The organism is Actinoplanes sandaracinus, assembly GCF_030009775.1.
GTDB classification, from domain to species: Bacteria; Actinomycetota; Actinomycetes; order Mycobacteriales; family Micromonosporaceae; genus Actinoplanes; species Actinoplanes sandaracinus.
The window spans coordinates 1-56,590 of sequence record NZ_JASCTH010000028.1 but is presented as its reverse complement, the minus strand read 5'-3'; the positions used below and the strand labels follow the sequence as shown (position 1 = coordinate 56,590).

Below are 56,590 nucleotides of genomic sequence, written 5' to 3'. Positions count from 1 at the left end.
TCTCGGGGCGGCGCCCGCCCTGGCGGACGAGACCGTGGCTCCCGGAGCCGGCTCCGTCGCCGGATCCGCCCGGGGAGCCCTGAGCAGCGCTCTCGGATACGCGTTGGAACCGACCAACGGCTGGAAGCTGGGCAGCCCTCTCGCCTCGGACCCCCTCAGCGGTCAGCCGATGGTCCAGCTCGAACCCGGTCCCGGCCGGCACCTGGCGCAACTGGCGCCGGGCACACCCCAGACCGAGGACGCCAAACCCGCCAAGAACCGCAAGTCCAAGGCCGCCGGCCAGGGGATCGTGCCCGCCGCCGACGTGCTCCGCACCGTGCCCGGCGCCGCACCGGGATCCGGTGGACCGACCGACGGCGGCTCCGACGGCCCGCTCGGCGGCCTGCCCGTCCAGGGCGTTCCGATGCCGCTCGCCGGCCAGGATCTGCGCGTCGCCAACGTGCCGGTGGACGGGCTCGTCGGCCGCACCCTGTCCGGCTTCGGCGGACTGACCCCGGCCGGGGTGCCGTCCACTCCGGGGACCCGTACGCCCGCTCCCGACGAGCGGCCCATCGCCACCCCGCGGCTGGAACGCGACCAGGCCGACTTCCCGCTGCTCGGCGGTCTCGGCGGGGCACTCCCGGTGAGCACCCTGCAACGGGAGATCACCGACTTCCAGTCCGAGTTCACCGGGATGCCGTTCGGCGGCAGCCCACTCCGGACCGCCCGCTCCGCGAACACCGTGCCCGACGACGGCGCCGGCCCGGCCGCCACCCCGGCTCCTGTGGCATCCCCGGCTCCGGCCACCGCCGCGCCGTCCGCTTCCGCCACCGACGCCGGCGGCGCTCCGGCCACGCCGGCGCAGTCGTCCGCACCGGGATTCTCCGCAGGCGAGAACCCGCAGCCGGCGGGCGAGCAGGTCATCGACGACCCGCGCCTGCACGAGGAGCCGATCGACGGCTTCGTGGCCCCCGACAAGAAGTAGCCGTCACTCCCGCGAAGAGCGCGCCCGCGACGTCCACGCGGCGCGCTCTTCGCACGCGCTTTCCGGCGTGGGCCACCCACCGAGGTGAACGGCCGTCCGCCGGGCCGGAGGGTGTGGAGAATCGGAGGATGCAGACGTTCCTGCCGTTCCCGGACTTCCTGGCGAGCGCCCGCGCCCTGGACCCGAAACGCCTCGGCAAGCAGCGCGTCGAAACCATCCAGGTGCTGCGTGGCCTGACCGTGCCCGGTTACGGCTGGCGGCACCACCCCGCGGTCAAGATGTGGCACGGATACGAAGAGGGCCTGGTCCGTTACGGCCTGGACATGTGCGAGGTCTGGACCGCCACCGGCAACGCCGACACCTGCGCCGCCACCCTGCTCACCGACTTGCGGGCCACCGTCGGCGCCGCGTCGGTCCGGTCCCGGGACGCCCTGGCCGCCGCCGGCGACCTCCCACCCTGGCTCGGCGACGCGGCCCTGCATCTGAGCCACCGGTCGGCGCTGATCCGCAAGGACCCGGAGTTCTACCGGCCGATCTTCGGCGCCGACGTGCCGGCGGATCTGCCTTACGTGTGGCCGGCCTCGGACCGTCCACCGACCTTGGTCAACACCTGAGGCCCGGTGACGGCTCGCCTCAGCCCGAGAGGCGCGGCAGGGCCGGGACGGCGCGGCGGCGTCGCGGGGTAGCGCGGTACGCGCCGGTGCGGTCGGGGGCCGCCCGGCTCGTACCGGAAAATCATTTCGTCAGGTCCCAGCTGAGCAGGGTGAAGGTCATCTCCTCGTCGGCGCCGGCGCGGCGGTAGGTGGCCAGAGCAGCCTTGTTGTCGCTCTCGGCGGCCACCCACATGCCGTAGCAACCGTTTTTGCGGGCCAGCTCGGCGAGGGCCTCGACCAGGGCGGTGCCGACACCCTGGAGGCGGGCGACCGGGGCCACGCCGAGCTCGTAGATCAGCATTTCGGTGCCCTTGTCGGGATGGGTCGTCTCGACTCCGGTGATCATGCCGACCGGGCGGTCCGCGTCGTCATAGGCCAGCAGCAGGTGGTGGGTGGGGTCGGTGAGGAAGCGGCGAGTCACCGACGCGATCGGCGGCGCGTCGAACAGGTCTGCCGCGCTGTGGACGTCTTGCTCGGCGGTAACTCGTTCGATGCGCATGACGCCACGATAGCCACGGGTAAATCACGACTCGGCAATCGTTTCCCGACCGGGGTTCGGTCACTCGCCAGACTGATCATCTATGCCCGGCTCGGTACCATGACGGGCCGATGGCGGTGATGAGGGGCGGAGACATGGCGGGTCCGGGCGATGACGAGACGCAGCCGGCGGAGCCTTCCGAGGAAACTCAGCAGGTGACCCCGGCGCTCACGGATTCGATGCGCCACGCGCCGGGGGTGTCCGAGGCGGCGGCGCCCACGCCAGCCACCGCACCGCGGAGTTCGCCGGTCGACGTCCAGTACGCCGACCCGGTCGACCCCTGGGCCACCGCCGAGGCCGCCGCCATCGCCGCGGGCGGACATCCCGGCGGGTACACCCCGCACCCGGACGGCACCTGGACCGTGCCGGAACCGGGTAGGAAGCGGATCCGCACCTATCTGCTGGCCGGCGGCGCGGCCGCGGTGGTCGTCGCGATCGTCGCCGCCGCCGCGGTGATCTTCTGGCCGGGCCATCCGGCGCTGGACTACCACCCGCTCAAGCAGGTCGAGCGGATCACACCGCTCGTGCCGATCAGCTCGACGTTCGCCGACACCGAGGTGCTCGGCGAACGGGCCTACTTCGCCAGCGTGAACGACACCGGCAGGCTGCATGTGGTGGCCGCCGACACCGGCGACGGCCGGGTCTTCTGGGAGAGCGACCAGGCCGGGCAGGCCACCTCCTGGAAATCGATGTACGCGTTGCCGTCGGCCCTGGTCCTCATCTCGGGCACCGACTCCGCCACCAGCACGAGCCGGGTGGTGGTGCTCGACGCCATCTACGACGGCAAGGTGCTCTGGGAGAAGCGGCTCGGCGCCAACGACGACATCTACCTGAGCTCGAAGATCATGGTGTGGGTGAACCGGGAGGCCGACAAGCTGATCGGGCTCGGCACGGCTGACGGGCTGGAGAAGTGGTCGCTGGACGACCCCGACGCCTCCACGATCCACCTGATCACCACACCCGACGACCTGAACGGCCCGGCCGGCGACAACGGGCGGATCTTCGCGCCCGACACGGACGACGACCAACGGTTCGTGCAGATCGACAGCGACCGGACCGCGACGGTACGGGACCTGAACACCGGCAACGCCCTGCGGAAACGGCCCGGCGTGGCCGGCACGAGCGACAAGGTGGTCGCCCACGACGGCCGCCTCTACGTCCTGGAACCCGGCACCACCAAGCGGATCTTCTCGTACGACCTGGGCAGCCTGGAGAGTTCCCAGCCGGTCACCCTCCACACCGCATCGTCCACCGAGGACATCAAGTCGCTCACCCCCTGCGGAAAGCTGCTCTGCTTCGTCCTGACCAAGGGGTACGACCGGAAGACCGACGTCATCATGGCGGTCGGTGAGGAACCCTGGCAGAAACCCCAGCCCGAGGTCGAGGCCCTGGTGCCGGTCGGCGACAACGGGCTGCTGGCCGTCGGCGACGAGGGCACCGCGCTGCTCGTGGACGGCAAGGAGGCCTGGTACAACCTCGGCGTCGCCGTGCGCCTGGACGCCGGGAACGTGCTGCGCTTCTCCCGGGGGCTGAGCAGCTCGGTCGACGACCGGGGACTGTCCGGCGCCCACGTCGGTGAGAAGCCGGTGGATCTGGGCGTGCTCGAGGACGTCCGCTCGGAGACCTGCTCGTGGAGCACCTCGGCGGTGACGTGCGCGACCGAGACCGAGTACGTCATCTACTCGTTCGCCGGTTGACCCGTCCGTTCGTTCGCCGGTTGAGCTGAAAGGGCGGCCTCCCTGCCGGGAGACCGCCCTTTCTCAGTCGTTCAGCGTCAGATCCGGACGCCGGAGCCGGCGTTGAAGAGGTGCAGCGCGTTGGTCAGCGGACGGATGTAGACCGTCTCGCCCATCTGCGGCATGCTGCGACGCTCGGTCCGGACGACGAACCGCTCCTGGCCGCCACCGACCTCGGAGTGACCGTAGACGTTGGCGTCCGAGCCGAGGTCCTCGACCAGGTCCACCACGATCGGCAGCGCGTCGGGCGACTCGCCGACGACGTCGGCGGCCTCGGGGCGGAAGCCGACAGTGACCTTGCCGTCGCCACCCTGCGCGGCGGCGATCTGCTCACGGGTGAGCGGGATGTGCAGCGAGCCGAAGGTGGCGCCACCCTCGGTCAGCGACACGGTCTTGATGTTCATGGCGGGCGAGCCCATGAAGCCGGCGACGAAGACGTTGCCGGGGGTGTCGTAGAGCGCCCGCGGGGTGTCCACCTGCTGGAGCACGCCGTCCAGCATGACCGCCACCCGGTGACCCATGGTCATGGCCTCGACCTGGTCGTGGGTCACGTAGACGGTGGTGACGCCGAGCTTCGCCTGCAGCGAGGCGATCTGCGAACGGGTCTGGACGCGGAGCTTGGCGTCGAGGTTCGACAGCGGCTCGTCCATGAGGAACACCTGCGGCTGACGCACGATCGCGCGGCCCATGGCGACACGCTGACGCTGGCCACCGGAGAGCGCCTTCGGCTTACGCGACAGGTACTCCTCGAGCTGGAGCAGCGCGGCGGCCTCCTTGACGGCCCGGTCGATCTCCGCCTTCGGGGTCTTGCGCAGCTTCAGGGCGAACGCCATGTTCTCGTACACCGTCATGTGCGGGTAGAGAGCGTAGTTCTGGAACACCATCGCGATGTCACGAGACTTCGGCGGGAGGTGCGTGACGTCCCTGTCGTTGATGAGGATGCGGCCGCGGTCCACGTCCTCCAGGCCGGCGAGCATGCGCAGGCTGGTGGACTTGCCACAACCGGACGGGCCGACCAGGACGAGGAACTCGCCGTCGCTGATCTCGAGGTTCAGCTCGTTGACGGCGGGACGCTCAGTGCCCGGGTAGATCCGGGAGGCCTTCTCGTACGTGACGGTAGCCATGGTGAAACGACTTCCTTTCCACCGGCAGGAACGTGCCGGACGATCCGAGTAGAAGGAACAGCTCCGCCACCGTATTTGTTTTCTTCCGACCTGCCAAGAGTGCGGCCGCATCGCAGGACGTTATGCTGATGCCCGCTGCCCCTGTAGCTCAGATGGCCAGAGCACCCGTCTTGTAAACGGGAGGTCGTCGGTTCGATCCCGACCGGGGGCTCCAACCATCCTTCACCCGCGAAAACTCTCACCCAGAGGCTCAGGCGGGCGAAGCACGATGCGCGCATAGCGCCCGTCTACAGCCCCGCTGCCCACGTCACACGATCCGGATATCACCAGGTCAAGGCATCGGGAGCCCGATGCGCACGACCTCACGCCCGGAAACGGGAGACCGTCGGTTCCGTCCCGCCCTGCAGCCACTGCTTTCCTGAGGTTTCCGCTGCTCAGCCGCACGGACATCCAGCAGATCGATCGATCCCCAAAGATCTATGCTCCTGCGATGCTACGGATCTTGAAACGGAACCACCCCGTACCCGGCACCGACTCCTCAGCTGAGATACGTCACCCACAGGCGGTCCTGGAGTCCGACACCACATCATTGACCGCCGCGCCCCGCAGCTGAACCGCACGCCGGATCTCCGCAGCGTTGGCCACGTCCGGGACCAAGCACATGACTGACCGCTCGTTATCAGCGTCAGATCCGGATGTTCCTAGCTGGCTGGCCTGTGTTGTGGCCGCGCGGTGTCTGTTCCCGCGGATAGGCGTTCCAGCGAGCAGTGTCAGGTAGCTGATGGGTTCCGCGGCCAGGCGTCGACGAACCGTTCCAAGAGTTCGGCGAGTGTGCGTGATTCCTCTGCGGTGAACCCGGCGAGGGCCTCGGCCACGCCTCGTCGACGGTGCTCATGGATGTCGGCGACGAATTCTTTGCCCAGCGCGGTGAGGCGGATCAGGGTGTACCGCGAGTCGCCAGGCGCCGGCTCCCGCTCGATGTACCCCTTGCCGATCAATTCCGTGGTCAGCCGGCTGGCGCGCGGCCGGTCCACCGCGATCGCATCGGCGATTTCGGAGATCGACATGGCCGTGCGGGAGTCGTCGAGGGCATCGAGGTAGCGATAGCGGGCGGCGTTGTTGGCGGATGCAGCGCCCGGATCGCCCGGTGCGGCACGACGCTGAAGGCGGCGTGCTTGTTGGTCACGTCGGATCCGGACGAGAGCCATGGCAATGAGCTCATCTGGTCCTCGCTCGCCTGCCGTCACGTGGACTACGTTACAACAGTTGTAACTATACAACTGGAATTCTGCTACAACTGTTGTATGAATACAACTAAAGGCAGGCGTCGTCAACCCCCGATCGGCTACGCCCTGCGCAAGCTCGACCGCCTGATCGAGGAGCGGTTCGACAGCACCCTCGGCGAGCGCGGCATCAGCCGCCGGCAATGGCAGATGTTGAACACTCTCGCCGACGGCGGCCGCTCCTCGGCGACACTCACTGACGCCTTGGCGCCATTCCTCGACCAGGTGGTCGGTGAGACTGTCCAGCAACACATCGATCCGCTCACGCAGCAGAGACTCGTTCACCACGATGACGGCACTTTCACCCTCACCGACGCCGGCCGCAACCTTCTCAAGAGCCTGGCGACCGAGGTCCAGAACATCCGCGAGCTCACCACAGCCGGCCTCGACGAGCGACAGTACGAACAAACGATCGCCAACCTCCACACCATGATCCGCAACCTGGAGGATGCGCAAATAAGTGAGACGGATCCACGCTGAAGCCATCCGCTCATCGGCATGAGTCGGACGTCGGTGACAGTGACGCTCCAGGTGCAACGCGTAATCGACCGGTGCGGCGCACTGCATCGTCACAACGTGCACCAGCGAACTCGTCTCCCAGTCGGTGCACGACGGCTGTACGCCGAGCGACAGCTGGTCCAGTTCCCTGGCGCTGGAGCGCGCGGCACAGGACCCCAGGAAGTGTCCCGCCACCATTGTTGCCTTCCAGGAAAGATTCTGCGATAGTTGCCTCACGGGCAACACTTTCCCCTCAGGAAGGAATGGTTCGCATGGACGCCACCGAGGCCGCACAGGCCCTCACCGAGATCAACAAGCGCCAGCAGCAGACCCTGCGCCAAGGCAGCCCTCACCGGGTTCCGGCCTGGTTCAACTTCGGTTCGGCGGCCGGGCTGGTACTGATCTCCGCCAGTCACGACGTGGCGGGATGGATGGGCACCGCGATGGCGCTAACCGCCGTCGTTGTCATGATCAGCCTCGCCTTCGCGCTGGAACGCCTCACCGGCGTGCGGCTACGGCTCCGCGCCCAGCGCTGGACGCCAATGGTCCTGTTCGGCACGGCCGTGCTCACCACACTCATCGGCGTCGGCACACTGCTGCGCCTGTATGACGTCCCCGCCGACGGCACCATCGCAGGACTCGCCGCCGCCCTCGTGTGGGTCGTCGCCATGGCACCCGCCCAGGCCGCCGCAAGCACCTTCCGGAACCCGGCATGACCAGCACCCGGCCGGCCGGCTTCAACGAACTACTGCACTTCCCGGTCCGGCTCTCCATCGTGTCCCTCCTCGCTCCCGCCGCACACGCCGACTTCAGCTACCTGCGCGAAGCCACCGGACTCAGCGACTCCGCCCTCAGCAAACAACTGACCACCCTGCAAGACGCCGGCTACGTCGAAGTGCGCCGCACCGGCCGCCGCGCCACCGCACGCCTCACCGACACCGGCCGCAACGCCCTCAACCAACACGCCCACGCCCTACGAGCCCTACTCGGCAACGCCCTCGACTCCACCCCCGCCGGCGAAACAACCGCGGTGAACACCGGAAACCCCAGCTGACGCGATGCCGGACGGCCGGCTGCCCCCAGCCCCGGAATGATCACCCTTGGCGCCAGGGGTGAACGGCACGCCCGACCGGTTGCGGCCTACCCGGCCCGAACCACCACACACCCTGACCACACGCCACAACCCCACCGACTCACGGCGCGCAGCGGAGAGACCCGGACACGGCCGCAGCGGACACCGACCGTGCATTGCCTGCGGCATGTGAGTGTTCAACTTCAGCGGTGGCCATGGCTCAGGAAACGCTGATTCTGGAATACGCCCTGCCTGCCTAAAGCGTTCATAATCTGCAGGTCAGCCCGCGGTCCTGGAAGGAACTCGTCGCGGCCGTCGACTCTGCCCCGGATGTGGATGCCCTCGACGTCGAGGGTCGCGCCGAGCCGGATCGTCCACCACGCGCCGACAAGGCTCGCGGGCACGAAGACCAGGCCGATGCCGACGCTGAACCAGTCCCGCCTGGCTAACGATCCGTCGGTCAGGTACACCACGCCGTACATCCCAGACATTCCGAAAATCGGGAGCAGGAGAACGATCTGGGCGTACGGCCGGACGACCACCCGAGTCACGATGATCATGATCTAGGCCGAGTGCCTGATCAGAGGCGGTTGACCCATTCGAGGAGCTTGTCGTTGATCCACGCGGCCGGACGGTCGCCGGCCACCGCGTCGACGGCGGGAACCTTCAGCTCCGGCTCGAACGGCACGTCAGGCATCCGGATGACTCCGAGCGCGTCACCGCCGCTTGTGCCGGGCCGATCACCTTCGTCCCGGGGGCGCCCGGCGGGACGCCCCGTCCTCGCCGGGCGCCCCGGGTCGGTCAGGCGATTCGGCTGGCGGTGATCGATGCCGTGTAGATGTGCAGGACCGCCGGCGGCGGCTCGGAGGCCCACGACCGGGCGGTCACGGCGTAGAGCCGGGCACCGCTCGGCGCCCAGGCGATGCCCCGGTCGATCACGCTCTGCGATCCGGTGAGCGACAGCTTGGTCGGCTGTGCGCTGGTGGGCCGGAACACGTACAAACCGTTGCCGTCGGCCGCGGCCGCCACTTGGGTGCCGTCGTGGGAGACCTCGACGGCGTTCGGATAGGGGCCTGTCACGAACCGGCGGCGGGCCACCGAAAGCTGGTCGGACTTGAACTGCACGATCTCGTACGGCGCACCGGACGCCGTGTAGAAGGTGTCCGCGTCCGGAGCGATGGCGATGTCCCGGAGGTTGCTGCCCACCGCCGTATGCTCGGTCTGCCCGATCCTCTCGAGGGTGCCGCCGGCGGCGATGCTGAACACCGTCACCGATGACGGGCTCAACACCGGTTGCGCCGCGAACAGTCGAGCGGAGTCGTCGCGACCCGCGCTGAGCAGCGGATGGGCGTAGAAGCCCACCGGAGACAGACCGGTCGCCACGGCCGGCGACTGGGCCCCGAGGTCGATCCGCCCGATGTTGCCGCCCCACTGATCACAGCCGTAACCGAACCACAACGTCTGCTCGGCCACGGCCAGTGAGGACGGGCACTCACCGAGGCCGGTTTCCCATCGAGCGGTCTCCTGCAGTGTCGCCGTGTTGATCGCCGCGATCTCATTGGCGTTGGGCAACGCGACGTAGAGGACGCCGCCGTCCGGGCTGAGTTCCAGGTCAGTCGGCCCGGGCAGGTTGTCGATCAACCGCTGGTTCGCCCCGGACGGGCTGGTCACCACGATGGTGGAGCTGGTTCGGCCGCCGCTGACGAAGACCTTGGAACTGCTTGCCACCACGTCCGACACGCTGGTGAAGGGAAGCTCGACGGTCGTCTCGGTGACGGCCGCCTGCGCCGCGGTCGGGGCCAGGCCCAGCATGACCACGCTGGCAACGGTCGCCGCCCCGGTCGCTGTCAGCCATCGCCGGCGTACGAGTCCGCTGCTGATGGTGGATGGTCGGAGTGCACGGGTCGTCATCGAGATTCCTCTCCTCGGCTCATCGCCTCACTGGTGTCGGCCGCACACGGGGACGAAGGTCCGCCGGACCCGAGTCCGCCGGAACTGAGGAAGTCATGAAGTGCCGCGCGACCAGCCGCAAACCGACTGCGGATCACCTGGTACGGCCCAAGAAATCGCCACCTGCCGCCTCCCCCGTGTTCGGCACGTTGCTCGCCCGGCAGCTTAACGCATAGACGCGACCGAATTAATATATAGACCGCAGTAAGTTCACTGTCGCTGATCACGCCGATGTTGACGATGCCGAAGGCCGCGCCGTGATCCCGGAAGTCGCCCACGCCGGTAGGCGCCTGAACACCGCAGGACCCGGGCGCAGCAGCGCTTGGTCACAAGCCACCGCCTCGGCTCACCACCCGAAACGTCGGACGAACCCCGGTTCACACGCTGTGAGGACGCGCCGGCACTCCATCACTTACTCGACCCAGAAGACCGTGCAGTCCTGCTTTTCGGCCGCTACACAGAAGAACCTGACCAGATCGCTGTAGCTACCGGCGAGAGTGATCCGAACGGCTTGCTCTCGCTCGGCCTTCAAACGATTGACATCCAACCTTGGATCGAATGGCCATCCAAGCATCTGAGACTCAAAACTCTGCGGGCTAATGGGTTCCGTTTCGAGCAGGGGCCGCAGATTGGCTTGCAGCACGTCGAACGGAACCTGTGACAGGCGCTCCGCAGCCGCTGCGACTTCCTCGATGGTGAGCGCCCGTGAACCACCGGCCCGCCCGAACGCATGGTGCTCGTCCGGGAACGGAGTGCCGGCGGTGATGGGGTTCAGGGGAAATCCTGTTCTGTCGATCAGCTTCGCCAGTCGCTCCCATGACCTGTCAAGATCCAGCATGTCGTCAAGATCAGCAAGCCGGTCGTAGGCGTCGCGCGGGGTGGCCCGGATTTCCTCCAGCAAATCTGCAGGAAGCCTGCGAAACTCTCCCAACAGACTCATTGCGCTCTCCCCTCTCTAACATCTTGACTTCGCCCTCACGTCCCGTCTTGTGCGGCACTCATGGACGAGCAGGCGACCGGGTCTAATGCGAAATCGCACAGGAGCGGTTCCCTTGCCCGCGGGTGGCCCGAGGCAAGTGCCCTGTGTCCTCAGATCGATATCAGTGGTACGTGAGATGGACGCCGAATCCGGCAGCCGTACCGATCGTGCTCACTGACGACTAGCGTGAGCGACTACTCGCCTGGTCGCGGCTGTCATCAGCGCAGGCCTCGCCGCCCGGTCCCGGATCGTACCGGCCAGCGCCGAGACACCGGACCTGCCCGACGGTCAGATCGCCGAGACACTCGGGGCCCCCCTCCCATGGTCACCAAGTGGCGTAACCACTTCCCCGCCAACCGCAGCGAAGGACGCCACCCACTAGTCGCCTCTTCGACAAGGTCCGCGCCGCCGGCCTCCACTGCGGCCCGCATCGACCTCCGGACATCTCTCCGCCTTTGCGAGCGCCCTGGGGCAGTGAAGGTCGCCACAATGCGGAAGCAGCCCGAACCAAATAGTCCGGAATCCTGGTCGGAAACGTAGGGAATCATGCGAGCGGACCGATCTGGGATTTCGTTTCGCGTCCAGCCACTTAGGAATACCGTCGAGCGATCGGCTCCCCGCCGGCAGCCTCGCGGCATTAGCCATCGGTGATCTTGACAGCCACTGGTGATGCCCCGAAGATCTTGAAGCCCGAAGCGCCACAGAAAGGAGGTAGGCGCCTTAAGCCGCACGGAAGGATCGCCATGGTGACGGCGGCCAGTGCCGTCGCGTTGCTCGTCGACCTCTTGCATGCCGCTAATACTGGCGAAGAAATTGCGGGGCGTCCCAGAACGGCCCCGACGTCGTCCATTACTGACCACGTCGTGCGGGACATTGCTGCTGTGAAGACATCCGGCAGGGATAGCCACCGAAATCGCGAACGACGGCAGCACTGAAGTGAACAGCGACCAGGTGTCGGTCGATATCGAACACGGCAGCCGCGTCGCTTCGCAGAAACATGCACTGTTTTATGTTGGCAATCGGCTCTCCAGGCCGAGGGCCACATGGGAAACGCAGGGGAACTTGTGTCAATTCATGCAAAGCATCTGACGCGGCATATCGCCGCCATCTTGCTGTCGTCGGTCGTGGCGCTCGCTGCCATGCCGGAAATGGCGCACGCCGAGACGCTCGGCGCGCGCGCCGACGTAGCGTCGGAGAGTGCCGCCACGACCATGACCGGCACGCTCAGGAACGCCGAAGGGAACCCGGTCTCCGGCGCCAACCTAACGATTTCCGTCAAATCCGCCGGCAACACCGACGTCGAGGTGGGCTGGGGATACTCGTGGCCAGATGGGTCGTTCGACTCCTGGATCGGCCTGCCGGACGTCGTCGCCGCCGCTCGTGACGCGAAGGGGCACATTCCGCTGACTGTGACGATGCCGGCCAGCGGCGCTAAGCCGGCCGTCGTCTACGCCGGCCCGGCAGTGCTTGGCACTGACGGCGTGCTGCGTGCGTTCGATGAAGAGATCGGCGCCAGCACCACCTTCGATCTTGTCCTGTTCGACTCCGCCTTCGACCCTGCCACCGCATACCAACCGACCTATGATCGGCTCAACACCACGGTATCGATCTCCGGTGCGGAGGAGGGCGAGGTTCTCGTCGACCTCCCCGGCGCTGACAGCAATGAGGCGCCGTCGCCCATCGTGGCTCAGAAGGCGGCAGAGCTGGAAGCCGGCACGCTGCTGGGCGTGGCCAAGCAACCCACGTCCAGCGTGGCGACGTACGGCAGCCCCTCCAGCTTCCAGTCGCTTGTCCTCGTCGAGAACAGCGCAGCGCCCACCCGTTACGAGTTCCCGCTCAGCCTGCCGGCCGACGCCGCGCTGAAGGTGGAAGCGGATGGATCGGCCAGTATCCGGAACGCGGCAGGAGACGATCTCGGCGGCATCGCCGAACCGTGGGCTTTCGACGCCAACGGACGCCCCGTGCCCACCCGCTTCGTCGTGGACGACCGGAAGCTGATCCAGGTGATCGACCACGGTCCGGGAACGGCCTATCCGGTCGTCGCGGATCCGGAGGGTTTCTGGGGCTGGTCGAAATGCGTCGGCGTCGTGACTACGACGATCGCGAGCAACACTCTGCTTGTTCTGAAGGTGGCCCGGGTCGTCAAGAGGTTCGGGTCCCTGAAGAAGACGATGCAGATTGCCTACAAGGCGTACAAGCAGGCACCCAAGGGCAAGAAGGAAGAGGCGATCACCAAGGCCATCGGCGCCGTGGGTGCCGAACTCTTCGGGATCGGTTCGATCCGAACTGCGTGCTTCACGTAGCATTCGAAAGGAGCGGCATTGGCAATGAAGGGCGTGCCGGGCCCCTACTGGCTAATCACGTTGGGTGCCCTTGGCGCACTGATATTCCCTGACCGAAGCGTTGTGGCGACGATCTTACTTCTGGTGATGATCGGAAGCGGGACAGCCATCTACGTCATGCGTGACATGCAGATTGTGCGAGAGCGCCGGGAACATGCCCGGTTGCGCCGGGGATAGATCGATGTAAGTCGTCGCATGCGGCGTCAGCGGCGGGAGGACCGCCCCGGCTGGCGCCGCACCGGTCACTGAGGGCGACACCGACCGTCAGATCGGCGGCGTGGCCGATGTTAGGGTTGCCTAACCTAACAATGCCGGCTCTCGGCGTGGCTCGCCGCCACGACCGGAGATGTCCGGCGGTCGCGGGATCAGCCTCCCCGCCGATAGAAACGAGTGATGTCGATGCCTTCCCTTCGCCGCATCATGCCCCTGGCGATCGGCCCGCTGCTGGCTCTCGGGCTGCCCGTTCCGGCGGCGGCCGCCGAGCCGGGCGGCGCTCCCGGCTCGGTGATCGCGTCGACGCCGCTCCCGGGCAAGGAAGCACCCGGAAGCACCGCGATGTCGATCAAGTACTGGACTCGCGACTCGCTCGACCAGCCACGCCACGCGCTCGCCACCATCTACGTGCCCACCGGCACGGCGCCGGCGGGCGGCTGGCCGATCCTGGCCAACGCCCACGTCACGGCCGGGCTCGGCGACGACTGCGCCTACACCGACGACTACGGGGCGGCCCCGGCGGACGTCAATGTCGTGACCCCGTGGATCGAGGCGGGTTTCGCCTTCGTCGCCACCGAGTACATCGGTATCGGGTCCGACGGATCACACGCCTATCTGGACGCCGACGCGGAAGCCAACGCGGTGATCGACTCCGTGCGCGCCGCGCGGTCGGTGGCGCCGGCCCTGTCCATCAGCTATGTGGTGAACGGCATGTCGCAGGGCGGCCACGCCACCCTCGCCACCGCGGCGAAAGCGGCGGAACGGGCGCCGGAGCTCCGGCTGGCCGCCGCCATGGCCGACGCGCCGGCCACCAAGGTCGAGGGCTACATCCCGATCGCCGGGCCGTACGTTCCCCCGCTGCCCGCGCCGGACTACACGACCTACGTCTCCTACATCCTCGCCGGACTCGAAACGGCCCGGCCGGACTTCGACCTCGATGCCTATCTGACACCGATCGGCCGCGCGATCGTCGACGACGCGCATCGGCTGTGCTATTTCGACATGAACACCCGGGCGCGGGGCACGTCGATCGGGCAGATGCTGGCGAAGCCGCTGAACACCGGCCGGTTCCCGGCGGTGCTGCGCGACGTCACGAGGCTGCCGGTGTCCGGTTTCGACGCGCCAGTGCTGGTGAACCAGGGCCGATTCGACCTGACGGCCTTCCCGTTCCTGACCGACCTGCAGGTCACCGAGATGCGGATGCACCGGGCGGACGTCACCTACCGGCACTACGCCACCGGCCACAACGTGTGGCGGCAGGCACTGCCCCACAACATCGCCTTCGCCCGGAAGCACCTCGCCGGGTAGGAGACGGCACGCCGGCCGGGAACTCGCGGCGTTCGCGGCCTCGATGCCGGGTCCGAAGTGGCCACTCTGAGCGACATATACGGCTAATACCGAGACACTACTTTTAAACGTTTTCGAGGGTCAGATCCGTCCGGGTGGACGGATCTGACCCTCGCTTTCATTCGGGTCGAACAGCGGGCCCGGGATGGCCGGTCGGCGAGCTGCCATCCGGCCACTCGGCGGCCGCTCATCCCCGCCATTCGGCGGGGGTAAGCCATTTTTGGCACCGAAATCAGCTGCGAAAACAACAGACTCGAGAACAATACGAACGCGCGGACATGACCTTCGGCCCCACCATTGCCGAACGGCATGGCTCATGTATGTTCGGTAATGCCGCGCGGGGAGACACGATCCTTACCGCACGGTTGTCCACTTTGTCTCGGGAGACCCCCGGACTTTACGGAAAGGACACCGAAATAATGCGTTCCATCACACGTGGTGCCATTCTGGCCGGCACCATCGCGGCCGTGCTCGCCCCGGCTGCGGCCCAGGCCGCGCCGGCCCGGGTCACCACCGGTCTGCTGGGCACCTACGACTTCGGCCGCGCGGCGGTCATCGGCCAGTCCGGCCAGCAGGCCGGCGTCTGGAAGTCGTTCTCCGTGCGCTCCGGCTTCGCTGGTGACGACCTGATTGTCAGCCACCGGGCGCGCACCGCGCCGCGCGAGACCGAAACAGTGGTCTACACGGCCGCCTTCAACGAGGTGGCCGATGCTCAGGCCGAGTGCAACAAGGTCGGCGCCGACGGCGTCGCGCGGAAGGCCTGGGTGTCATTCCGCTGCCAGACCGGATTCGTGCCGAGTTACACGCTGATCGTCCGCTGACCTTCAGCACCATTCCACCGGGGCATCCCCGGGCTATTCGGGTGCCCGTTCATCTGCATTGCCATGAGTTCATTTTGTGCTGCCCGGATTACCTCCCGGGCAGCACTGCCACGCGCCCTTGACACAATTGAGGAGCACTTTATGAAGTCGTTCGTCAGCCGCACCCTCGGCGTACTCGCCGGCGCCGGTGTCGCCGTGGCTCTGGCCGCCACTCCGGCCCTCGCCGCGGACAACACGTTCGAGCTCGCCGAAGGCAAGGCCACCGCCTACGGCACCTACGACCGGATGATGAGCATCCCGGAGCGGCCGGTTCCGCCGATCGCGGTCAACGGCACCCTGGCCATGAACGGCCGTAACCAGTGCGCCGTCGTGCAGATCGCGTACAACGGCCCGGCCGACGGCATCGAGTGGCGCACTCTCAACAGCCTGTGCCGTCCCGGGAAGACCAACTTCGCGGTCAAGTCCGAGTTCCTGTGGGGCGGCTTCCAGCCCGAGGTGCGCCTGTGCACCGGCACCACGGTGAAGCGCGCCGAGCAGGGCCGCAAATGCGACGTCTTCACTCCCGCGGCGAACAGCTGAGCTGACACCGGTGCCCCGCGGCCGTTCGTGCCGCGGGGCACTCCGCCCGAGTCGATCCACCCCGATCAGAAGAGGAACACAGCACACATGTCCACCGTGAGCCGTCGTGACGCCCTCCGTTACGGAGCCGCCGCCGCTGCCGTGGTCGCCGGCGTCGCCGGCGCCCAGGTCCTGGCCACTCCCGCCGCCGCGCGGGACCCGCGCGACTTCGAGATGGAGTACCGCGGCAAGAAGATCAAGGGCACGCACCCCGTGACCGGCGTCGCCGCCCTGAGCGCCCGGGGGCAGCGGCCGAACAGGTCGCACGAGGTCTACATCAACGGCCGGAAACTGTCCGTCATGGAGATCGAGCTGCCGGCCGCCGGTGGCGGCGTGACCATCGGCTACATCAGCGCCATCAACCACTACGAGCCCGTTCTGATCGACGCGGACCGGAACTCCAACGGCCTGCTCAAGCTCACCAAACGGGCGGTCGACGTCCTCGGCGACACGGAGCTCACCGCTCTGGCCGGCGCCGGACACGACCACGTCCGCTGACCCAGCTCCTTCGAAAGGCACACCCATGGGCGTACGTAAGAGCGCACGTAACCTGACCAGCGGCGAGAAGGCGGCCTTCGTCGCCGCCGTCAAGCGGTTGAAGGCGCAGACCACCGGTCGCAACTACGACTGGTTCGTCACCACACACATGACCTACTTCGCGAGCGTCGGCGGCATCCAGTACGCCCACCGGTCGCCGTCTTTCCTGCCGTGGCACCGGCAGTACCTGATCGAGTTCGAGCGGGCTCTGCAGGCCTTCGACGCCACGGTCTCGATTCCGTACTGGGACTGGACCGTGGACCGCAGCATCACCGGTGCGCCGTTCACCGCCGACCTCATGGGCGGCAACGGCTCCGGCGGGAACGGCCCGGTCACCACCGGCCCGTTCGCCGGCTCCGCCAACTGGCGCATCACCGCCAGCGCGTCGTCGTCGACGTCGCTGCGCCGGGCCATGGGCAGCAACACTCTGCCGACCGCCGCCCAGGTCACCTCGGTGCTGGGCATCTCGGCGTACGACGCCGCGCCGTGGAACAGCTCCGCCACCAGCGGCATGCGCAACCGGATGGAGGGCTGGCAGACCCCCAACCTGCACAACTCGGCGCATGTCTGGGTGGGCGGTCACATGGGTCAGCAGGACTCGCCGAACGATCCGGTCTTCTGGCTGCACCACTGCAACATCGACCGGCTGTGGTCGCAGTGGCAGACCCGCTGGGGCTTCGACAGCAGCCGTTACCTGCCGGCCGCCGGCACGCCCGGTGTGGTGGACCTGAACGAGACGATGCAGCCGTGGACGGGCGTCACGCCGGCCACCGTACTCGACCACAGGAACACCTACACGTACGCCTGATTCACCGTTTTTCCGCCACCCGGATCGTCCCCGGGTGGCGGGAGCGCGCTTCGCATCATCGATCTCGCCTCCAATCGTTGATCTTGCGTGAACTCCTTCCTGATAGCCGCTCTCACCGCGGCACTCGGTCTGCCCACCCCGCCCGCGCCGGCTCCGGCTCCCGCTTCGGAGTGGGCACAGACCGGGTACGGCCCGGGTCTGACCTTCTACAATCCGGTGGAGAGCCGGCTGACCGGCGCGACGGTCGACGCGGTGGCCCTCCGCTGGGAGATCCCCACCCACGGATCCCCGGAGTGCGAGGTCGGCCGGGAACCCCTCGCCGGGTACGGCCACGTGTTCACCAGTGACCCCGGCGGCATTGGAGCGTACGACCCGGCGACCGGCGACCGGCGCTGGCACGTGGATCTGAAGCGCCGTGGTGTCACCCGGATGGCCCTCGCCGACGGCCTGCTGGCGACCCTCACCTACGCGTGCGACAACCAGCACAGCTTCCTGACCGCGTTCCGTGCCGCCACCGGCGCCCGGCTCTGGGAGATCCCGCTCGGCGCGCCCACTCAGGACATGATCGTCGACCGGGGTGTGATCGTGGTGGACACCCGGCCCGACTTCGAGACGTCGACGGTCGCGCACCGGCTGGCCACGGGCGCCCGGCTGTGGAAGCTGTTCGGCACCCGGGGGGACGGCCTGCTGTCGGCCAACGGGCGGCTGCTGCTGCGCACCGAGGGCGAGGGGTCGCGGGCGGTCGACGTCAAGACCGGCACGACCATCTGGCGCACGCCGCAGGACTGGTACGCCGTCGGCAGCAACCCGAGCGGCTCCCGCTTCTACATCCGTGGCCTGGGCGGCGGGCTGGCCGCGATCGACTCGGCGAACGGCAACCGGGCCTGGGAGTCCACCTGGCCGGCGCCCTCGGTCACCGCCGACGACAGGTTCGTCTACTTTCCGCGTTACCGCAGTGTCATCACCCTGGACGCGCGAACCGGGAAGAAGCTCTGGTCAGTGCACCTGCCGGACGCGGCCGGCCAGCCGGTGCGGGCCGGCCAGTTGCTGTACAGCCCGTCCGGCCTGGGTTCAGCGCTGTCGATCGTCGACGCCACCACCGGCCAGGCGAAGAAGGGCGGCATGCCGAGCGACCAGAATTATCCGCCGGCGGTGGCAGGCGGCCGCCTCTTCCTCACGGATGGCAACCGCCTGCGCGCCTACTTCTGAAAAGGCCTAGCCGTGGAGGCGGCGGCGGCTCACCTCGGCGAGGGTGACCGCTGCCGCCACGCTGGCGTTCAGCGACTCCACGTCGGAGGCCATCGGGATGCTGACCCGCAGGTCGCAGGTCTCGCCGACCAGGCGGGACAGCCCGCGCCCCTCGGAGCCGACCACCACGAGCAGCGGGCCGACCGCCGCTTCCAGCTGGTAGAGGTCGGTCTCGCCGTCGGCGTCGAGGCCGATCGCGGTGAAGCCGGCTTTCTGCGCCGCCTTGACCGCCCGGGTCAGGTTGACCACCTGCGAGACCGGGACGCGCGCGGCCGCACCGGCGCTGGTGCGCCAGGCGGTCGCGGTGATGCCGGCGGCCCGCCGCTCGGTCATGAAGACGCCGTGCCCGCCGAACGCCGCCACCGACCGGATCACCGCGCCGAGGTTGCGCGGGTCGGTGATGCCGTCGAGCGCGACCAGCAGCGGGGCGGTCTGCTCCAGAGCCGCGCTGACCAGGTCGTCGAAGTCCTCGTACGCGAAGGGCGGCACCTGAAGGCCGACGCCCTGGTGCAGCACCCCGCCGGTCATCCGGTCCAGCTCGTTGCGGCTGATCTCGAGGATCGGGATGCCACGGTCACCGGCGGTGCGGACGATCTCGTTGATCCGATCGTCGATGTCGATGCCCTGCGCCACGTAGAGCGCGGTGGACGGCACCAGCGCGCGCAGCGCCTCCACCACCGGGTTACGGCCGAGCAGCAGCTCGGGACCTTCCTTGGTCGGGTTGGACTTGCGGCCCGGCGCGATGCGCGGACCGCGCGGGCCGGTGCCCCGGACGCCGCCGCGGGACGTCTGGGTGCGGGTCATGCCGGGGGCACGACCGCCGCCACGGCCCCAGGTGGTGTCCTTGGAGCCGGGGATGCCGACCTTGGGCGCGCGGCCCTCGGCGGCCGCGGCCCGGCGCTCCTTGTCCTGCTTACGGGCGGTCTTCTCGGGCAGCTTCTCCGAGCCCGAGTAACCCTTGTGCCACGGCCGCTCGTCGGCGGGCAGGGTCTTGCCTCGACCCTTGAGCCCGGAGCGATTCTTACCGCCCGAACCCGCCGTGGCGCCCTTCTTCGAGGTGGAACGCCGGCTCGCGTTGAAGGAATTTCCTGGCATCAGTGCTGTTCTCCTACCGTCCATCGCGGCCCGGCCGGAGTGTCCTCCACCTGAATACCCGCGTTCTTGAGCTGGTCGCGCACCGAGTCGGCGGCCACCCAGTCCTTACGTGTGCGGGCCTGCGCCCGCTGTTCCAGTGCCAGCGCGACCAGCGAGTCGACGACCGGCTTCAGGTCGTTGCCACCCTCGCCGCCGCTCCACTTCTCGTCGAACGGGTCGAGGCCGAGCACACCGAGCATGGCCCGGACCGCGGTGAGCGCGCCCCGGATGGCCGGCTCGTCCCCGGCGGCCAGGGCGGTGTTGCCCTCCCGCACGGTGTCGTGCACGATCGCCAGCGCCGCTGACGTGTTCAGATCGTCGTTCATCGCGTCGGCGAAGGCCGGCGGCACCTGCTTGGGCCGGCCCGGGCCGACCACCTCGGCCGCGCGGTGCACGAAGCCCTCGATCCGCCGGTAGGCGACCGCGGCCTCTTTCAGCGCCTCGTCGGAATAGTCGATCCGGGAGCGATAGTGCGGGCTGCCCAGGTAGTAACGCAACTCGACCTGCCGGACCCCGCCCTCGACGACCGAGTCCAGATCGATGACGTTGCCCAGCGACTTGCTCATCTTGGAGTCGCCCAGGTTGAGCAGCGCGTGGTGCACCCAGAACCGGGCGAAGCCCAGACCGGCCGCCTTGGACTGGGCCAGCTCGTTCTCGTGGTGCGGGAAGGTCAGGTCCAGACCGCCGCCGTGGATGTCGAACTCGTCGCCGAGGTAGCGCCGGGCCATCGCCGAGCACTCGATGTGCCAGCCCGGACGGCCCCGGCCCCACGGGGACGACCAGTACGCGTCGCGTGGCTCCTCCGGCTTCACGCCTTTCCACAGGGCGAAGTCGCGGTGGTCGCGCTTGTCCCGGACCGGGGCGTCAGCGGCGCTCTGCATGTCGTCCGGCTTCTGGCCGGAGAGCGCGCCGTACTCGGCGAAGGAGCGCACGTCGAAGTAGACGTCGGCGCAGTCGCCGGCGCCCGGATAGGCGTGCCCGCGCTCGATCAGCGTCTCGATCAGCTCGTGCATCTCGGTGATGTGCCCGGTGGCCAGCGGCTCGTAGGTGGGCTCCAGCACGTTGAGCGCCGTGTAGTCCCGGCTCAACCGGAGCCGGTTCTCGTAGGCGATCGCCCAGTACGGCTTACCGTGCTCCACCGACTTCTGCAGGATCTTGTCGTCCACGTCGGTGACGTTGCGGATGAACGTCACCTCCAGCCCGGTGTGCATGAGCCAGCGGCGCAGCACGTCGTAGTTGACGGCGGAACGGAGATGGCCGATGTGCGGGGAAGACTGCACGGTGACGCCACACAGGTAGATCCCCACCTGACCGGGCGTCATCGGGACGAAGTCCCGGACCGATCGGGTCGCGGTGTCGTACAAGCGCAGAGTCACCGTACAAGGGTACCGGCCTGCACTCAGGGACGCGTCATCCGGAGGACGTCGAGTGCTTCGTCCAACTGGGCCTCGGTGAGCGTGCCGTTCGCGACGTGGCCACGCTCGATCACCACTTCGCGGATGGTCCGGCCCGACGCGAGCGCCTGCTTCGCGATCGCGGCAGCCTCGTCGTACCCGAGGTGGCGGTTGAGCGGGGTGACGATCGACGGTGACCCCTCGGCGTAACCCCGGGTGATCTCCTCGTCGGCCTCCAGGCCGTCGATGCAGCGGTCGGCGAACAGCCTGGACACCGCGGCCAGCAGGCGGATCGACTCCAGCACGTTACGGGCCATCACCGGGAGCATCACGTTGAGTTCGAAATCGCCCTGGGTGCCGGCGAAGGCGACCGTGGCGTCGTTGCCGATGACCTGCGCGGCGACCTGGCGCACTGCCTCGGGCACCACCGGGTTCACCTTGCCCGGCATGATCGACGAACCGGGCTGCAGGTCGGGCAGGCGCAGCTCCCGCAGGCCGGCGCGGGGCCCGGAGCCCATCCACCGGATGTCGTTGGCGATCTTGTAGAGGCCGGCGGCCACCACCCGCAGCTGGCCGGACACCTCGACCAGCGCGTCCCGGGCGCCCTGCGCCTCGAAGTGATCGCGGGCCTCGGTCAGCGGCAGGCCGGTCTCGTCGGCGAGCAGCCTGATCACCGCCGCGGCGAACCCGGGCGGCGTGTTCACCCCGGTGCCGACCGCGGTGCCGCCGAGCGGGAGCTCACCCAGCCGGGGCAGGGTGGCGGTGAGACGCTCGACACCGTTGGTGACCTGCCGGGCGTACCCGGAGAATTCCTGCCCCAGGGTGACCGGGGTGGCGTCCATGAGGTGCGTGCGGCCGCTCTTGACCACCTCGCTCCAGGCGACGGCCTTCCCGTGCAGTGCCGCGGCGAGGTGCTCCAGCGCCGGGATGAGATCGCGGCCGACCGCCTCGGTGGCGGCGACGTGGATCGAGGAGGGGAAGACGTCGTTGGACGACTGCGACGCGTTGACGTGGTCGTTCGGGTGCACCGGGCGGCCCAGGTCACGGCTGGCCAGAGTGGCGATCACCTCGTTGGCGTTCATGTTGGACGAGGTGCCGGAGCCGGTCTGGAAGACGTCGACCGGGAACTGGTCGTCGTAACCGCCGGCGGCGACATGGGCCGCGGCGGTCGCGATCGACTCGGCCAGGTCCTTCTCCAGGACTCCGAGGCTCGCGTTGACCCGGGCGGCAGCGCCCTTGATGCGGGCGAGCGCCCGGATGTGGGACGGTTCCAGGCCGCGGCCGGAGATCGGGAAGTTCTCCACGGCGCGCTGGGTCTGGGCGCGCCACAGGGCGGCGGCGGGCACCCGCACCTCGCCCATCGTGTCGCGTTCGATGCGGAAGCCACTCTCGTCAGTCGTCACCGGACCATCCTCTCTCGACTCATCGAGGGTCGCAGTCGTTACTCTCGATCCCCATGCGGTGGTAGAGCTCACGCGCCTGCCGGCGGAGCCGGACCGCCTCCGGATCGCCCGGGTCCAGGCAGGCGGCGAGCCCGGCTCCGGCACAGGCGATGGAGTACTGCAACTGCGTGGCCCGGGCCATCCGGAGTGAGCGCACGTACATCGCACGGGCGCCGGCGAGATCCCCGGACAGCCGCAGCGTGGTAGCCCAGGAGTGGCGGTACTCGACCTCGTACTGCAGGTCCCGAAGGCGAGCCATGAGGGCCACCGCCTGTTCGTGCTCGGCGATCGCCTCGGCGTACCGGCCGGCGTCGCGGAGCAGCACAGCCCGATCGTGGTGGACCTCCGCCTGGACCGATCGATACCCTGAGCGGCTGGCCAGCCGGTTCACCACGTCGAGCCAGCGGTGTGCGGTGGCCGCGCCGATCACGCCTTTCTCGTACTTGAGCTGCTGCACCTTGCGCAGGGCGCCGGCGATCTGGCCGTCTGCCCGGTGCTCGATGACCGAGAACAGCCAGAGCCGGGCGTAGTAGAGCGCCTCATCGTGACGGCCCAGCCGGTTGAACACCTCGGTGAGGGTAGCCAGGGTGCTGTTGGACGCGTTCGCATAGCGGTTGCGGGTGCGGATCCGGCGGGAGGTGAGCAGTGCCTCGATGCATTCGGCGAACCGGCCCTCGGAGTAGTAGATCGTCCCCAGGTTGCCGTAGCCGGTCGCGACCGCGCCGTGCTCGCCGAGCTCCTCACGCAGCCGGATCGAGAGCAGAAGGTACTGCTCGGCCTCCCGGTTCTCGACGGTCCGGCAATAGACGGAGGCCAGGTAGTTGGCGATGGTGGCGATGGCCGACCGGTCCCCAGACGTCTTGATCTTCGCCATCGCCCGCATGTTCAGGTCGCGGACGTCGTCGGTGTAGCCCTGGTAGTAGAGCGGCTGCCAGGCGGCACGTGCGATCTTCCAGGACAGGTCGGCTCGCCCCACCCCCGCGGCCGCCTCGACATACATGACCAGGCCGGGCCGCTCTCGTTCCAGCCGTGCGTGCGGGTCTTCCAGGGCCACGACCAGGTCGGGACGCTCTGGCTGCGGCCATTTGATGTCACGGGTCAGGACCGGCCGGTGATTGGGCGCGGTAGCCGCGATCAGGGCGTGCAGCTGAAGGTCGAGCACACCTTCGAGCGCTCCCCGGCGTTCCTCGGCGGGCAGATCGGCGGCGAGCATCCTGGCGTACTCACGGAGCAGGTCGTGCAGCCGGAACACGTCGGGCTCCGGTTCCTCCAGCAGGTGCACGTCGACGAGCTCATCGAGCACGTCCCGGGCCTCGTCGAGGGGCAGGCCGGCGAGCGCGGCCACCGCGAGGTCGTCGACGCATGTGCCGGGATGAACGCCGAGCAGTCGGAACACCCGCTGGGTCGGCGCGGGAAGCTGACGGTAGGTGAGGGTCAGCGCCCCGGCCAGGGTCCGGTCCTCGGCTGCCAGCTCGGGCAGCGCCGACTCGCCCAGCCGGCGCAGCAGGTCGGCCACCCGCCAGCGCGGCCGGTGCGCGAGCCGGGCCCCGGCCAGCCGCACCGCCAGCGGCAGGCCGCCGCAGCGCCGGACCACCTCGGCCGCCGCCTCCGGCTCGGCTCGCACCCGCTCGCCGACGATCCGCTCCAGCAGGGTCACCGCCTCGTCGTGCGCGAGCACCGGCAGGGACTCCAGCTGGATGCCGTCCAGTCCGGCGAGCCGGCGCCGCCCGGTGACCAGGGCCAGGCTGCCGGGCGTGCTGGGCAGCAGGTCGGCGATCTGAGTGCTGGTGGCCACGTTGTCCAGGATGATCAGGCTCCGCCGCCCGGCCATCTGGTTACGCCAGAACCCGACCCGCTCCACCGAGCCGGCCGGGATCTCCTCGGGCGTCACCCCGAGCTGCCGGAGCAGGATGAGCAGCGCCGCGGCCGGCTCCACCGGATCCTGCTCGCTGTGGCCCTGGAGATCCACGAAGAGGTGCGCGTCCGGGTACCGATCGCCGAGCAGGCCGGCGAGATGCAGGGCGAGGGTGGTCTTGCCGCTGCCGGCCATCCCGTCGAGGACGGCCACCACCGGACCGGCCGCCCCGGCCTCGGCGATTCCCGCGATCAGGCGGTCGACCTGGTCCTGGCGGCCGGTGAAGTCGCGGACCGTACGCGGAAGGCACCGGATCGGCCCGGCCGGGCCACCGGTGGCCGCAACGTCCCCCGGCACCGCCCCGGCCAGTATGTCGCGGTGCAGTTGCTGCAGCTCGTGGCCGGGCTCGATGCCCAGCTCGCCGCGCAGCACGTCACGGGCCCGGCGGAACTCCGCCAGCGCGTCCCCCTGCCGCCCGGCCCGCAACAGCGCGAGCATCAGTTGTCCGCGCAGCCGCTCCCGCAGCGGGAACCGATCGACCAGCGCGGCCAGCTCGCCCAGCAGTTCCCGTGCCCGGCCGGCCTCCAGTTCCAGGTCCATGGCGTCCTCGAGCGCCACCGCGCGGCGCTCGTCGAGCATCGCCGCCGCCTGGCGCACCGCCGGGGCGTCGATCTCGGCGCAGGCAGGGCCACGCCACAGATCGAGGGCCTCCCGGTACGCCGCACGTGCCGCCCCGGGATCGGCCGCCGACCGCGCCGCCTCGAGCAGGCGGAGGAAGACGTTGGCGTCCAGCTCGTCGGGGCCCAGGGTGAGCCCGTAACCGGCCGGGTCGGTCCGGATCGCCCCGTCCGGCAGCATCCGGCGCAGCCGCGACACGCACGTCTGCAGCTGCCCACGGGCCGTGGCCGGGGGTTCCTCGTCCCAGACCGCGCGGGCCAGCTCGCCGAACCCGACGATCCGGCCGGAGTTGAGCAGCAGTGCCGCGAGGACGACCCGGTCCCGGCCCGCGGTGACGGCCACCGGTTCGCCGTCCACCGTGACCTCGAGAGGGCCGAGGATGCGGAAGCGTCGTTCACTCATCGGCCACCGTCACCGGCAGCTCGCTAGATGTAACTGACAGTAGTGCTATTGCTTGGTAGCGCAAAGTAGTTCCCCGTCCCGTGCGCCGCCATCAAAGCCTACTCGTGGCACCGAGAGCGGATCGACAGAGAATCGATAGATGCCTACGGCAACCTTCTCTCCGACGCCGCTTCGCCACCGTAATTCCATGATCGCCCCCAGCGAGGTGGTGAGGCGGTGCGGCTCTCAACGGGGGAGGCGCAGCCCGCTCACGGAGGCCCGTGAGCGGGCTGTTCGTATTCTCAGTGATCACAGACAGTTGGACGCCGGTCGCTTCGTTACGTACCGTCGGCGGGGTTCGGATGTCCCCCCAACTCGAAGAGGACCCCTCCCGATGCGACGCGCCATCCTCGCCGTGCTCGCCGGCGGCCTGCTCCTGAGCAGCACCGCCTGCAGCGACGATCCGAAGAGCAGCGGGGTCGCCGCCCCGGCCGCCGCCACCCCCTCCGCCTCGGCGGAACCCGTCGTCTCCGCGTCCGCCACGCCCGACTACACGGCCGCCAACAAGGTGGTGTGCGACCGCCTGGACAAGACCTTCGACACCGAGTTCGGCGACTTCGGCGGGGCGCTCGGCAAGTTGATGGCTGTCCAGGAGGAGAAGGACACCGCGAACGCCGACAAGGCGAAGAAACAGGCCGCCACCGAGCTGAAGGCGATCGGCACGCAGATCCGCAAGGAGACCGCGGACGCCGTCGACCCCGAGCTCAAGGCGGTGGCCGCGACCTCGGCCCAGCGGATCGAGGACAGCGCGAAGGATCTCGAATTCATCGAGACGATCAAGAGCATGAAGGATCTGGACAGCTCGCTCAAGGACCAGATCACCGAGTGGATCAGCCCGCTCGCGGGTTACTGCGGCGTCAACCGGGCCGCACCGGAGTCCTCGTCGGCCACACCGGCGGAATCGCCTTCGACGGCCCCCTCGGCCCAGTAACCTGCGACCTCCGCTCCGGCTTCCCCGCGCGGCACGAGAAACTTGAAAACCACTTGCCGCTTCTCAAGCGCAAGCTCAAACAAGGACACGGATTTCAAGTTTCCGGCCCGCAACGTTGAATCACATGCGGAGAATTCAACTGCTGGCCGTGACGACCGCCAGGCGGTGGTCACGGCGCAGCAGTCGTCAGCGGCGGCCGATGCCCAGGACCGGCTTCGTCACCTCGGCGAAGAAGTCCTCGCCCTTGTCGTCGACGACGATGAAGGCCGGGAAGTCCTCGACTTCGATCTTCCACACCGCCTCCATGCCGAGCTCGGGGAACTCGAGCACCTCGACGTGGCGGATGCAGTCCTGGGCGAGCCGCGCGGCCGGGCCGCCGATCGAACCCAGGTAGAACCCGCCGTGGGTCTTGCAGGCGTCGGTCACCTGCTTCGACCGGTTGCCCTTGGCGAGCATGACCAGGGAGCCGCCGGCCGCCTGGAACTTCTCGACGTACGAGTCCATCCGGCCGGCCGTGGTCGGGCCGAAGGAGCCGGAGGCGTACCCCTCGGGGGTCTTGGCCGGGCCGGCGTAGTAGACCGCGTGGTCGCGCAGGTACTGCGGCATCGGCTGGCCGGCGTCGAGCCGCTCGGCGATCTTGGCGTGGGCGATGTCCCGAGCCACCACCAGCGGGCCGCTCAGCGACAGGCGGGTCTTCACCGGGTACTTGCTGAGCTCGGCGCGGATCTCGGCCATCGGCCGGTTGAGGTCGATCCGGACGACCTGCTCGGATTCCAGGTTCTCGTCGGTGACATCGGGCAGGTAGCGGGCCGGGTCGGTCTCCAGCCGCTCCAGCCACACCCCGGACGGAGTGATCTTGGCGACCGCCTGGCGGTCCGCCGAGCAGGAGACCGCGATCGCCACCGGGCAGGAGGCGCCGTGCCGGGGCAGCCGGATGACACGCACGTCGTGGCAGAAGTAACGGCCGCCGAACTGGGCGCCGATGCCGAAGTCGCGGGTCAGTTCCAGGACCGCGGCCTCCAGCTCCAGGTCGCGGAAGCCGTGCGCCAGCATGGTGCCCGAGGTGGGCAGGTTGTCCAGGTACTTCGCGCTGGCCAGCTTGGCCGTCTTCAGCGCGTGCTCGGCGCTGGTGCCGCCGACGACCACCGCCAGGTGGTACGGCGGGCACGCCGACGTGCCGATCAGGCGCAGCTTCTCGTCCAGGAACTGCATCATCCGCTGCGGGTTCAGCAGCGCCTTCGTCTCCTGGTAGAGGTACGACTTGTTGGCCGAGCCGCCGCCCTTGGCCATGAAGAGGAACTTGTACGCGTCCGGGTGACCGCCCGGGTCCTCCGCGTAGAGCTCGATCTGCGCCGGCAGGTTCGTGCCGGTGTTCTTCTCGTCCCACATCGTGATCGGCGCGAGTTGCGAGTAACGCAGGTTGAGCTGGGTGTACGCCTGGTAGACGCCGAGCGCGATGGCCGCCTCGTCGGCGCCGTCGGTCAGCACGTGCCGCCCGCGCTTGCCCATCACGATCGCGGTGCCGGTGTCCTGGCACATCGGCAGCACCCCACCGGCCGCGATGTTCGCGTTGCGCAGCAGGTCGAGAGCGACGAACCGATCGTTCGGCGACGCTTTCGGATCGTCGATGATCGCGCGCAGCTGGGCCAGGTGCGCGGGCCGCAGGAAGTGCGCGATGTCATGCATCGCCTCCGCGCTGAGCTGGGTGAGCGCCGCCTTCTCGACGGTCAGGAACCGGCGCCCGCCCGGGCCCTCGACGACATCCACGCCCTCGTCCGTGATCAGGCGGTACTCGGTCGAGTCCTCGCCCGTCGGGAGGAGCGGCGAGTAGCTGAAATCGGCGCCTTTGCTCATGAGCGCCCAGCCTAGGCCAGCGGGCCGGGCGGGTGCGAACCGATCCCCGGCCTGATCCCCTAGGAGAAGGGCAGGTAGGCCATGTCGCGGCCGGAGACGAGGACCAGACCGCCCGCGCCGACGGCGAAGACCTTCGCATCGGTACGCACATCGGCACGAACCGCCCCGGTGGCCGGAGCGACCGCCGTCACCCGGCCCTTCGAGGACACGATCGCGGCGTACGGGGTGAGCGCCGCCCCCGCCCCGTCCCGCCCGTCCTGCCGCCACACGTCCTTGTCCTTGGCGAACGAGTAGCCCCGGATCGTCCCGCCCTTGCTGATCACGGCATAGCCGTCGTCGACGGCGAGGACCCTGGACTCCTTGTCGCCGTACCAGAGATTGCGCCCGTCATAGCCGTTGATCAGCACCTCCCGCCCGTAGGGGTCGACGCCAAGCACCACGTTGTAGCCGCCGGCCGGATCGCGGTCCTGCGCGCAGGCCGACCCGTTCCCGGCGGTGCGCAGGTTGAGTCCGTCACGCCGCCACACGACCCGGCCGCCGGGCGGGCCGCCGGCCACCACGTCGTAATAGCAGGTGCCGTCGCGGGCCGTGCCGGTGACCGTGAGGACCCGCCCGCCGACGACCGCGATCCGCTGGTCCTTCTCCGGCCGGATCGTCTGCACCAGCCGTCCGGTGGCCGTGTCGATCACCCGGACCTCCCCGTCGTGCGGAAGCCCGAGCAGCCCCGGCAGCAATGGTGGCCCGGCCACGTCGTCGTCCACCTCGCCGGAGATCAGCCGGCGGGTGTCCGGCAGGTCGGGGTTCCCGGCGTCCAGGACGAAGCCGATGCTGCCGGTGCCGACGGACCAGAGCTGGGTGCCGGCCCGCGGATCCCAGGCGGTGAGCCGGCAGTCGTCTCCGCCGGAGCAGCTCAGGTCCACGATCGCGTTCTGGTACGTCCAGACCGCGGACGCGCCGGTGTCGGCCCTGCGGACCGCGCCGGTGGCCGGGTCGAGGACCTGGTAGCCCTTGGTCAGCAGCCGGCCGGTCACCACGACGGCGTTCGCGCCCTTGCCGGCGACCGACGCCCAGTCGGCGTCGGAGGACCAGAGTTTCACGGCGGCCGTGAGGCCGTAGGCCTCGACCGAGGTCCGGTACTCGACGATCACCGCCTCACCGGCGACGGCCACGCTCTGCGGTGTGCCGCCCAGCGACTGCTGCCAGCGGGTGCCGGGCGCGACCGGCCCGCTCGCGGTGACCCAGGACCAGAGTTGCGGCCACGGGTTCCACACCCGGGTCGTGGCCAGCACGGTGAGGGCCACCGCGGCGACGGTGACCACCCAGAGTCCCTTCCAGGAACCGCCACCCGAGGCCATGCGGGCAGGGTAATGACCTTCGATCCGCCAGGGCCTGAGCGTGGAAAGTCCGTGTCGTCAGGTTATGCGTGGCTTGCCGCCCGGACCAGGGGCACGGTCCGGTAACCGATCAACTCGGCCAGCGCGATGATCGTGTGTGCCCGGACGATGCCCTCGTAGCCCACGATCTGGTCGATCACCCGCTGCAGGTCGGCGTTGGACCGTGCCACGATCCGGCACAGGATGTCACCGCTGCCGGTGATCGTGTGCGCCTCCAGGACCTCGGGAATCTCCGCGAGGTGCTCGGCGACGGCGTCGTGGCCGTACCGCTGGGAGATCTCCAGGGTCACGAAGCTCATCACGCCGAACCCGATCGCGGCGGGCACGACCTCGGGCCCGAAGCCCTTGATCGCGCCCCGCGCGATCAGCTTGTCGAGCCGGGCCTGGACCGTCCCGCGCGCGACCGCGAGTCGGCGGGAGAGTTCGAGCACACCGATCCGCGGCTCGGCCGCGAGCATGGCGATCAGGCGCGCATCGAGCGCATCGAGCTGGACAGTCTGCTCACCCACCTGGCGAACCTACCGCACCGATTGCACACGTTGACCATCGATCCTGTGGCCGGTTGCTCATGGGCATGGGCTGCGCCACTGTCAGGCGACCTGGGACACTGTGATCAGGCCCTCGCGGCGGACGACCGGCGCGCAGGGAAGTGTCAGGCTGTCGTGGTAAAGGTTTGCGCATGAGTTCCGTTTCCGCGGGTTGGTACAAGGACCCGGCCGACACCAGTACCCAGCGCTATTGGGACGGTGAGGGCTGGGTGGGCAAGGCCATCCCGGCGGACGCCGTCCCCCCGGACGGCCCGCCCGCGGCCGAACCGGAATCACCGGCCTCCCCTCCCGCCGCACACCCGGCACACCCGGCACACCCGGTGACTCCGGCCGCCCCCCTGGCCGGCCCGCCCCCGGGCTGGACCCCGCAGCCCCCGCCCGGCATGCAGCCGCCGCCCGGCTGGCAGCCGCCGCCGCCCGGCATGCAGCCCCCGCCCGGCTGGCAGCCGCCGCCCCCACAGGGCCAGCAACCTCCGCCGCAGGGCTGGCAGCAACCCCCGCCGGGCTGGCAGCAGCCTCCCCCGGGGTGGCAGGCGCCTCAGCCCGGCTGGCAACAGCCCCCGCCGGGCTGGCAGCCGCATCCGGGCGCACAGCCCATGCAGGGCTACCCCTATCCCTTCGCGATGCCCGAGGTCCGGCCGCACGGCATGGCCCTGGCCGGGCTCGGGCGGCGGCTCACCGCCCGGCTCATCGACATCGTCGCCGTGCTGCTGCTCAACGTCGTCGTCAACGGCTACTTCGCGTGGCTCTACATGCAGGACTTCCTGCCGATCTTCCGCGCCTACTGGGCCCAGGCCCAGGCCGGGAACCCCCCGCCCGTCATGCAGGCGACCGACCGGATGTCGACGCTGTCCGTGGCGATCGTCATGATCGGCACGCTGCTCTGGCTGCTCTACGAGGCGCCGTCGATCGCCAACAGCGGCCAGACCCTGGGCAAGCGGATCGTGGGCATCAAGGTCGTCGGGGTGGAGAAGACCGAGCCGATCGGCTTCGCCCGGGCGTTCACCCGCTGGGCCCGGCTCGGCATCTGGACCCTCTTCTGGTGGGTGTGCGGCCTGGGCCTGGTCATCCAGTTCGTGGCCGCCCTGTCACCCGTGTTCGACCCCCGCCTGCGGCAGGCGTGGCACGACAAGGCGGCGGCCACCGTGGTGGTCGCCGTGCCGGCCGGGACAGCCCCGACCGTCGAGGCCGCGACCAGCGGCGACAGCTCCGGAGGACTCACATGAACCGGTTGACCCGCGCCGACCTGGACGCGCTGCCCAACTACGTGCCCGGCCGCAGCGTCGCCGACCTGACCCGCGAGCTGGGCATCGCCGAAGCGGTCAAACTCGCCAGCAACGAGGTGCCGTACGGCCCCCTGCCCGGCGTGGTCGAGGCGGTCACCGAGGCGGTCCGGACCGTGCACCGCTACCCCGACATGGGCGTCGTCGAGCTGCGGGACCGGATCGGCGCGTGGCTCGGCGTGGACCCGTCCCGGGTGGTGACCGGCTGCGGGTCGGTGGCGCTGGCCGAGATCCTGGTCAAGGCGACCTGCCTGCCGGGCGACGAGATCGTCTACTCGTGGCGGTCGTTCGAGGCGTACCCGATCATCGCCGCCGGCGCGGGCGCCACCAGCATCCGGGTGCCGAACACCGCGGCGCACGGGCACGACCTCGCCGCCATCGCCGAGGCGGTCACCGACCAGACCCGGCTGATCTTCGTCTGCAACCCGAACAACCCGACCGGCACCTTCCTGCGCAAGGACGAACTCGACCGGTTCCTCGCCGACGTGCCCTCCGACGTGCTGGTGGTCCTCGACGAGGCGTACCGGGAGTTCGTCACCGACCCGGCCGTACCGGACGGCCTGGCGACCTACGGCGACCGGCCGAACGTGGTGGTGCTGCGCACGATGAGCAAGGCCTGGGGCCTGGCCGGCCTGCGGATGGGCTATCTGGTCGCCCAGCCTGAGGTCGCCGCCGCCGTCCGCAAGGTGGTCACCCCGTTCTCCACCAGCCTGGTCGCGCAGGCGGCGGCCCTCGCCGCCCTCGACGCCGAGGACGAGGTGCGCCGTCGCTGCGCCCTGGTCGTCACCGAGCGGGCCCGGGTCACCGAGGCGCTGCGGAAGATCTCCCTCGACGTGCCGGACAGCCAGGCCAACTTCGTCTGGCTGCCGCTCGGGGACCGCACCGCCGGATTCGCCGCCGCCTGCGAGAACCGGGGCGTCATCGTCCGCGGCTTCCACCCCGAAGGCGTCCGCGTGACGATCGGCACGCCCGAGGAGAACGACCAGTTCCTGGCCGCCGCCGAGGCCGCCCTCGGCTGATCGCCCACCGGCCGCCGCCCGCTCACCGGGCGGCGGCTTCGGCCTCCGCGCGGTGATGGTCCTCGGCGCTGAGCCGGGCCGGGAAGAGCGCCGGGGACAGCGCCGCCAGCGCCGTCGCCGCCAGTGTGAACACCGACGCCAGCAGCGGCAGCGCGCCCAGATGCCCGGCGCTCACCATCCGCTCCCCGATCAGCGCCCCGCCGCCGATGCCGATCTGGAAGGCCACCACGTACACCGCCGACGCGGCATCCCGGGCGGTGGGCGCCACCCGCAGCGAGGCCGCCGACAGCAGGACCGGGATCGCGGTGAACGCCCCACCCCAGAGCAGCGTCATCACCACCGTCGGCCCCGGCCCGAGCACCGGGGTCAGCAGTGCCACCGCGACGGTGACCGTCGCCGACAGGCCGATCACGAGAGGGCCGGGCCGCCGGTCGACGAACCGCCCGACCACGAAGTTGGTCAGCAGGCCGACCGCGCCGTACCCGAGCAGCAGCGCGCTCAGCCCGGCCCCGTCCAGCCCGGCGTCCCGGCGGACCAGCGGGGCGATGTACGTGTACGCCGCGAAGTGCCCCACCACCAGCACGGTCGTGATCGCGCAGAGCCGGGCCACCCGCCCGTTGCGCAGGATCCCGATCGCGTCCCGCAGCCGCTGCCCGGTGCGTGCCCGCAGGTCCCGTGGGAGCGCCGGAAGCCGGGGCAGCACCAGCGTCAGCAGGACCACGCAGATCGTGCCCGCCACCGCGAACAGCCCGACCGCCACCCGCCAGCCGAGCCACTGCCCGAGCGCGGTGCCGGCCGGCACTCCGAGCACGATGGCGAGCGAGTTGCCGAGGAAGACCATGGCGGTGGCGCGCCCGGCCTGGCCGGGTGGGGCCAGCCGCACGATGATCGGCCCGATCACCGACCAGAAGACTCCGTGCGCGAGGGCGCAGATGAGCCGGGACAGCAGCAGGATGAGGAAGGTCGGCGCGATCGCGGCAGCCGCCTGGGAGACGGCGAACACCGCTACCGTGACGGCGATCAGCAGGTGCCGGGGCACGCGCATGGTGAGGGCGGTGAGCGGGATGGTGCTGAGCGCCGCCACCACGGCATAGCTGGTGAGGAGCAGACCGACCTGCGCCTCGGTGACATCGAGGTCGGCGGCGATCTGCGGGAGGAGGCCGACCGGAAGCGTCTCGGCGGCCACGTAACAGAATGTCGAGGCGCCGAGGACGACGAGCGCCGGTCGGTTCAGTCTCACCCTCGCACAATAAACTCTTAACAAGAGCATAAAAAGGGGAGTACGGATGTGACGACGCGCTCGACCGCACTGCTCCGGGTGGTGCACCGGCACTCCGGCGTGACCCGCGCCGACGCGGCCCGCCTGCTCGGGATCGGCACCGGCGCGGCCACCGAGCTCGTCACCAAGCTGAGCCGGGCAGCCCTGCTCGCCCAGGCCCCCGCCGCGCCCAGCGGCACCCGCGGCCGCCCCACCACGGTGCTGCTGCCGCACCCCGACGGGCCGCTGGTCCTGGCGTGCGCGATCACCCACGAGGCCTGGCGGCTCGACGTCGTCGCGCTCGGCGGCGCCACCGCCGCCTCACTGTCGGCCCGGCACGGCGGCGCACGCTGGGCCGATGTCCGCACGGCGGTCGCCGCCGCGATCGAAGATCTCCTTTCCCGGTACGGGGACAGACTGCGCGCGATCGGCATCTCCGTCCCCGGCCCGGTCTCGCGCACGCTGCGCCTGGAAGCCTTCACCTCCGACTGGCACGGCATCGACCTCAACGAGCTCTGGCCCGGCGCGGGGCTCCTGGTCGCCGGCAACGACGCCACTCTCGCCGCCACCGCCGAGCACCTCCGTGGATCCGCGGCCGGCGCCGCCGTGGCCCTGCACCTGCGCATCGAGGCCGGGCTGGGCGGCGCGGTGATCGACGACGGCCGCCCGGTGCTCGGCGCCCACGGCGCGGCCGGCGAGTTCGGCCACATGCCGTTCGGTGATCCCGCGGTCCGCTGCGGGTGCGGCGCCCACGGCTGCTGGGGGACCGCCGTCGACGGCACCGCCCTGGCCCGTCTCCTCGGCGCCCCCGAGCCGCGTGACCCGGTCACCTACGCCCGCCGGGTGATCGCCACCGCCGCCCGGGAGCTCGGCTCCCAGCGCGCCCGCCAGGACGTCGCCGGCCTGCCCCCGCTCTCGTCCGGCACACCGTCGGGGGGTGCGGCGGCATATCCCTGCGGTTCGGGCGAGGCCGAGCCGGAGATCGATCCGGCCGCGTCCGTCGAGGCCGTCCGGGTCGTCGGCGGCGCGCTCGGCCGGGGTCTGGCGGGCCTGGTCAACGCCCTGGACCCGAACCTGGTCACACTGGGCGGAATCGGCGTCGACCTGCTCGCCGCCGTCCCGAACACGATCACGGCGGCCTACCGGGACGGCCTCATGCTGATCCACCGGGAGTCGCCGCCCCCGGTCCTTCCCGCCGCCCTTCCCGACGACGAGGGGCCCATCGCCGGCGCCGCCGAGGAGGCGTGGTCGGCCCTGCTCCCCCGCCTCACCTGAGCCGCGGCCGGCCTCACGCCGCACTCATCGGGGCGGCTGGATGGCCTCGTCGGGGAGTGCGGCGATCACCACGGCGTCGAGACTGAGGTAGTAGTTCGGCGACTCCGGATCGTCCGAGGCCTTCTTGTTCAGACGCTCCATCGCCAGGAAGCCCTCGGTCACGTGGTACAGACCCGGCTTCCAGTTGATGTTCTCGGTCTTGTCGCCCCGGTAGACCAGGCGGAACCAGAACCGGGGCTTCCCGGTCCTGACGTCCACCCCGTTCAGATAGTTCTTCGGCGACAGCAACAGCACCGTGTTCCGGTTCCCGCCGAGCACGCGCGCCTTGCCGGGCAACGTCCACAGCAGCGTTCCGTCCAGCGCCCGCCCGGACACCCCGGCTTCCGCGGGAGCGTCCTCGGGCGGGGAGGCGGACGGAGACGCGGAGGACGGCACGGGTGACCCGGCGGGAGACGGCGCCACCGAGTCCGTCGAGGGAGCCGGGATCGGGGCGGGCGGCGAGGGCGCGGTCGCGGCCGAGGACCAGGGCGTGACGATGATGCCGGCGGCGATCGTGGCCGCCGGATCGTCGAGGGCCGGCACCCGGCGAGGCGTCGCCGCGGTGGCCAGCCATCCCTGCCCGGAACCGTCCCGGAACGCCTCACACTCCGAATTCCAGCAGCCGACGGGCTGGTAGGGGCCGGGCGGCCAGCCGGCGAGCGGGACACCGGTCATGGCGTCGTAGGCGCCGGTGGCGCAGACGTAGGCGTTCCCGGCCGTGGTGAACCCCTCCGCGCATCCGGCCGGGACGGACGTCTTCCAGGTCGACTGGCCGGTGGTCGCCGCGTACCCCGCGAGGTCCTGGCCCTGGGTGACCACGACGGTGCCGGCGGCGACGCGCAGACCCGGCGGGTTCCAGACCGCCTCGGCGCCGGTCCGGTGCGCGGCGAAGCCGGGCCCGGACGGGCCGTCAGCCCGCCACATCACCTTTCCGCTGTACGAGTCGATGCCGACGAGTTTCCCGTCGGACCACCGGGTGACGACAGTCGTGCCGACCGCCACGACCGCGCTGAGCTGCGCCGGCCAGCGCCGGAACGACCATCGCGGGGTGTAGACGGCTCGCCTGTCGGCCGGACCGTCGGCCCGCACCTGGTGTTTCGCGGCGTAGACACGCAGACGCCCGTCGACGACCAGCGGGGCGAGGCTGAGTCGCCCGGCCACACCCTGCCGGACCGACGGGGAGGGGATCTTCGATGACTTGGCGACCGCCGACAGTTCCGCGGGAGCAAGCACGCGCCAGCCGATGAGGCCGCTCACCACCAGCAGGAGGCCGGCGACCATGATTCGCAGCAGCACCCGGTTCACGGCGAAAGTATCCCAGGTGCGTGCACGTCTTCTCCGAACCGGGCGGCGAGTTACTCGTAGCCGCCGTTGACCAAGCCGAGCCGGACCAGTTCGGTGAGCGGCTCGACCACGTTGGCGGCGCCGAAACCGACGAAGAGCGGGCGTGGCGCATCCCGGTGGGTGCGGGCCGGCTCGACCAGCGGAACCGGGTGGGTGGCGGCGAGAACCTCGGCGACCTCGGCGACCTCACCACCGTCGGCGGCGATCACGGTGGCGACGAGCACGTTGAGGAAGCCGTGGTGGGTGAACCCGGTCTCCGGGTCGGTGTGCCGGGTGGCGTGGCGCAGCCCGGCGGCGAGTTTGAACGGCAGGTTCCGGTCACGACAGGCGCAGATCACGGCGGCGAGTTCGACGGGGGTGGGGAAGAGTTCCGCGGCGAGGCCGCCGACCCGGAACTTGGGTGCGATCGGCAGACCTCCGGCCCGGGCCTCGGCGACCGTGTCGAGGGCCGCGAGCAGACCCCAGCTGAGCGGGATCTCGGCGAACAGCGGCAGGCCGGACTGGGCGGCGGCGAACCTGCACAGGGTGGCGAGACCGGGTTGCGGATCTTCGCCGCGGCGGGCGACGGCCGCTTCGAGGTGCTCGACGACCACGCCGGAGGCACGCAGTTTCTCGACGGTGGCGGGCAGGACGGCGGCCGGTATGTCGCCGATCAGCCCGGCGGTGAGGCCCGGCATCGACTCCGTGCTGACGATGGACGCGGGCACCAGCAGAGATCCGACGAGATCCCGGTACCACGAGGCGTTGTGCTCGCGGTGTTTGGCGACCGCGTCGGCCAGCCCGATCGGGCTGGGTGGGAGCAGGGAGGCGTCATCGACCAGCCCGGCGTAGAGCGGAGGCACCATCGTTGACACGAACCGAACCTAATCGACGCCGCGAGAAGCGGACAACCAAGTCCAAGAAGTCCTTTCCCGCCGGAGGCGGGCGATCACGCCTTTCACCGGTGGCGGCCGAACCCCACCAGGACCTCGGCGACCATCGCGGTGAGCATTCCGGCCACCAGGGGCACGGGGCCTCCGAGCACGGCGTACGCCAGCAGGAACAGTGGCGCGGCGAAGGTGAGGTAGACCGCGACGGCGAGTCGCCGGTCACCGGCCCGCAGCCGGGGCAGCACGACCCGGACGGGTTCCGGCAGGCGGCTGCCGAACCAGAACACCACGGCGCCGAAGACGAGGACGCCGATCAGGCCGGCCCACACCCGCGAGATGCCGGGGTTGACCAGGGTCATCGCGGCGGACAGCACGGCCGCGACCAGGGTGCTTCCCGCGCCGTACCGGGCGGTCTCCCGCACCGCCTCGGCCGTCTCCCCGGACGTGTCGAGGACGGGCCGGGTGGGCACGCTGACCGGCGCCGGAGCCGGCGGGACCGGGGTGCGGGCCTCCTCAGCCTCGGGCGCCGGAACGACCTGTGGCTGCGGGGCCAGGGAGGCCGCGTCGGCCAGGTCCTCGATGGCGCGAGCCCAGCGGCGCCGCTCGAACCGGACGATGCCGGTGTCCTGACCGGCGTCACCGATCGCCGGATCGAGGTCGAGGGCTTCGCCGTACGCCCGCTGGGCCAGGTCGAACAGCCGCAGCCGGGCGGCGACGACGGCCAGGACCAGGTGCGCCTCGGCGTCGGCGGGCGCGACGCTGACGCCGTTCCAGGCGGCGTTCAGCGCCTCCTGGCCGTTGCGGGACTCGCTGAGCAGGGCGGCGCCGGTGCGTTGCGCGTACGCGTCGTCGGGCCAGCCGCGGAGGATCTCGGCGGCGACCCGGGCGGCGTCGCCGTAACGCTGACTGTCGGTGAGAGCCATGGCCTGGACCACGAGGGCCGGCAGGGCCAGCGGGTCGGCGGTGGCGGCCCGCTCCGCCGCGGCGAGAGCCTCGGCGGGCTGCTCGGCGGCGAGGTGGATGCGGGCCAGGGTGGCGAGAAGGTTGACCTCACGCGGCTCGGCGGCGAGGCCGGCCGCGATCTCGTCGGCGGCCTCGTCATAACGGCCGAGGTCGGCGAGGAGGAGGGCGCGCTGCCGGTGTTCCTCCGGCGTGGTATCGGGCTCCAAGGGGGCGGGCACGTGCCGAGCGTAGGCGGTCTACCTGGAAATCACGTGAGTCGGGGTGACTCGGCAGACGACCCGGACGGTACCGGGGGCGTCCTCGGTCCACGGCTCGTTGGCGTACTTGTAGCTCAGCTCACCGATCAGGTCACCGTCGTCGTCACACAGAGCAACAATCCCTTGGACCGTGATGTACGAGTACGGCTGCGCCGGGTCGTAGGCACAGACCGACACGCGCGGGTCACGTTCCATGTTCCGGGTCTTGACCCGTCCCCGGGTAGTGGAGAAGAGCAGGTCGTCGCCGTCCCGCTTGACCCAGATGACGGTCGACTGCGGAGCCCCGCCCTCGTTGATCGTCGTCAGCACCGCATAGGTGGGATTGTCGATCAGCTTCTTGGCGAGGTCCGGCAGCGCGACGGTCATGGCAGTGATCATGCCCGATGCGCCGCGTCACCCTCCCCGTGATGATCGCCACCACGGGACGGCTGTCACCGCCCCGCGGAGCCGTCCTCATCGGCGGCGGCCGGGAACACCAGAGCCACCGCCATCCCGGCCAGGCCTTCACCTCGGCCGGTGAGCCCGAGCCCGTCGGTGGTGGTGCCGGCGACCGTGACCGGCGCCCCGACCGCTTCGGAGAGCACCTGCTCGGCCTCGGCGCGACGCTTTCCGATCTTCGGGCGAGCGCCGATGACCTGCACGGAGACGTTGCCGATCCCGAAGCCGGCGGCCCGGACCCGGCGGGCCGTCTCCGCGAGCAGGGTGACCCCGGACGCCCCCGCCCACTCCGGCCGGCTGGTGCCGTAGTTGCTGCCGAGGTCACCGAGCCCGGCGGCGGAGAGCAGCGCGTCACAGGCGGCGTGTGCCGCCACGTCGGCGTCGGAGTGCCCGGCGAGCCCTGGTTCGCCGGGCCAGTGCAGGCCGGCCACCCAGCAGGGTCGTTCCGGATCGAAGGCGTGGACGTCGGTGCCGATGCCGACCCGAGGAATGATCACGCGGAGAAGCTTAGGCCGGGTCTCGCCGAGCAGGCTGAGACCCCGCGTGTCCGCCGGACACGCCCGGAGGCTCCAGGGTGAGCAGGTGGGTGGCGAGGGCCAGATCGATCGGGCGGGTGATCTTCAAAGCGAAGTCGGAGCCGGGCACGCAGAGCACCGGGCGGCCGAGTTTCTCCACCGCTCCGGCGTCGTCGGTGTGCAGGCCGGCGGCCGCGGCGTGGGCGGCCCGCAGCACCGGGGCGCTGAATCCCTGCGGGGTCTGCACGGCTCGCAGCACCGAACGGTCGACGGTGCCGAGGACCGTGCCGTCGGCGGCGACCTCTTTGACCGTGTCGACCACGGGAAGTGACGGGATCACCGCGTCCGCCCCGTCACGCACCGCTGTCGCGACCCGCTCGAAAAGCTCGGCGGGGGCCAGGCAACGGGCGGCGTCGTGGACGAGGACGATGCCCACGTCGTCTGGAACGACGGCGAGGGCGGCGGCCACGGAGTCCTGCCGCTCGGCGCCGCCCGCCACCACGGTGACCGGGGCGATCGGCGCGAGCAGAGCGTGCACGGCCTCGACGTCGGACGGCGGGGCGGCGACCACGATCATGCGCACCGACGGCGCGGCGGCCGTCCGGCGGATCGCGTGGACCAGCAGCGGCTCGCCGTCGAGCAGGCGCAATGCCTTGGGAGCGCCGGGACCGAGGCGCACGCCGGCGCCGGCGGCCGGAACGACGACAGCGACGTCACCGCGAGCATTGAGCTGCGCGGTCACGTCGCTGTCGTCGTTCAAGATGTGAGGATGCGTCGACGGATCAGGCCTCGGTGAGGACCTTGTCGAGCAGGACCTCGGCCTCGTCCTTGGTGCTCTTCTCAGCGAGGGCGACCTCGCCGACCAGAATGTCACGAGCCTTGGCGAGCATTCGCTTCTCACCCGCCGACAGGCCACGCTCACGCTCACGACGCCAAAGGTCACGAACAACTTCCGCGACCTTGAGCGGGTTACCGGAAGCCAGCTTCTCCAGGTTGGCCTTGTAGCGCCGCGACCAGTTGGTCGGCTCCTCGGTGTGCGGAGCGCGGAGGACGTCGAAGACCTTACCCAGGCCTTCCTCGCCAACCACTTCGCGCACGCCGACTTCTTCGGCGTTCTCAGCGGGCACTCGAACAGTCAGATCGCCCTGGGCGACACGCAGAACGAGATACTGCCTTTCAACGCCCTTGATGACCCTAGTCTCGATTGCCTCGATGAGTGCGGCCCCGTGGTGGGGGTAAACAACGGTCTCGCCGACACTGAAAACCATAGGTTCGAAACCCCTTTCGCTGTGTCTAGGGTAACACGCTCAGGCGCCCGTGTCTCGCCCTGACGGTCACTGTTAGTGCAGCTCAGAGGCCCTGTGATGGGGCTTTCTACCGCTTGACAGGGGAGCCGGAAGCTGCCTAAGTAACGCAAAGTGACATCACTGTCACGACTCCCGCTCACGACTCCTGCTATCGAGTCGGAAATTCCGGACCTGATGGCTTTGTGAGGTCAAGCTTATCGCTAAGGTCCGGATCGGCGCACCACTGGCGATGCGGCTCCGTGTGCGGGAGGCTGGACGGGAGTTCCCCGACCGAAGCAAGATCTGGTCGGCCAGGGGGGAGGTTGAGTCATGGCTGGCGCGAGCGACAACGATGGCAGGCCGCCCGGGGGCGGGTCCCCCGACGACCTTCCCGACCTCCCTGACGAGTGGGGCGTCATCGTCATTCCCGACGACCTCTCCGAGCTGGCCGACGAGGTCGAGGCGGTGCGTGCCGAGCTGCACACCGGCCCACCGCTCACCCGTTGGCAGCGCGTGACCCGCCGGCCCTGGTCTCGCCGCCTGCGCCGGTTCGGCACCCTGCTGGTGCGCACTCCCGCCCTGATCATCACGATGGCCGTCCTGGTCACCGTCGCCAGCCTGTTCGCCTCCGCCTGGCCCGGCCCGGTCCGGCAGCCGGCCACCCAGCGGACCGCCGGCACCACCGAGGACCGCATCGACAAGCTGCCGGCACTCGACCTCATCGGCGCCGACGGTCAGGCCGTCCCGATCAGGGGCCGCCTCCCCGCCGTCGTGATGCTCACCGAGGGTTGCGACTGCGCGGCGCTGATCACCGACACGGTGACCGCCGCGCGTCCCGGCATCACGATCCTGGCGGTCTCCTCCGTCCGCCCGTCGGCGTGGTCCGCGACGGCCGGCGCGCTGTCCACCTCACGGACCCCCGGGGCCGACGGCAAAGCGGTCGTCCTCCTGCACGACCCCACCGACACGCTGCGTCATCAGCTCGGCGTCGGCGCCCCCGACGGCACCGCGGCGATCGTCCTGGTCGACCACCTCGGCAAGATCGTGCGAACTCATCCGCGTGTCGCGTCGATCGAGATCGTGCGCCCCGACCTGGCCCGCCTATAACGACAAAACCCCTCTTCGGGTACGCCGCAGATAGTTAAGGCCAAAACGGACCGTCCCGTGGCTCCCACGCGATGCCCGCGGTGGTCCGGATCGCAGCGCGCCCACCGGGCGTGGCGGCGGGTCGACGTCCGAGCCACGCGCCATGTTCGGCGGCTCCGGGCCGACATGAAACCCCACGCCACTCGCCCGGCGGTTCCCGGCCAACATGCGATCCACCAGCCCAGGCCATCGACGACACTTGGTCACCGCGGGCAAGCTCCGGGACGGCGGGGATGTGCGGGTGGGGTGGGATCACCCGTTCGAGCGCTGGAGGGCGTAGCGGAAGACGACCGGGCCGGCGGTTTCGACAGCGATCCGCAGGCGCAGTTCGCCGACCAGGCCGACGCTGAACACCTCCGGAGTGCGGGGCCCGGAACACGGCAGCCCACGCCCAGAGTCGTCCCGGCTGCCGAAGCTGACCCGGACCCGGCTGCCGTCGTCGCCGGCGCACACCACCGAGATCAGGAAGCCGCCCTGCCCCACGTCGACGATCTCCTCGTGGCCGGTGCCGGCCCCCAGGGCCAGGGTGTTGGCCATCTCCTGATCGCCGACGTCGGGCAGCAGTTGCTCGGCGCTGTGCCGCCAGCCGGCCAGGCGGTCATCGACGGACTGACGGGGCGCGGCACGCCACCACCACCAGATGCCACTGATGAATACCAATGCGGCGAGTGCGTGAAGCACGGCGCCGCGTCCCCGTTCGCCGGTCACGCTCCGAGCGTAGAGCCCTCCAGAAGAGTGACGTAGAGGGTGAGGCCGGGGCCGAAGGCGAGCATCACGATCCGCTTCGGTGGGGCCGGGCGGCGGCGCAGCTCATCGAGGACCAGCAACACCGTCGGTGAGGAACAGTTCCCGTGCGCGGCGAGGACGCCACGGGACTCGGCCAGGGCGGCGCCGTCCAGGCCGAGACGTTCCTGCACCACGTCGAGGATCTTCGGGCCGCCGGGGTGCACCGCCCAGCCGTCGACGTCGGCGATGGTCACGCCGTGGCGGCCGAGGACCTCGTCGACGAGGCCGCGGACGTGCTTGGCGAGCACCGCCGGCACTTGCGGCGACAGGCCCATCCGGAAACCCAGGTCGGTGACGTCCCAGGTCATGTGATCGGCCGTGGAGGTGTCGGTGATCGCGGCGACCTCGCGTACGGCGTACCCGGCAGGGCTTCGATCCCTGGGAGTGACCACGACGGCGGCCGCGGCGTCGGAGAACAGCGCGTGGGAGACGATCTGGTGGATGTCGGTCCGGGAACCGGCCGGCTGCACGTGCAGGCTGGTGAGTTCGGCGCAGAGCAGCAGGGCCGGGCGCCCCCGGGCCGTGACGAAGTCACTCACCGCGCCGAGGCCTGGCAACGCGGCGTAACAGCCCATGTGGCCGACGAAGAGCCGCTGCACGCTCGGTGACATGCCCATGTCGCGCGCGAGCAGGATGTCCAGGCCGGGAGTGGCATACCCGGTGCAGGAGCAGACCGCGAACAGGCCGAGGTCGCCGGCGGCGACGCCCGCGTCGTCGAGCGCCCGGCCCACCGCCGCCTTGCCGAGCGGCATCGCCTCGGCCTGATAGCGGCGCATCCGGCGCTCGGTGGACCAGCCGGAGACGTCCTCCAGCAGCGGGCTGACCACGGCCTGCCGGGTGCGGACGCCGGAGTTGGTGAAGATGCGCCGGGCCAGGGCGTTGCGCGTGCCCGCGTAGTGGTGGTCGAAGAAGCCGTCCCAGAGGTCGTCCTGGGTCGCCGAGGGTGGCAGCGCGACACCCAGGCCGCCGATCACCGCGTCCATCCGGAGGCCGGTCACCAGCGCGGCGCCGAACCGTCGGCGTCCGGGTCGCCGCCGAGCGCGTCCACACCGAGCCAGTCGGCGCACACGTCACTGGTGGCCGGCTGGAGCGAACCGGCCCGGGCGTCGCGGTAGAGCCGCTCCAGCGGGTGCCCGCGGCGCATCGCCGACGTGCCGGCCGCTTCCAGCATCGACGCCGTGACTTCGGCGGCGGTGGTGCCGGCGAGCAGCTTGGCGCGCCACACCCAGCGGTTCGTCTCGGCGTCGCCGGGGGCCTCGTCGACCCGCCGGGCCGCCTCACGCACGGTGAGATGGGCGGCGGCCACCGCGGCGTCGGCCCGGCCCACCCTGGCCCGCACCGCCGGAAGTCCGGCCAGACCGCGGGCCTTGACGTGCTCGACCGCGGCGTCGACGGCGGCCCGGGCCACACCCACGTAGACCGCGGCGTAACTGGCCACCATCCAGTGCGGGGCCAGTTGGGCCACCACCAGGGCCAGGCCCTCCACTCCACCGAGCAGCGCCGAAGCCGGGACGGTGACATCGACGTGCAGGTCGTGCGAGGAGGTGGCACGCATGCCGAGCGCGTCCCACGTCGGTTCGACTCGCAGCCCGTCACCGGCCGGAACCAGGAACTGCGAGACCTGGGTCGGGTCGGCGGCGCTGCGGGCGGCGATCAGATAGGCGTCGGCGTGCCCGGCGCCGGAACAGAACGTCTTGGCTCCGGTGATGCGGTATCCGCCGTCCACCGGCTCATAGCTGGTGGTGAGGCGGGAGAGCCGGGAGCCGGCACCCCGTTCGCTCATCGCCACCGCGAACCAACTGCCACCGGCGGCTGCCTTCAGGTGGCTGTCGCGAGCCTCCAGGGCTTCCGGCGGCAGGCCGAGCGCTTCGGCGAGTTCGTCGGTGACGCCGCTGAGCGCGCCGGTCACCGAGGCGTGCATGTTGAAGATCAGGGCGGTGGCGCCGTTGCCACGCGCCAGTTCATAGGCGACCTCGGCATATTCGGCGAAGCCGGCCCCGGCGCCACCCAGCCGGGCCGGGACCATCAGGCCGAAGAAGCCGGCCGCCCGCAGATCAGCGAAATCGTCGACGGGGAACGTGCCGTCCCGGTCGGTGGCGGCCGCGCGGGCCGCGAACCGTGCGGCCAGCCGCCGCGCCTCATTCCGCATGCCGGTGTCCCGCCCCCTGGTGTTCGTCACGAATGCCGATGTCCTGTTCCCCGATGTTCGTCATACATGCCGATGTCTCACTGCCCGATCCACGATGTTCGTCACACATGCGGGCATCCCGTTCCCGGGCGTTCCTCACGCATGGCGGCATCCCGTTCCCGGACGTTCGTCACGCATGGCGGCGGCGTCCTGTCCCCTGGTAGAGGACCGCGGTGGAGAAGGTGGGGACGATCCGGCCGGTCACCGCCTGGCGCAGCACCAGCCAGCGGAACAGGTCGGCCAGGCTCGGGCGCACCCCGCGCACGGTCAACGCCACCCCGTGCCGGGCGAACTCGGCCACCAGCCGCCTCGGCGGCACGAACAGCGCCGGGTCGTGCAGGCCGGCCGGCACCACCCCGAAACGCTCGCCGAGAGTCACCGTGATCAGCCGGCTCAGCGCGGTGTCGTTGACCGTGTCGATCACGACGAGGCCTCCCGGCCGCAGCACCCGGCACAGCTCGGCCACCGTCGCCGGCAGGTCGGTGACATGCTCCAGGATCTCGCCGGCCACCACCACGTCGGCGCTGCCGCCGGCCAGCGGCAGGGCCGTCACATCGCCGTTGACCGGGGTCATGCCGCGTGGCGTGGCCTGCCGCAGACCGGGACGGCCGAGGTCGACACCGACGTGCCGGTAGCCCTTCCCCCGCACGTGCGGGGCGAGCAGCCCACCGCCGCAGCCGGCGTCGAGCAGCACACCGCCGGAGGCGCCGGCCGGTGGGATCAGAGCCGCCCGGGCGGCGGCGAGCCAATGCAGCATGGCGAAGGGCCCGTCGGGGCGCCACCACTCGGCGGCCAGATCGTCGTACTGACGTGGATCGTTGCGCCGCATCGACAGCATGTGATCGAGACTGGCACGGATACGTCCCCGCGACCACACTGCGAGGCATGTCCCGTGCGCTCGCCCTGCTCAGATCGGCACATCCGGAACCGGGTGGCGCGGTCACGCTCGCCATCACACTGCTGGCCGCCGGAGCGGGGCACCGCGGGTGGCGGCTCGCGGTGGCCGCAGTGACGGTGGCCGCCACCCAGCTCGCGGTGGGCTGGGTCAACGACTGGCTGGACGCGGAACGGGACCGGCGGTCGGGGCGGCGGGACAAACCGGTGGCGGCGGGGGCGGTCTCCCGGCGTGCCGTCGGAATCGCCGGGCTGCTGGCCGCGCTGGCGGTGCCGTTGCTGGCGTGGCCGCTGGGGGCCCCGGCCACCGCGGCGATCTCGGTGGCGACCGGGTCCGCCCTGCTCTACGACTGGCCGCTGAAGAACACGGCGTTCTCGGTGCTGCCGTACCTCATCTCCTTCGGTCTGCTTCCGGCGTTCGTGGTGTTCGCCCTGCCCGGGCACCCGTTCCCACCGCCGTGGCTGGTCGCGGCGGGCGCGCTGCTCGGCGGCGGCGCCCACTTCGCCAACGTGCTGCCGGACCTGGCCGACGACGCCGCCACCGGGGTCCGGGGCCTGCCGCACCGCATCGGCGCCGAGGGTTCGCAACTGGCCGCCGCCGCACTCCTGCTCGGCGCGACACTCACGCTGGTCCTCGGCCCACCGGGGCCACCGTCGTGGCCGGGGCTGGCGGCGGGCGCGGCCGCCGTCGTGGTCCTTCCACTCGGGTGGTACGCCGCGCGCCGCGCCGAAGGACGGCCGGTCGCGCTGTTCCGTGCGGTCATCGTGGTGGCCCTGATCGACGTCCTGCTACTGGTCCTCAGCGGGCGGGTGACGTGATCGCCCGTACCCGATGGATGGGTCCCCGCACGCGCCCGATCGCGGCCCACTACGCTGATCTCACACCTTGGTGTCTCTATTTGGAGGATCGTGATGCGCTCCCTGGGAACCCGTCGCGCCGCTCTGGTCGCGGGTGCCGCCACGGTCGCCGCCCTGGCTCTGGGCGGATGCTCGGCCGGCCAGGTCGCCGAGACCGCCATCCTGGACACGCCGATCGCCGGCGTCAACGCCCAGGGCGGTATGAAGGACACGGTGCTCGTCCGCAACCTTCAGGTGGAGTACAACGGCGTCGAGGGCTACCACGCCAAGGAAAGCGCGCCGCTGGAGCTCAGTCTCTTCAACGAGGGCAACGAGCCGGTCACCGTCACGATCAGCAGCAAGCCCGCCGAGCGGCCGCAGGTCGTCTCCGGCGGCCAGGTCGGCTTCGTCAGCACCGCGACCGTGACCACGCCGGGTCAGGTGGCGAGCGCTTCCGCCTCCGGTGCTGCTTCCGCCTCCGCTTCCGCGGCGCCGACCACGGGCTCGGGTGCGGCGACCTCGGTGCGTCCGGCCCAGATCAAGCTCGACCCGCAGGGTTCGGCCCTGTTCCGCCCGACCGACACCGCCCCGCTCCAGATCATCGGCCTGACCGACGACCTCAAGCCGGGCATGGCGGTCAACCTGGTCTTCGAGTTCAGCAACGACGCCGAGCCGTTGGTGGTCCAGGCGCCGGTCGCCTCCCCGCTGACCCCGGCTCCGCGCGGCTCGGCCGAGATTCACGAAGAGGGCGAGAGCACCGGCGGCGGTCACTGACGGAGGAGATGTCGTACCCCCGAGCTAGCGTGTCGGGGTGACGACCTCCCGTTCGGCTGCCAAGGCGCCCAAGGCCGCCTACGTCTGTGACGCCTGTGGCCACCAGCCACCGAAATGGCTGGGCCGCTGCCCGGAGTGCAGCGAGTGGGGCTCGATCATCGAGTCCACGATCGTCGTGGCCGCTTCCGGCCGGGTGGTCAGTTCCCGCATGCCGGCCGAGCCGGCCCGGCCGATCGCGCAGATCAGCGCCGCTCCGGCCCGGGCTGTGGCCACCGGTGTCGGTGAGCTCGACCGGGTTCTCGGTGGCGGGCTGGTGCCCGGCGCGGTGGTGCTGCTGGCCGGTGAGCCGGGTGTGGGCAAGTCCACCCTGCTGCTCGACGTCGCCCAGCAGTGGGCCGTCAATGCCGGCACCCCGTCGCTGGTGGTCAGCGGTGAGGAGTCGGTGAGCCAGGTCCGGCTGCGCGCCGAGCGGCTCGGCGCCCTGCACGACAAGCTCTACCTCGCCTCGGAGAACGATCTCGGCACGGTGATCGGTCACCTCGACGCGGTCCGCCCGGGCCTGCTGGTGCTCGACTCGGTGCAGACCTTCTCAGCCCCGGGCACCGAGGGCGTGCCCGGCGGGGTCACCCAGGTGCGGGCGGTGACCGCCGCGCTGGTGTCGATCGCCAAGGAGCGGGGCATCGCCACCGTCCTGGTCGGCCACGTCACCAAGGACGGGCAGGTCGCCGGCCCGCGCGTGCTGGAGCATCTGGTCGACGTGGTGCTCCACTTCGAGGGTGACAAGCACTCGTCGCTGCGGCTGGTCCGCGGGGTGAAGAACCGGTTCGGCGCCGCCGACGAGGTGGGCTGCTTCGAGATGCACGAGGGCGGCATCACCAGCCTGCCCGACCCGTCGGGGCTGTTCCTCACCCGTTATCTGGAGCCGGTGCCCGGCACGTGCGTCACCGTGGCGATGGAGGGGCGGCGCGCTCTCGTCACCGAGGTGCAGGCGTTGATCGGCGCCGAGGTGCAGGGTTCTCCGCGCCGCACGGTGTCCGGTCTCGACCACGCCCGCCTCGCCATGGTGCTGGCCGTGCTCGAGCGCCGCACCAAACAGCTCAAGCTCTACAACCGTGAGGTGTTCGCGGCGACGGTGGGCGGCATCCGGCTGATCGAGCCGTCGGCCGATCTGGCGATGGCGCTCGCCGTGGCCTCCGGCGGCCTCGACCTGGCGATGGCGCCGCACCTGGTGGCGATCGGTGAGGTCGGCCTGACCGGGGAGATCCGCCGGGTCGGCGCGGTCGGCCGGCGCCTCGCCGAGGCGGCCCGGCTCGGGTTCAAGGTCGCGTTGGTGCCGCCCGGCTGCGGCCCCGACGGCATGGCCGGCGTGCCGAAGAGCATGGAGGTCATCGAGGTGGGCAATCTGCAGTCTGCGTTGCAGAGCGCAGCGCGAGCCTCCGCAGAGCACGGTTCCCGATGACGGAGAGTCACGTTTCATCACGCTACGGAACATTCATCAATCCACGACTCGTTGGTCCGGATGACAGTCCGTAGAATGTCCGGGTGCCGCTCGACCGCGATGGTTCCAAGCCCTCCGCCAGTTCAACGCCGCGTCCCGGCGTCAACGGCGCGGGCCATCGCGCGATGACACCGACGGCAAACGCCGGCCTCACCGGCGGCGCGAGCGATCCGCTCCGGGCCAACCTCGCCCTGATGGCCCCGGGCACCGCGCTGCGTGACGGTCTGGAGCGCATCCTCCGGGGCCGCACCGGCGCCCTCATCGTGCTCGGCTATGACACCGTCGTCGAGACCATCTGCACCGGCGGTTTCCCGCTCGATGTGGAGTTCTCCGCCACCCGGCTCCGTGAGCTGTGCAAGATGGACGGCGCGGTGGTCCTGTCCAGCGACGGCACCCGCATAGTCCGCGCCGCCGTGCACCTGATGCCCGACCCGTCCATCCCGTCGGAGGAGTCCGGCACCCGGCACCGCACCGCCGAGCGGGTGGCGAAACAGTCCGGTTACCCGGTGATCTCCGTGAGCCAGTCGATGCACATCATCGGCCTCTATGTGAACGGTCAGCGGCACGTCCTGGACGACTCGGCCGCCATCCTGTCCCGCGCCAACCAGGCCCTGGCCACGCTGGAGCGCTACAAGCTGCGGCTCGACGAGGTGTCCGGCACCCTGTCGGCGCTGGAGATCGAAGACCTCGTGACGGTCCGCGACGCCGTCGCGGTGGTGCAGCGGCTCGAGATGGTTCGCCGGATCGCCGACGAGATCTCCGGTTACGTGGTGGAACTGGGCACCGACGGGCGCCTGCTGGCTCTCCAGCTCGACGAGTTGATGGCCGGCGTCGACTCCGACCGCACCCTGGTCATCCGCGACTACCTGCCGTCCGGCCGTAAGGCCCGCACCCTTGACGAGGCGCTGGTCGAACTCGACCTGCTGACCGCCACCGAGATGATCGACCTGGTGGCGGTCGCCAAGGCGATCGGCTATCCCAGCGCCTCCGACTCCCTCGACTCGGCCGTCTCGCCGCGCGGTTTCCGGCTGCTCGCCAAGGTGCCGCGCCTGCCCGCGCAGATCGTCGACCGGCTGGTCGACCACTTCGGCAGCCTTCAGCGTCTGCTCGGCGCCACCGTCGAAGACCTGCAGGCCGTCGAGGGTGTGGGTGACGCGCGGGCGCGGGGCGTGCGGGAGGGTCTGTCCCGGCTCGCCGAGGCCTCCATTCTCGAACGCTACGTCTGATTCCCCGGCCTTCCAGGCGTCCGCGGTGGTCTCCACGGAGCTGCGGGCGGTGAGGGCCGGCCTGGCAGACCAGCCGCCCGAACCGTTCGGGGGACAACCTGTCTCGACCTCGATCGACACAGGGAGTCACATGGTGAATCCTGGAGTGATTCGCGTCACTCAGCAATCGGTCGGCTGTGACATCGCGCCACTGCATTAGGCCGCACAGGAACTATCCGACGATGGTCGACATCACCCACCGTAATGGCCACTGTTGTGACTCACAGGTGATGCCTAGCCTTCTCACCGCCGGGACAAAACGTCGCGAGCACCCGTAACTGGGGAGATTATGATCCGGGCCGAGCTTCGATCGGTCACCGCATTGCGGCCCGGGGAGTCAGTGGTGAGACCGCCCCCGACCCGATCCTGTGGGGGCCGGAATCTTGCGTCGCTTCATGCTCGTCCTCGGTGGCACCGTCGTCGCCACCAGCGCCTTCGCCGGCATCGCACCGGCCGCCAACGCCACCACCGGGGGCTCCTGCGTGCGCGCGGCCGAGGCCACCTTCCAGCACACCTTCGACGGGCCGGCCGGGACCGCCACGATCACCGCCGTCCGGCCGCTCTGCAACGGCGAGCAGCAGGACTTCTCGCTCGTGTCCTACACCGCGCCGGCCCGGAACTATGCGGTGCCGCAGTTCGCCTACGACACCGACCGGGCCCGGATCGACTCCGGGCACCGCAGCGTCCGCCTCGAGGTCGGCGTGCCCGGCTGCCACACCCAGGTCGACACGATCTTCGGCACCTCGATCCGGAACGAGATCACCACCGGCACCACGCCGTACGGCGACGCCAAACTCGGATCGACCAGCGGCCTCGGCAGCCGGTCCAGCGGGGTCCGGGCCTGGTACAACGGTGGTTCCGGGACCTGCTCGCCGAAGCCGTCGGTGTCGTTCCGCAGCGACTGCGCCGGCAACCTGCACACCCGCCTCGCCAACGCGGCCGGCGCCAACGTGGACGCCACGTTCACCGTGGACGGCCGGCTCGTGCGGGTCCGTGCCGGCGCGTTCCACGAGTTCGTCAGCCGGAAGCCGGCGGTCGTCGAGGTCCGTGACAACAGCTTCACCACCAGCCGGGGAGCATGGAGCAAGCCGTCGGACTGCGCCGAGGCTCCCACTCCGGGCCCGACCACGGTCACACCGACCGCCCGCCCCACGACCGCACCGCCGGCCGCGCCGTCCACCGCGCCCACGACCACGCCCACCACTGCGCCCGCTGCCTCGCCTACGTCGGCCGTGCCGACGGCTTCGGAGAGTCCTGCCGCCGCCCCGACCGCCTCAGCGGCTCCGACCGTCCCGGCGACCACCCCGGTCCCGGATGCCACCCCTGACGACCGGCTGCCGGCCACCGGGGCCGACTCGGTGAGTCTCGCGCTCTACGCGGGTGGCGCCCTCCTCATCGGCACCGGCCTGCTGTTCGCCGGGCGCCAGGTCCGCCGCGGACGCCACTCCGCCTGACGGGCCTCAACCCTCCAGAACAGCCCGGGCGAACGGCCAGCAACGCTCCGGCTGATCGTCGGGGCTGTCTGAGTTGCCCGAGCAACACCCCCAGAGCCGTGGAAGGCACCGCAACAACACCGGCAAGCGGGATCAAGGCTGCCTCAGCAGGGCGGAGACAGCCGTAGCCCAAGCAGGTCATCCGACGCCGATTTCACGCCTGAACTACGGCTGGGCCGGTCAACGGAACAACTGAAGCCCTCGAGCCGTAGCTCCGGTAGGTAATGCGGCGGGTATTTCACGGCTGGGCTACGGCTGGCTGTCGCCTGCAACCGCCGGCCACGGTCGGTTGATCTGCCTGGCCGGGTGGACGCCGGGATGCCGGCTGCCGCTGTTTCGGCGTGGTACGGCGGCGACTGCCAGCCGGTGACCACCGGATATGCCCGGCGGTCGCGCTTCGGCCGGGAGCCGCGCGGACCTTGCGGGGTAGCCACAGGCGTGTTGCTGGATCGTACGAAAAATGCTGGGAGAGCCGGAAGCCGCCGCGAGACCTGAAGCCCGGCGCGGGGTTCGGGGCTCAGAGCGGATGGCTGATGTCGTTGGCGTGGTCGGCGAGGGCCGCGCCGACGACCGTGGCCCGCAGCGGGAGGTATTCCAGGCAGCGGCGGACCGCCGGGGCCATCATCGGGTTGGGCACGCGCAGCGAGATCGTGCAGTGCGGCACCCATCGCCCCGGCCGGTAGTGTTCCCACACCTCTACGCCGCCGGCGGTGAGGCGTTCGTGCACGGCGCGGTGGTGGGCGAGCAGTTCCTCGGTGACGGTGATGCCGAGCCACAGGACGCGGCCGACGAACTGGCCGACGAAGTCGATGTCGAGGCTCAGGCCCCGGCCGACCGGGAAGTCACCGAGGGCGTCGGCCACCGCGTGCGGATCGAGGCGGTGGGCGGCGGCGAGGGACACGTGCGGGCGGTGTTTCTGGTGCAGGGAGCCGAGGGACGGGATGCCGTCGGCTTCCAGAGCGCGCCAGAGGGTACGGATCCGGCGTGTCGTGTCGACGTCCGGGTAGAGCTCGAGTGCGGCGACCAAATCAGGCGACGACGGTGAGCACGACCGGGGTGCTGATCATCTGATCGAGGCGCCCGAACAATTGGTAGGCGCCGGCCGGCGGGACGGGGCCGGACGCCGCGGTGCCGGTGCACTGGTTGGACTGCTTGCCGTTCCAGGTGACCTCGAAGAGCTGCTCGGCGCCGGGAGCGAGCGTCACGACGTTGTTGCCCTTGAGCCCGGCGCACTGGTCGGAGGACCAGATGCGCTGTGCGGCGGCGACGATGTAGAGCTCCTGCGCGCTGGCGCCGAGATCACGGGTGCAGGTGCGGTTGCCGACGTTCTTGATCTTCAGCTTGATGTCGGTCGGGACGCCCCGCCGCGGCGACGTGTCCGTGGGGACCGGCGTCAGGTTGAGTTCCGCGTCGGTGCAGCCCTGCCCGGCGGCCGGCACATTGGCGGGTGCGGAGGTCGCCGGTGGGGGGAGCGCCTCGCCGTCGCCGGGCGGCCGGGAGAGCAGATCGGCCGGGTCGGGGTAGGGGTCGCCGCCTTTCGGCGGCGCACTGTCCTCAAGCGACGGACTCGGCGACGCGCTCGGGTTCTTCGGGGCCGGTGCCGGGTTCTGCGAGGCCTGGGAGGACGTCTTCTTCGGGTCTGGTTCGTCCCCACCGGAGCAGGTGTTGAACAGCACGATGACGCCGAGCAGCACCGCGCTCAGCACGACCACACGCCGCCGCCAGTAGACCGCGGGTGGGAGGGGACCAACCGTCGCACGCATGATGCCGCCAACGGTAAACCCGCACACCCGTCGCTATGTGCACGACGCGCCGGTTATGCGACACCAACTCACGACACCGCTCGTTAGAGATAGACCTTGCGCTGGTAGACGGCGTGCGCCCCGGCCACCCGATCGAGGAAGAGCTTTCCGGCGCAGTGATCGATCTCGTGCTGCAGGGCGCGTGCCTCGAACGCGTCGGTGGTGATGGTGACCGGTTCGCCGGTGCCCGGCCGGACCGCCTCGACCACGATCCGGGCGGCCCGTCTCACATCGCCGGTGAGGTCGGGCACCGACATGCAGCCCTCCCGGCCGGGACGCCACCGGCTCGCCTCGATGATCTTCGCGTTGCAGAGGACGAACTCGCCGTGCGTGGTCGCCGCCTTCGGATGGCCGGTCACGTCGACGCAGAAGACCTGCGCGCTCACGCCGATCTGCGGCGCGGCCAGACCGACACAACCGGGTGACGCCCGCATGATGGCGACCAGTTCCCCGGCCAGCTCGACGATCCCCGGGTCGCACGCGTCGACTTCCGCGCCGGGAGTGCTGAGCACGGCCGCGGGCGCGGTGACCACCTTCCTCACAGGATCTCCGAGTCGGAGCGGCGCAGCGACACGTCGACGTCCAGCTCGGCGGCGACCACGGCGAGCCGCTCACCCAGGTCGTCGGCGGTGCCGGGCGGCACGTCCACCTCGGCGACCAGCAGGTAGAGCGGGCCGGTGAGGCGGGTGGTGAGGTCGGTGATGTTGCCGCCCGCGGCGGCGACCACCCGGGTCACCGCGGCGACGATGCCGAGCCGGTCCGCCCCGTGCACGCTGACCAGGTAGGGCTCCCCGGCCGGCGCCTCGTCCACCTCCGGCTCGACGGGGCGGACGGTGGCGATCAGGCCACCGGTGGCCAGCGGCCCGAGTGCCCGCTCCGCGTCCTGGGAAGAGAGGCCGTTGCAGATCAGGGTCATCGCGAAGTGGCCGCGCAGGCGGGTCATCGTCGAGTCGGTCAGGTTCGCCCCGACCTCGGCCAGGGCCTCGGAGACGTCGGCCACGATGCCGGACCGGTCCGGTCCGATGACGGTGATGGCAAGCTCGTGCACCCGCTTACAGTAAACGGGATATGACTCTCGCCGACGAAGCCATCACCTGGTATGCCGCAAATGCCCGCGCTCTTCCGTGGCGTCAGCCGGACACCACCCCCTGGGGAGTACTGGTCAGCGAAGTGATGCTGCAGCAGACCCCGGTCGTCCGGGTCGAGCCCGCCTGGCGCTCCTGGATGACCCGCTGGCCCACCCCGGCCGCGCTCGCCGACGACCCGCCGTCCGAAGCGATCCGGATGTGGGGGCGGCTCGGCTACCCGCGCCGGGCGATGCGTCTGCACGCGTGCGCGGTCGCCATCGTCGAACGGCACGGCGGCCACGTCCCCTCCTCGCTGGAACACCTGCTCGCACTGCCCGGCGTCGGCACGTACACCGGGCGGGCGGTGGCGACGTTCGCCTACGGCCAGCGGCATCCGGTCGTCGACACCAACGTGCGCCGGGTCGTCTGCCGCGCGGTCGAGGGCAAACCGGATGCGGGGCAGGCCACGACCGCCGCCGACCTGACCGCGATGGAGGCGCTGCTGCCGCCCGACTCGGCGGCCGCGGCCCGCGCCAGCATCGCGTTCATGGAACTCGGCGCGATCGTCTGCACCGCCCGCGCCCCTCGCTGTGCCGTCTGCCCGTTCCACGACGTGTGCGCCTGGCGGCTCACCGGCCAGCCATTGCCGGACGGCCCGAGCCGCAAACCGCAGCGCTACGCCGGCACCGACCGGCAGGTCCGCGGCCTGCTCCTGGAGGTCCTGAGGCACGCCACCGGGCCCGTTCCGCGCCAGCGCCTCGACGTGGTCTGGCAGGACGAGGTGCAGCGTGCCCGGGCCCTCGCCGGTCTCGTCGAGGACGGCCTCGTCGAGCGCCTCGGCGTCGAGGACTTCGTTCTCGCCGGCGACACCCCCAAGGGCGGAGTGCAAGACCTCTAGCGGGGTACGGCGCAGAGCGCCCTCAACCGCACCAGGACCGTCCCGCGGCTCCCCCGCGGCGTCCTACGGCGGCCCGGGGCCGCAGCGCGGCCACCGGGCTGATCCGGCGGCGCCAGGAGGGCTTCAGTGCCCGGGCGGGTCGGCGTGCAGGTGGGCGGCGACACCGGCGGGCAGGGGATAGACCCGCTCCACCGGCAGCAGTCTGTTCGCGCCCGGTTCGTCGCCGGAGTCGAGCAACGCGCGGATCTCACCCACCAGCGGCGTCACGTCGGTGATGCCGGTGGTCCACTCGTCGACGTAGAGCACCGCCGCCGCCCCGCCCAGCCCGACCTGCAGCGACCGGTAGGGCAGCTCCCGCAGGCGCAGGTCGCGTTCCGGGTCCCACTGGACCCGGGTGGGCGCCCGTTTCAGGTCCCGCTGCCAGGTGGCCCGGTCCGGGTGGACACTGCGCTCGTAGTGGCTGAGCGACGCGTTCGCCAGCGCCCACTCGAAACCGGCCCGGGTGATCGACACGGCCAGCACCCGCTCCTGGCCGGGCTTCGACGCCCAGCCGCAGCGGTACATCATCCACAGGAAGGACGGTTTGATCCAGGTCATCCGGTCCCGTTTGAACGGTGGCACGAACCGTCCGGCACGGACCGCCGGATCAGCGATGTCCGGTGAGTACGCCTGGTAGACGGTCACGGTGCTGTCGTCGTACACCGCTCTGATCTGACGTTGCATGGGGCACATGATCGGCCGCGCCCCGGACCGGCCGCGACCGAGATATGCGAACGGCCCGGCTGCGTCGCAGCCGGGCCGAACACGTCACGCCTTAGCGGGTCACTCCTCGGTGGTCGGCACCGCGAGGTCGGCGGGCACCGCGTCGGGCACCGTCACGCCCTTCTCGGCGCCCTGGAAGACCAGCTTCGCCTTCTCGAACTTGGCCGGGTCGCCCTCGCAGTCGACGACGACGATCTGGCCGGGGCGCAGCTCGTTGAAGAGGATCTGCTCG

At 70.4% G+C, this 56,590-nt stretch carries 53 protein-coding genes and 1 tRNA gene (1 of these 54 cut by a window edge); 24 read left to right on the top strand and 30 right to left on the bottom strand.

The window, feature by feature from the left end:
• Window positions 1-964: the 3' portion of a hypothetical protein gene (locus QLQ12_RS35130; protein ID WP_282765106.1), read on the top strand. The gene continues 47 nt to the left of window position 1, outside the view; 964 of the gene's 1,011 nt are visible here — the last part of the coding sequence; its start codon lies beyond the left edge, outside the window; the stop codon is at window positions 962-964.
• Window positions 965-1,092: 128 nt separating this feature from the next.
• The gene (locus QLQ12_RS35125) at window positions 1,093-1,578 is read left to right on the top strand and encodes an MSMEG_6728 family protein (protein WP_282765105.1); all 486 of its coding nucleotides are present in this window, start codon (window positions 1,093-1,095) and stop codon (window positions 1,576-1,578) included.
• 121 nt (window positions 1,579-1,699) lie between these two features.
• Here QLQ12_RS35125 and QLQ12_RS35120 read toward each other — a convergent pair whose 3' ends face one another.
• The gene (locus QLQ12_RS35120) at window positions 1,700-2,116 is read right to left on the bottom strand and encodes a GNAT family N-acetyltransferase (protein WP_282765104.1); all 417 of its coding nucleotides are present in this window, start codon (window positions 2,114-2,116) and stop codon (window positions 1,700-1,702) included.
• A 194-nt stretch (window positions 2,117-2,310) separates the two neighbouring features.
• On the opposite strand from QLQ12_RS35120, the gene QLQ12_RS35115 reads away from it, so the two are divergent.
• Complete coding sequence (locus QLQ12_RS35115) at window positions 2,311-3,852, top strand: outer membrane protein assembly factor BamB family protein (protein WP_282765103.1); 1,542 nt, start codon at window positions 2,311-2,313, stop codon at window positions 3,850-3,852.
• A gap of 77 nt (window positions 3,853-3,929) precedes the next feature.
• On the opposite strand, the gene QLQ12_RS35110 is transcribed toward QLQ12_RS35115, so the two are convergent.
• The gene (locus QLQ12_RS35110; protein ID WP_282765102.1) at window positions 3,930-5,015 is read right to left on the bottom strand and encodes an ABC transporter ATP-binding protein; all 1,086 of its coding nucleotides are present in this window, start codon (window positions 5,013-5,015) and stop codon (window positions 3,930-3,932) included.
• 137 nt (window positions 5,016-5,152) lie between these two features.
• On the opposite strand from QLQ12_RS35110, the gene QLQ12_RS35105 reads away from it, so the two are divergent.
• Window positions 5,153-5,229: transfer RNA gene (locus QLQ12_RS35105), tRNA-Thr, on the top strand.
• A gap of 556 nt (window positions 5,230-5,785) precedes the next feature.
• On the opposite strand, the gene QLQ12_RS35100 is transcribed toward QLQ12_RS35105, so the two are convergent.
• Entirely contained in the window at window positions 5,786-7,033 is a 1,248-nt protein-coding gene (locus QLQ12_RS35100; protein ID WP_282765101.1) for a MarR family winged helix-turn-helix transcriptional regulator, read from the bottom strand.
• Between the two features lie 35 nt (window positions 7,034-7,068).
• Between QLQ12_RS35100 and QLQ12_RS35095 the strand changes: the two genes are divergently transcribed.
• Together QLQ12_RS35095 and QLQ12_RS35090 are read left to right on the top strand one after the other, a co-directional pair.
• Entirely contained in the window at window positions 7,069-7,512 is a 444-nt protein-coding gene (locus QLQ12_RS35095) for a hypothetical protein (RefSeq protein WP_282765100.1), read from the top strand.
• Entirely contained in the window at window positions 7,509-7,850 is a 342-nt protein-coding gene (locus tag QLQ12_RS35090; protein WP_282765099.1) for a transcriptional regulator, read from the top strand. Before QLQ12_RS35095 ends, QLQ12_RS35090 begins: the two co-directional genes overlap by 4 nt.
• Before the next feature lie 221 nt (window positions 7,851-8,071).
• Here the strand turns inward: QLQ12_RS35090 and QLQ12_RS35085 are convergent, their stop codons facing one another.
• The 3 genes from QLQ12_RS35085 to QLQ12_RS35075 form a co-directional block, all read right to left on the bottom strand.
• On the bottom strand, window positions 8,072-8,428 hold the full coding sequence (locus QLQ12_RS35085) for a hypothetical protein (protein ID WP_282765098.1): 357 nt from the start codon (window positions 8,426-8,428) through the stop codon (window positions 8,072-8,074).
• A gap of 241 nt (window positions 8,429-8,669) precedes the next feature.
• Window positions 8,670-9,779 carry a YncE family protein gene (locus QLQ12_RS35080; protein ID WP_282765097.1) on the bottom strand — a complete coding sequence of 370 codons (1,110 nt, stop codon included), beginning with the start codon at window positions 9,777-9,779 and terminating at the stop codon, window positions 8,670-8,672.
• A gap of 451 nt (window positions 9,780-10,230) precedes the next feature.
• A complete protein-coding gene (locus tag QLQ12_RS35075; RefSeq protein ID WP_282765096.1) occupies window positions 10,231-10,758 on the bottom strand; it encodes a DUF1877 family protein in 528 nt (175 codons plus the stop codon).
• Window positions 10,759-11,906: 1,148 nt separating this feature from the next.
• Between QLQ12_RS35075 and QLQ12_RS35070 the strand changes: the two genes are divergently transcribed.
• The 7 genes from QLQ12_RS35070 (at window position 11,907) to QLQ12_RS35040 (ending at window position 18,692) form a co-directional block, all read left to right on the top strand.
• A complete protein-coding gene (locus QLQ12_RS35070; protein WP_282765095.1) occupies window positions 11,907-13,100 on the top strand; it encodes an Ig-like domain-containing protein in 1,194 nt (397 codons plus the stop codon).
• Between the two features lie 438 nt (window positions 13,101-13,538).
• Window positions 13,539-14,660 (top strand): lipase family protein, encoded by a 1,122-nt coding sequence (locus tag QLQ12_RS35065; protein ID WP_282765094.1) that lies wholly within the window; start codon window positions 13,539-13,541, stop codon window positions 14,658-14,660.
• 317 nt (window positions 14,661-14,977) lie between these two features.
• On the top strand, window positions 14,978-15,520 hold the full coding sequence (locus QLQ12_RS35060; protein ID WP_282765093.1) for a hypothetical protein: 543 nt from the start codon (window positions 14,978-14,980) through the stop codon (window positions 15,518-15,520).
• A 141-nt stretch (window positions 15,521-15,661) separates the two neighbouring features.
• Window positions 15,662-16,099 (top strand): hypothetical protein, encoded by a 438-nt coding sequence (locus tag QLQ12_RS35055; protein ID WP_282765092.1) that lies wholly within the window; start codon window positions 15,662-15,664, stop codon window positions 16,097-16,099.
• An 87-nt stretch (window positions 16,100-16,186) separates the two neighbouring features.
• A complete protein-coding gene (locus tag QLQ12_RS35050) occupies window positions 16,187-16,636 on the top strand; it encodes a tyrosinase family oxidase copper chaperone (protein WP_282765091.1) in 450 nt (149 codons plus the stop codon).
• A 25-nt stretch (window positions 16,637-16,661) separates the two neighbouring features.
• The gene (locus tag QLQ12_RS35045) at window positions 16,662-17,483 is read left to right on the top strand and encodes a tyrosinase family protein (RefSeq protein WP_282765090.1); all 822 of its coding nucleotides are present in this window, start codon (window positions 16,662-16,664) and stop codon (window positions 17,481-17,483) included.
• 87 nt (window positions 17,484-17,570) lie between these two features.
• Complete coding sequence (locus QLQ12_RS35040) at window positions 17,571-18,692, top strand: PQQ-binding-like beta-propeller repeat protein (RefSeq protein ID WP_282765088.1); 1,122 nt, start codon at window positions 17,571-17,573, stop codon at window positions 18,690-18,692.
• 6 nt (window positions 18,693-18,698) lie between these two features.
• Here the strand turns inward: QLQ12_RS35040 and rlmB are convergent, their stop codons facing one another.
• Genes rlmB through QLQ12_RS35020 form a run of 4 tightly spaced genes read right to left on the bottom strand, consistent with a single transcriptional unit; the run spans window position 18,699 to window position 25,636 of the window.
• On the bottom strand, window positions 18,699-19,826 hold the full coding sequence (rlmB, locus tag QLQ12_RS35035; RefSeq protein ID WP_282765087.1) for a 23S rRNA (guanosine(2251)-2'-O)-methyltransferase RlmB: 1,128 nt from the start codon (window positions 19,824-19,826) through the stop codon (window positions 18,699-18,701).
• Window positions 19,826-21,241: a cysteine--tRNA ligase gene (cysS, locus tag QLQ12_RS35030; protein WP_282765086.1), complete on the bottom strand. Its 1,416-nt coding sequence runs from the start codon at window positions 21,239-21,241 to the stop codon at window positions 19,826-19,828. The genes rlmB and cysS overlap by 1 nt, the downstream gene beginning before the upstream one ends.
• Window positions 21,242-21,264: 23 nt before the next feature.
• Complete coding sequence (locus QLQ12_RS35025) at window positions 21,265-22,662, bottom strand: class II fumarate hydratase (protein WP_282765085.1); 1,398 nt, start codon at window positions 22,660-22,662, stop codon at window positions 21,265-21,267.
• A gap of 19 nt (window positions 22,663-22,681) precedes the next feature.
• Entirely contained in the window at window positions 22,682-25,636 is a 2,955-nt protein-coding gene (locus QLQ12_RS35020; protein ID WP_282765083.1) for an AfsR/SARP family transcriptional regulator, read from the bottom strand.
• Between the two features lie 373 nt (window positions 25,637-26,009).
• On the opposite strand from QLQ12_RS35020, the gene QLQ12_RS35015 reads away from it, so the two are divergent.
• Entirely contained in the window at window positions 26,010-26,606 is a 597-nt protein-coding gene (locus QLQ12_RS35015) for a hypothetical protein (protein ID WP_282765082.1), read from the top strand.
• 186 nt (window positions 26,607-26,792) lie between these two features.
• On the opposite strand, the gene QLQ12_RS35010 is transcribed toward QLQ12_RS35015, so the two are convergent.
• From QLQ12_RS35010 to QLQ12_RS35000, 3 genes are all read right to left on the bottom strand, one after another.
• Entirely contained in the window at window positions 26,793-28,460 is a 1,668-nt protein-coding gene (locus QLQ12_RS35010) for a fumarate hydratase (RefSeq protein WP_282765081.1), read from the bottom strand.
• 59 nt (window positions 28,461-28,519) lie between these two features.
• Window positions 28,520-29,815, bottom strand: a complete 1,296-nt coding sequence (locus QLQ12_RS35005) for a PQQ-binding-like beta-propeller repeat protein (protein WP_282765080.1) — start codon at window positions 29,813-29,815, stop codon at window positions 28,520-28,522.
• A gap of 62 nt (window positions 29,816-29,877) precedes the next feature.
• The gene (locus tag QLQ12_RS35000) at window positions 29,878-30,363 is read right to left on the bottom strand and encodes an Lrp/AsnC family transcriptional regulator (RefSeq protein WP_282765079.1); all 486 of its coding nucleotides are present in this window, start codon (window positions 30,361-30,363) and stop codon (window positions 29,878-29,880) included.
• Between the two features lie 170 nt (window positions 30,364-30,533).
• Here QLQ12_RS35000 and QLQ12_RS34995 point away from each other — a divergent pair, with 170 nt between their 5' ends.
• Window positions 30,534-31,628, top strand: a complete 1,095-nt coding sequence (locus tag QLQ12_RS34995; RefSeq protein WP_282765077.1) for an RDD family protein — start codon at window positions 30,534-30,536, stop codon at window positions 31,626-31,628.
• Complete coding sequence (gene hisC, locus QLQ12_RS34990; protein ID WP_282765076.1) at window positions 31,625-32,704, top strand: histidinol-phosphate transaminase; 1,080 nt, start codon at window positions 31,625-31,627, stop codon at window positions 32,702-32,704. Before QLQ12_RS34995 ends, hisC begins: the two co-directional genes overlap by 4 nt.
• Before the next feature lie 22 nt (window positions 32,705-32,726).
• Here hisC and QLQ12_RS34985 read toward each other — a convergent pair whose 3' ends face one another.
• Window positions 32,727-33,944 (bottom strand): MFS transporter, encoded by a 1,218-nt coding sequence (locus tag QLQ12_RS34985; protein WP_282765074.1) that lies wholly within the window; start codon window positions 33,942-33,944, stop codon window positions 32,727-32,729.
• 48 nt (window positions 33,945-33,992) lie between these two features.
• On the opposite strand from QLQ12_RS34985, the gene QLQ12_RS34980 reads away from it, so the two are divergent.
• Window positions 33,993-35,237: an ROK family protein gene (locus QLQ12_RS34980; protein WP_282765073.1), complete on the top strand. Its 1,245-nt coding sequence runs from the start codon at window positions 33,993-33,995 to the stop codon at window positions 35,235-35,237.
• 24 nt (window positions 35,238-35,261) lie between these two features.
• On the opposite strand, the gene QLQ12_RS34975 is transcribed toward QLQ12_RS34980, so the two are convergent.
• The 7 genes from QLQ12_RS34975 to QLQ12_RS34945 all read right to left on the bottom strand — a co-directional run bounded on the left by QLQ12_RS34975 (window position 35,262) and on the right by QLQ12_RS34945 (window position 40,930).
• Window positions 35,262-36,581 (bottom strand): outer membrane protein assembly factor BamB family protein, encoded by a 1,320-nt coding sequence (locus tag QLQ12_RS34975; protein ID WP_282765072.1) that lies wholly within the window; start codon window positions 36,579-36,581, stop codon window positions 35,262-35,264.
• A 50-nt stretch (window positions 36,582-36,631) separates the two neighbouring features.
• Window positions 36,632-37,474, bottom strand: a complete 843-nt coding sequence (locus tag QLQ12_RS34970; protein ID WP_282765071.1) for a hypothetical protein — start codon at window positions 37,472-37,474, stop codon at window positions 36,632-36,634.
• Between the two features lie 83 nt (window positions 37,475-37,557).
• Window positions 37,558-38,670: a tetratricopeptide repeat protein gene (locus QLQ12_RS34965; protein WP_282765070.1), complete on the bottom strand. Its 1,113-nt coding sequence runs from the start codon at window positions 38,668-38,670 to the stop codon at window positions 37,558-37,560.
• Window positions 38,671-38,688: 18 nt separating this feature from the next.
• Complete coding sequence (locus tag QLQ12_RS34960) at window positions 38,689-39,075, bottom strand: PPOX class F420-dependent oxidoreductase (protein ID WP_282765069.1); 387 nt, start codon at window positions 39,073-39,075, stop codon at window positions 38,689-38,691.
• A 65-nt stretch (window positions 39,076-39,140) separates the two neighbouring features.
• On the bottom strand, window positions 39,141-39,644 hold the full coding sequence (gene ispF, locus QLQ12_RS34955) for a 2-C-methyl-D-erythritol 2,4-cyclodiphosphate synthase (RefSeq protein WP_282765068.1): 504 nt from the start codon (window positions 39,642-39,644) through the stop codon (window positions 39,141-39,143).
• Window positions 39,645-39,654: 10 nt separating this feature from the next.
• Window positions 39,655-40,404, bottom strand: coding sequence for a 2-C-methyl-D-erythritol 4-phosphate cytidylyltransferase (ispD, locus tag QLQ12_RS34950; RefSeq protein WP_282765208.1), 750 nt, complete (start codon window positions 40,402-40,404; stop codon window positions 39,655-39,657).
• 40 nt (window positions 40,405-40,444) lie between these two features.
• The gene (locus QLQ12_RS34945; RefSeq protein ID WP_014447856.1) at window positions 40,445-40,930 is read right to left on the bottom strand and encodes a CarD family transcriptional regulator; all 486 of its coding nucleotides are present in this window, start codon (window positions 40,928-40,930) and stop codon (window positions 40,445-40,447) included.
• Between the two features lie 348 nt (window positions 40,931-41,278).
• Here QLQ12_RS34945 and QLQ12_RS34940 point away from each other — a divergent pair, with 348 nt between their 5' ends.
• On the top strand, window positions 41,279-42,055 hold the full coding sequence (locus QLQ12_RS34940) for a hypothetical protein (RefSeq protein ID WP_282765067.1): 777 nt from the start codon (window positions 41,279-41,281) through the stop codon (window positions 42,053-42,055).
• A 291-nt stretch (window positions 42,056-42,346) separates the two neighbouring features.
• Here the strand turns inward: QLQ12_RS34940 and QLQ12_RS34935 are convergent, their stop codons facing one another.
• From QLQ12_RS34935 to QLQ12_RS34920, 4 genes are all read right to left on the bottom strand, one after another.
• Window positions 42,347-42,802, bottom strand: coding sequence for a DUF6023 family protein (locus tag QLQ12_RS34935; RefSeq protein ID WP_282765066.1), 456 nt, complete (start codon window positions 42,800-42,802; stop codon window positions 42,347-42,349).
• The gene (locus QLQ12_RS34930) at window positions 42,799-43,863 is read right to left on the bottom strand and encodes a type III polyketide synthase (protein WP_282765207.1); all 1,065 of its coding nucleotides are present in this window, start codon (window positions 43,861-43,863) and stop codon (window positions 42,799-42,801) included. The genes QLQ12_RS34935 and QLQ12_RS34930 overlap by 4 nt, the downstream gene beginning before the upstream one ends.
• 11 nt (window positions 43,864-43,874) lie before the next feature.
• Window positions 43,875-45,029, bottom strand: coding sequence for an acyl-CoA dehydrogenase family protein (locus QLQ12_RS34925; protein WP_282765205.1), 1,155 nt, complete (start codon window positions 45,027-45,029; stop codon window positions 43,875-43,877).
• 169 nt (window positions 45,030-45,198) lie between these two features.
• Window positions 45,199-45,906, bottom strand: a complete 708-nt coding sequence (locus QLQ12_RS34920; RefSeq protein WP_282765065.1) for a methyltransferase domain-containing protein — start codon at window positions 45,904-45,906, stop codon at window positions 45,199-45,201.
• Window positions 45,907-45,953: 47 nt separating this feature from the next.
• On the opposite strand from QLQ12_RS34920, the gene QLQ12_RS34915 reads away from it, so the two are divergent.
• The 5 genes from QLQ12_RS34915 (at window position 45,954) to QLQ12_RS34895 (ending at window position 51,790) form a co-directional block, all read left to right on the top strand.
• Window positions 45,954-46,781, top strand: a complete 828-nt coding sequence (locus QLQ12_RS34915) for a UbiA family prenyltransferase (protein ID WP_282765064.1) — start codon at window positions 45,954-45,956, stop codon at window positions 46,779-46,781.
• Window positions 46,782-46,874: 93 nt separating this feature from the next.
• Window positions 46,875-47,573 carry a hypothetical protein gene (locus QLQ12_RS34910; RefSeq protein ID WP_282765063.1) on the top strand — a complete coding sequence of 233 codons (699 nt, stop codon included), beginning with the start codon at window positions 46,875-46,877 and terminating at the stop codon, window positions 47,571-47,573.
• A 37-nt stretch (window positions 47,574-47,610) separates the two neighbouring features.
• Window positions 47,611-49,032 carry a DNA repair protein RadA gene (gene radA, locus QLQ12_RS34905; protein WP_282765062.1) on the top strand — a complete coding sequence of 474 codons (1,422 nt, stop codon included), beginning with the start codon at window positions 47,611-47,613 and terminating at the stop codon, window positions 49,030-49,032.
• Window positions 49,033-49,115: 83 nt separating this feature from the next.
• Entirely contained in the window at window positions 49,116-50,297 is a 1,182-nt protein-coding gene (gene disA / locus QLQ12_RS34900) for a DNA integrity scanning diadenylate cyclase DisA (protein WP_282765061.1), read from the top strand.
• Window positions 50,298-50,731: 434 nt separating this feature from the next.
• Window positions 50,732-51,790 carry an LPXTG cell wall anchor domain-containing protein gene (locus QLQ12_RS34895; protein WP_282765060.1) on the top strand — a complete coding sequence of 353 codons (1,059 nt, stop codon included), beginning with the start codon at window positions 50,732-50,734 and terminating at the stop codon, window positions 51,788-51,790.
• Between the two features lie 556 nt (window positions 51,791-52,346).
• On the opposite strand, the gene QLQ12_RS34890 is transcribed toward QLQ12_RS34895, so the two are convergent.
• The 4 genes from QLQ12_RS34890 to QLQ12_RS34875 all read right to left on the bottom strand — a co-directional run bounded on the left by QLQ12_RS34890 (window position 52,347) and on the right by QLQ12_RS34875 (window position 54,679).
• Window positions 52,347-52,856: a 2'-5' RNA ligase family protein gene (locus QLQ12_RS34890; RefSeq protein ID WP_282765059.1), complete on the bottom strand. Its 510-nt coding sequence runs from the start codon at window positions 52,854-52,856 to the stop codon at window positions 52,347-52,349.
• Between the two features lies 1 nt (window position 52,857).
• Window positions 52,858-53,592, bottom strand: coding sequence for an adhesin (locus QLQ12_RS34885; protein WP_282765057.1), 735 nt, complete (start codon window positions 53,590-53,592; stop codon window positions 52,858-52,860).
• An 83-nt stretch (window positions 53,593-53,675) separates the two neighbouring features.
• The gene (gene def / locus QLQ12_RS34880; protein WP_282765056.1) at window positions 53,676-54,173 is read right to left on the bottom strand and encodes a peptide deformylase; all 498 of its coding nucleotides are present in this window, start codon (window positions 54,171-54,173) and stop codon (window positions 53,676-53,678) included.
• Window positions 54,170-54,679, bottom strand: a complete 510-nt coding sequence (locus tag QLQ12_RS34875) for a glycine cleavage system protein R (RefSeq protein ID WP_282765055.1) — start codon at window positions 54,677-54,679, stop codon at window positions 54,170-54,172. Before QLQ12_RS34875 ends, def begins: the two co-directional genes overlap by 4 nt.
• A gap of 20 nt (window positions 54,680-54,699) precedes the next feature.
• Here QLQ12_RS34875 and QLQ12_RS34870 point away from each other — a divergent pair, with 20 nt between their 5' ends.
• Window positions 54,700-55,596 carry an HhH-GPD family protein gene (locus tag QLQ12_RS34870; protein WP_282765054.1) on the top strand — a complete coding sequence of 299 codons (897 nt, stop codon included), beginning with the start codon at window positions 54,700-54,702 and terminating at the stop codon, window positions 55,594-55,596.
• Between the two features lie 123 nt (window positions 55,597-55,719).
• Here the strand turns inward: QLQ12_RS34870 and QLQ12_RS34865 are convergent, their stop codons facing one another.
• Entirely contained in the window at window positions 55,720-56,319 is a 600-nt protein-coding gene (locus QLQ12_RS34865; RefSeq protein ID WP_282765053.1) for a DUF4291 domain-containing protein, read from the bottom strand.
• Window positions 56,320-56,590: the final 271 nt, after the last annotated feature.

Excerpts from the sequence above, each read along its gene's own strand:
- QLQ12_RS35125 (WP_282765105.1), top strand. The coding sequence starts at position 1,093 with ATGCAGACGTTCCTGCCGTTCCCGGACTTCCTGGCGAGCGCCCGCGCC.
- QLQ12_RS35120 (WP_282765104.1), bottom strand. The coding sequence starts at position 2,116 with ATGCGCATCGAACGAGTTACCGCCGAGCAAGACGTCCACAGCGCGGCA.
- QLQ12_RS35110 (WP_282765102.1), bottom strand. The coding sequence starts at position 5,015 with ATGGCTACCGTCACGTACGAGAAGGCCTCCCGGATCTACCCGGGCACT.
- QLQ12_RS35095 (WP_282765100.1), top strand. The coding sequence starts at position 7,069 with ATGGACGCCACCGAGGCCGCACAGGCCCTCACCGAGATCAACAAGCGC.
- QLQ12_RS35090 (WP_282765099.1), top strand. The coding sequence starts at position 7,509 with ATGACCAGCACCCGGCCGGCCGGCTTCAACGAACTACTGCACTTCCCG.
- QLQ12_RS35085 (WP_282765098.1), bottom strand. The coding sequence starts at position 8,428 with ATGATCATCGTGACTCGGGTGGTCGTCCGGCCGTACGCCCAGATCGTT.
- QLQ12_RS35080 (WP_282765097.1), bottom strand. The coding sequence starts at position 9,779 with ATGACGACCCGTGCACTCCGACCATCCACCATCAGCAGCGGACTCGTA.
- QLQ12_RS35075 (WP_282765096.1), bottom strand. The coding sequence starts at position 10,758 with ATGAGTCTGTTGGGAGAGTTTCGCAGGCTTCCTGCAGATTTGCTGGAG.
- QLQ12_RS35065 (WP_282765094.1), top strand. The coding sequence starts at position 13,539 with ATGCCTTCCCTTCGCCGCATCATGCCCCTGGCGATCGGCCCGCTGCTG.
- QLQ12_RS35060 (WP_282765093.1), top strand. The coding sequence starts at position 14,978 with ATGACCTTCGGCCCCACCATTGCCGAACGGCATGGCTCATGTATGTTC.
- QLQ12_RS35055 (WP_282765092.1), top strand. The coding sequence starts at position 15,662 with ATGAAGTCGTTCGTCAGCCGCACCCTCGGCGTACTCGCCGGCGCCGGT.
- QLQ12_RS35050 (WP_282765091.1), top strand. The coding sequence starts at position 16,187 with ATGTCCACCGTGAGCCGTCGTGACGCCCTCCGTTACGGAGCCGCCGCC.
- QLQ12_RS35045 (WP_282765090.1), top strand. The coding sequence starts at position 16,662 with ATGGGCGTACGTAAGAGCGCACGTAACCTGACCAGCGGCGAGAAGGCG.
- rlmB (WP_282765087.1), bottom strand. The coding sequence starts at position 19,826 with ATGCCAGGAAATTCCTTCAACGCGAGCCGGCGTTCCACCTCGAAGAAG.
- QLQ12_RS35020 (WP_282765083.1), bottom strand. The coding sequence starts at position 25,636 with ATGAGTGAACGACGCTTCCGCATCCTCGGCCCTCTCGAGGTCACGGTG.
- QLQ12_RS35015 (WP_282765082.1), top strand. The coding sequence starts at position 26,010 with ATGCGACGCGCCATCCTCGCCGTGCTCGCCGGCGGCCTGCTCCTGAGC.
- QLQ12_RS35010 (WP_282765081.1), bottom strand. The coding sequence starts at position 28,460 with ATGAGCAAAGGCGCCGATTTCAGCTACTCGCCGCTCCTCCCGACGGGC.
- QLQ12_RS35005 (WP_282765080.1), bottom strand. The coding sequence starts at position 29,815 with ATGGCCTCGGGTGGCGGTTCCTGGAAGGGACTCTGGGTGGTCACCGTC.
- QLQ12_RS34995 (WP_282765077.1), top strand. The coding sequence starts at position 30,534 with ATGAGTTCCGTTTCCGCGGGTTGGTACAAGGACCCGGCCGACACCAGT.
- hisC (WP_282765076.1), top strand. The coding sequence starts at position 31,625 with ATGAACCGGTTGACCCGCGCCGACCTGGACGCGCTGCCCAACTACGTG.
- QLQ12_RS34960 (WP_282765069.1), bottom strand. The coding sequence starts at position 39,075 with ATGACCGTCGCGCTGCCGGACCTCGCCAAGAAGCTGATCGACAATCCC.
- QLQ12_RS34945 (WP_014447856.1), bottom strand. The coding sequence starts at position 40,930 with ATGGTTTTCAGTGTCGGCGAGACCGTTGTTTACCCCCACCACGGGGCC.
- QLQ12_RS34940 (WP_282765067.1), top strand. The coding sequence starts at position 41,279 with ATGGCTGGCGCGAGCGACAACGATGGCAGGCCGCCCGGGGGCGGGTCC.
- QLQ12_RS34930 (WP_282765207.1), bottom strand. The coding sequence starts at position 43,863 with ATGGACGCGGTGATCGGCGGCCTGGGTGTCGCGCTGCCACCCTCGGCG.
- QLQ12_RS34925 (WP_282765205.1), bottom strand. The coding sequence starts at position 45,029 with ATGCGGAATGAGGCGCGGCGGCTGGCCGCACGGTTCGCGGCCCGCGCG.
- QLQ12_RS34920 (WP_282765065.1), bottom strand. The coding sequence starts at position 45,906 with ATGCTGTCGATGCGGCGCAACGATCCACGTCAGTACGACGATCTGGCC.
- QLQ12_RS34915 (WP_282765064.1), top strand. The coding sequence starts at position 45,954 with ATGTCCCGTGCGCTCGCCCTGCTCAGATCGGCACATCCGGAACCGGGT.
- QLQ12_RS34910 (WP_282765063.1), top strand. The coding sequence starts at position 46,875 with ATGCGCTCCCTGGGAACCCGTCGCGCCGCTCTGGTCGCGGGTGCCGCC.
- QLQ12_RS34895 (WP_282765060.1), top strand. The coding sequence starts at position 50,732 with ATGCTCGTCCTCGGTGGCACCGTCGTCGCCACCAGCGCCTTCGCCGGC.
- QLQ12_RS34885 (WP_282765057.1), bottom strand. The coding sequence starts at position 53,592 with ATGCGTGCGACGGTTGGTCCCCTCCCACCCGCGGTCTACTGGCGGCGG.
- QLQ12_RS34870 (WP_282765054.1), top strand. The coding sequence starts at position 54,700 with ATGACTCTCGCCGACGAAGCCATCACCTGGTATGCCGCAAATGCCCGC.
- QLQ12_RS34865 (WP_282765053.1), bottom strand. The coding sequence starts at position 56,319 with ATGCAACGTCAGATCAGAGCGGTGTACGACGACAGCACCGTGACCGTC.